We start from the raw sequence: 44,271 nt of genomic DNA, 5'->3' as shown, positions 1-44,271 counted from the left end.
AACACGCTGTGGCTGATCTTCGTGCAGCAAATTCTCCATGTGACAGCCGCTTTACAAGCAGCTAAATGCACAGAACCAAAAGTTGCCCGGCGCGGCCTTGGGAGAGGATGCGACAAAGATCGCGCCGCGCCGGGATATGGTTCTTTTAAAATTTCAGCGTCGTAGCTCTGCCCAAGCTTGCAGATGCTTCGCTATGCGGCAAGCATGTTCGCATTCAGACGCATGGCCATTGCGGTTGCGCCGTCAGCTGCGACCCGTTTGTCATGCACTTGCAAGTTGTGGCCGGTTGGCAAGCAGATTGTCCACCACACTCGGATCAGCCAGTGTAGACGTATCGCCCAAGTTGGAGACGTCATTCTCGCCGATCTTGCGCAGGATGCGACGCATGATCTTGCCCGAACGAGTCTTTGGCAAACCCGGGGCGAACTGAATCACATCAGGCGTTGCGATAGGACCGATTTCGTGACGGACCCACTTGATCAACTCGGCTCGCAACGCGTCGTCCGGTTCGACCTCAGCGTTGCAAGTGACGAACGCATAAATACCCTGCCCCTTGATGTCGTGCGGCATACCTACAACGGCGGCCTCAGCAACCTTGGCATGGGCGACCAATGCCGATTCGATTTCGGCCGTCCCCATGCGGTGGCCCGATACGTTGATCACGTCATCAATGCGGCCAGTGATCCAGTAGTAACCATCGGCATCACGGCGGCACCCGTCGCCTGTGAAGTACAAGCCTTTGAATGTGCTGAAGTAGGTTTGGAAGAAGCGTTCGTGATCGCCCCACACGGTGCGCATCTGGCCGGGCCAGCTATCGGTGATGACGAGGCACCCGTCGGCTGCGCCTTCAAGGAAATGCCCGTCGTTGTCCACCAGTGCCGGCTTTACGCCGAAGAACGGGCGACTGGCCGATCCGGGCTTGAGCGGCGTTGCGCCGGGCAAGGGTGTGATCATTGCCCCGCCAGTTTCAGTCTGCCACCATGTGTCGACGATCGGGCACCGTGCATCGCCCACCACCTTGTGATACCACTCCCAGGCTTCGGGATTGATTGGCTCTCCCACGCTGCCCAATAGGCGCAACGATTTGCGGCTCGTCTTCTTCACCCACTCGTCGCCTTCGCGCATCAGTGCGCGAAGGGCTGTGGGGGCGCCGTAGAAGATTTCGACGCCAAACTTGTCAACCACCTGCCAAAATCGGCTTGGATCGGGGAAGTTTGGCACGCCCTCGAACATCACCGTCGTCGCCCCGTTCATCAACGGTCCGTAGACGACGTAGCTATGGCCCGTAACCCAGCCAATGTCGGCCGCGCACCAGTAGATCGGGTTCGAACCGTCAGACTTGGGACGATAATCGAACACGTACTCATGCGTCATCGAAGCCCAGACGGCATACCCGCCCGTGGTGTGCAGCACGCCCTTGGGTTTGCCGGTAGAGCCCGATGTGTAGAGGATGAACAGCGGATCTTCCGCGCCCATTTCTTCGGGCGCACATTCGGCGCTCTGCTCTGCTGCAGCGCTTGCCCAATCGATATCGCGGCCTTCGACAAAGATTACATCTGCACCGGTGCGTTTCAGCATGATCACGGTGTCGACGCCGGGGCATTGCTTCAACGCTTCGTCGACGTTGGCTTTAAGCGGAACCTTCCGTCCGCCGCGCAGGCCTTCGTCTGAAGTGATCACGATCCGGCTGTCGCAATCGGTGATGCGCCCGGCCAAAGCATCAGGGCTGAAGCCCGCGAAGACGATTGAATGGATTGCGCCGATCCGTGCGCAGGCAAGCATGGCGACAGCCGCTTCTGGCACCATCGGCAGGTATAGCGTCACCCGTTCACCCCGTAGGACGCCTCTGGATTTCAGCAGGTTGGCAAAACGGCAGACGTCTTCGTGCAACTGTCGATAGGTGATTTCCCGATGCGGTTCGCCCAAGCCATCGGGTTCCCACAGGATCGCTACCGTATCGCCGCGCTCGGCCAGATGCCGATCGAGGCAATTGGCCGAAAGGTTCAATGTGCCGTCCTCGAACCACCGAATGCCGAAGTCAGCTTCGTTGAACGAGGTGTTCCTGACCTTGGTAAAGGGCTTGATCCAATCGAGCCGCTGGCCGTGCTCGGCCCAGAACGCCTCCGGCTCGTCCACTGATTGGCGATACATCTCAAAGTAGCGCTGCTCATCAACCAAGGCGCTTTGCGCCCACTGTGCTGGAACGGGATAGACGGCTTCGGCCATGTCAGGCTCTCCTCTGGCATTCGGCAATTCAACGCTGCCCTTGCGCCATGTCTTATCGTGCGGGGGCATTTTGAGCCTTTAGACATTAGTCTCAGATCATCCGCCACGCAGCATGGATGCGCAAGGCCAAAGCGACTGACGAAACGGCACCGAATTGCGTCGTGATTGGCCACACTTCGGTGCGATGCTGCGAAATCGGACGAATTTGATCATATTCTGCATTGCGGCAACATTTTGTCTTCGATCCGCCCGCCATGCGCAAAACCTGCAGGCCAGCAATGTTTCATCGTACCGACTAGTCAGTCTTGTTCGGACATGCGAGACTTGCCATTCAGGCATCTGGGTCTCTCTTGCCGGATCTGCACCACCTTTTCGGCTGTTCAACCTTGGCATCACGCTGGGCGCTGCTATCGTGCTTTGCGTGCTGCTGCAAAATGCACCGGGAATTTATGCAACCGACATCAATAGTGCTGGTAGAAGACGACGGCCCGCTGCGGACGTTGACTGCACGTGCCTTGCGCGAAAATGGCTACAACGTGCGTACAGCCGCAACTGGCGCTGAAATGTGGGTGGCGCTGGAAAGCGAACCTGCCGATCTGGTCGTGCTCGACATCATGTTGCCGGGCACCAGCGGCATTGAACTGTTCCGCCGCTTGCGCAAGCAGAGCGACGTGCCGATCATCTTCGTTTCGGCGCGAGGCAGCGAAGAAGATCGTGTGCTTGGGCTGGAACTTGGTGCTGATGATTATCTGCCCAAGCCGTTCAGCACGCGGGAACTGGTCGCGCGCATCGGTGCGGTGTTGCGTCGCGGGGGCGCTTCCGGCACGGATTCCGCAGGGGATTCCGGTTCGCGCAGCGGAGATATTCGCTTTGATGGCTGGTCGGTTTCGATGGCGCGGCGCGAATTGCATTCACCCAGCGGCGCCATGGTTGATCTGACCGGCGCGGAATTCGATCTGCTCGCGACTTTCATTGGACAGCCGCAGCGCGTGCTGGGGCGCGAACGCCTGATCGAACTGTCGCGCACGCGTCTGGGTGACAGTTCCGATCGCAGCGTCGACGTGCTGGTCAGCCGCCTGCGCCGCAAATTGGCAGCAGCCGGCGGCAGTGCACCGATCGTGACCGTGCGGGGCGTTGGTTACATGTTCAAGGCCGAAGTCCAGCGCGCCTGATGCTCAAACGGTTCGGCCTGCCGGAGCGACTGCTCGCCATCCTGTTGCTGGTGGCCGCGTTTGATTTTGCCGCCAACACGCTCCTGTTCGAACGGGCAAGCCAGTTCGCCGTGCGTGAAGATGATGCAGCGCGGGTGGCCGAGCATCTGGTGATTGCCAGTCGCGCGATAGAGCGGACTCCCGCCGCTGAGCGGGAGAAGGCCGCGCAAGTATTTAGCACGGGGCGGTTTTCGCTTTCATGGCGCGCTGCAGGCGCGCGCCCGGTGGGCGCAGTGCCACTGGTTACCATGCGCCAGCAGATGATTGATCTGTCGGCCGATCTGACTGGTGCGGACCTCCAGCTTTATCTCCAGCCGATGAGTGGGCCTGACGCGATCCACGGGTCCATCCTGTTGAAGGACCGCAGCGTTCTGAATTTCCGTACCCGCACCAGCGAGGCTTGGACGCTGAATGCCGGGCGCATCGCATCTCTGATGTTGCCGACGTTGCTACTGGTAACGCTGGCGTGGGTGCTGTTCCGGGCTACGCTGGCCCCGCTGCGTACGCTGGTGCGCGCAAGCCGCACGGTTGGGGCAGGCCCGCCCGATCCGCTGGAGGAAGCAGGCACTAGCGAAGTGCGCGAGTTGATCCACGCTTTCAACGAAATGCAGCAGCGCATTCACGAGTCGATGACCAATCGCACGCAGTCGATGCTGGCGATTGGTCACGATCTGCGGACGCCCCTTTCGCGCATGCAACTGCGGCTCGAAAATCTTGATATCGACGAAGAGACTCGCGCCGACATGGCGCGCGATCTGGGCGAAATGCGGCACATGCTAGAATCGCTGCAGGCCTTTGTTGACAGCGGCGGGTCGCGTATTCCGGCCGAACGCATCGATCTGGCGGTGATGACGCAAACACTGGTTGATACCGCGGCCGATGACGGGTGCGATGCAACATATCATGGTCTGGAAAGCGTCGAGATCATGGCACGCCCGGTCTCGCTGCGCCGCGCGCTGGCAAATCTGATCGAAAACGCCATTCATTATGCAGGTAGTGTCAATGTGACAATGCGGCGCGACGGTGATCACGCCGAAGTGGTGGTCGAGGATAATGGCCCCGGAATTCCTGAAGATCGGATGACCGACGTGTTCCAGCCTTTCGTCAGGCTCGACACGGCTCGCTCACGCGATACGCCGGGTATGGGGCTGGGGCTGGCAATCGTGCGCCGAGCGGTGCAGCTTGATAACGGTATGCTGCATCTGCGAAACAAGCCCGCGGGGGGCCTCGAGATAACGCTGCGTTTTCCAATCGCAAGCGGCTCGTCGCATTGAAACAATTCGTTACAATCAAGTTCGCAAGCAGAAAGACAACGCACATACTTTGATAAGTGAGCCGATACACGATTTGGATGGTCGGCACTTAGCAAAGGTATTGTGCCGTGAACGAACTCATCGGCCGCGTCTTCCACTTCGAGAAGACCGTTTTTCCTGACAGCCGCGAGCTTTTTGGCAAGCTTTCCACCGAAGGCCAATCGCCTAAAGCCCTGATGATTTCCTGCGCCGATTCACGAATCGTGCCCGAGCAGATCATGCAGGCAGAGCCGGGCGAGCTGTTCGTGTGCCGCAATGCGGGCAACATGGTGCCGCCGTTTGCCACCATGAACGGCGGCGTCTCATCAACGGTTGAATATGCAGTCGTTGCCCTCGGCGTGCGCGATATCATCGTGTGTGGCCATTCCGATTGCGGCGCAATGAAGGCGCTGTCCGCCCCGGAATTGCCTGAAGGCATGCCAAGCGTAGTGGCATGGTTGCGCCATGGTTCTGCAGCGGAACATGTAGTGTCGACCTGTTCGCCGCATCTGCACGGCGATGATCGCGTGCGTGCGGTCAGCTTGCAGAACGTGATCGCGCAGCTTGCCCACTTGCGCACGCATCCTTCGGTGGCGGCCGCCATCGCGGGGGGGGAAATGTCGCTGCATGGCTGGTTCGTCGATATCAGCGCCGGCATGGTGTTCGGCCTTGATGGCGAAACCGGTGAGTTTACACCGCTGCGCGAAGATATGCCGTTGCCCATCGCGCTGCCTGCCCGCGCCCGCAACATCATCGACAACTGGACCGCCGAGGCTGCAGAGTGACAGCGGCAGCAACCACCGCGGCCGGAGCAGCCGAACCGAGCGGCATCTCCCGCTACTTCGTGCGGGATTTCACTGCGTCCATCGTCGTATTTCTCGTTGCTATGCCGCTGTGCATGGGCATCGCCATCGCATCGGGCGTTCCCCCGGAAAAGGGGTTGGTCACAGGCATCATCGGCGGCATCGTCGTAGGCCTGCTGGCGGGATCGCCGCTACAGGTCAGCGGCCCCGCGGCAGGGCTGGCTGTGATCGTGTTCGAATTCGTGCGAGACAACGGCCTGTCTGCGCTTGGTCCTGTGCTGGTGCTGGCGGGCGCGCTGCAAGTCATCGCCGGTGTGGCGAGGCTGGGGGGCGTGTTCCGCGCTATCTCTCCTGCTGTGGTCCACGGCATGCTTGCCGGGATCGGCGCATTGATCGTGATTGGCCAGTTTCATATCCTGTTCGATGCCAAGCCGCAGTCCAACGGCATCGACAATATGGCGATGATGCCCGCGCGCCTGCTTGGCCTTACGCCATTTGATATCGGCACCGCCGAACTGGCGCTGATGCTAGGCCTGATCACCATCGGCACGATGATTGTGTGGGAAAAGGTCAAGCCTGCAAGCCTGGGCCTTCTGCCCGGTGCACTGCTCGGCGTGCTGGCGGCAACCGGCGTTGCCTGGGGCTTCGGGTTCAATGTTGCCCGGATTGCCGTGCCGGATTCCATCGGCGCTGCCTTTGCTCTGCCTGAGGCGGGAATCTTTTCGACGCTGACGCAAGGGTCGATGATCGTATCGGCCATCGCCATTGCTTTCATCGCCAGCGCTGAAACACTGCTTTCGGCAGCTGCGGTTGACCGTATGCACGATGGCGTACGCACCGATTACAACAAGGAACTGCGCGCGCAGGGCGTAGGCAATCTGCTGTGCGGTGTGTTCAACGCCTTGCCGATGACGGGCGTGATCGTGCGCAGTTCGGCCAACGTGCAGGCAGGGGCCATGACACGCACCTCTGCGGTGCTGCATGGTGCCTGGATTCTCGGCTTCGTGGCGCTCCTGCCCTTTGTCCTGCGTCAAGTGCCGATGGCGGCGCTGGGCGGGGTGCTGGTGGTAACCGGTTGGAAGCTCGTCAGCCTCAAGCATGTCCAGCACCTGTACAAGGCCTATGGCAAAATGCCGGCGCTGATCTGGACGGCAACCTTCGTGCTGGTGGTGACGACTGACCTGCTCACCGGTGTGCTCGTCGGTCTGGCGCTTTCGGCGCTGGAACTTCTGCCCTATGCCCGCAACCTGAAGTTCCGCGTGGATGAATCAGCGGTTGGCGATACGGTGAAGCTTGAACTGGCAGGGGCTGCCACCTTTATCGGCCTTGCGCGGTTGACCAGTGCGCTGGAGCAGCTGCCGCAGGGCAAGTCAGTGCATGTCGATCTTGATCGGGTGCATGCGATGGATCACACGACATCGGAAATGCTCACCGAGTGGCTCTCACGCCGCCGGATGCGGGGCGATGCGGTAAAGGTAACCGGCTCTTCGGCGATCCTGAAATCATTGTCTCACGCCGCCTGAAAGTTTCGCGTCAAAAACATTCCGCACTGCAACAAAATGTGGCGCCCCAGCCGGAAACTACGGTTTCTGACTGGGGCGTTTCCCTTATGTAATCGAGGCTTTCTCGATTTTCAGACTTTTTTGCAGATGCGAAAAAGGGGAGCAAGCAGTCCTGTGTAACCAATGCGCTCCGGCATGACACGCTTTCCGACTCTTCGGGCCTGACGCGAAGGAGATCGAGCAAAAAAGCGAGGTGTTGGACGCAGGTGGAACGATATCCTATCAATCAGGGAGCGTTCCAGATGAAGACCCGTTTCAATCTCGCCGTCATTCCGGCCGTTGCTGCTGTGTCCTTGCTTGCCTCGCCTGCATTCGCTGCAGCAGAAGGCGAAAGCGCCGACGATGCCGTGATCGCTGAGGCACCATCTTCGGACGATGCCGTATCTTTCTCTTCAGGCGCGCTGGGCGCGGATTACTCGATTGCCCCGGTCACGATGCAGAGCGTTGCCAAGGCCGATTCGCTGGCGCTGGCGCAAGCCGGCTCGGGTGGTGGTGGCGCAAGCGCCACCTCGCGCAGCCCGACCTACAATGTCACGCTCAATCAGGACAGCTTCTTCGGGTTCAACCCCTCGTTCAATGGGCTAATCCCGGTGAGCGATGCGATGGACGTCAGCTTCTACGGCACCTTCTGGACAAAGCCCGCATTCGGCCTTGGCCAGGGCAACACCGGTGACGATCTGTGGACCGAATTCGGCGTGGGTGTGAACTTCAATCTTATGGACGGCAAGCTGAAGGTAAAGCCGCAGATCGGCATAACCAACGGTTCGCTGCTTTCGGGTGGTGAGCGGGTGGGCGGCGCAACGCGCGGTGCGCGGTTCCTTGATGGCGTGGTGCCGAGCCTGACCGTGAACTACAGCGATGCCACGTTCGAAGCGGAGTATTACGGCGGTTATTACGCCGCCCTGCGCCAGCGTAATGGCAACGCCGCGCTCGATTTCGCGCACACCTGGATCAATGCCGGGTACAAGGCAACGAGCAACCTGTCGTTCGGCCCGCACTATGAACTGCTTTACAACACCCGCAATACCTATCCGGGTGGGGAATCCGCCAAGACTTACGAATGGCTCGGCGGCTACCTGCAGTTCTCGCTGCCAAAGGGCTTCTTTGCCCGCTTCACCGGCGGGTCATCGCTGGGTGAAGGCGACAGTGGCGACTTCTACAAGATGGGCGTCGGCATGAGCTTCTAAGGCGACCAGCCATCAGACTGGCTCATCTCTGAACTGTGGCGGAAGAGGCACACCAGACATCTTCCGCCACATCAGGGCAAAATTATCTTGCGGTGCAGCAAAAGCCGGTGATACGGATTAGCCTCTGCAATGACGGAGGCCCCTTGAGAGGCATTCGCATCGCAGACGCAGGTGGAACGTGAAAATCCTCTCAGGGAGCGTTCCGTATGAAGATCCGTCTGGCCGCCGCATTGGCCCCCCTCGCCGTCGCTCTGCTCGCGACCCCTGCATTCGCGCAGGAAGCAGAAGAAGCCAGCCCCGTAACCGTTTCGGGCAGCGTTGGCCTCGTTTCCGAATACCGCTTCCGCGGCGTTTCGCAGTCTGACCGCGCCATGGCAGTTCAGGGTGGCCTGACTATCGCGCATGAAAGCGGCTTTTACGTTGGCACCTGGGGTTCGAACCTCTCCGGTTGGGGCACCTTCGGCGGCGCAAACATGGAGCTCGACATCATCGCCGGCTACAAGAAGACCGTTGGCAGCGCCACGATCGACTTCGGCGCAACTTGGTACATGTACCCTAACGGCTTTGACAACACCGACTTCATCGAGCCCTACTTGAAGGTTTCGGGCACCACCGGCCCAGTCTCGCTGACCGCTGGTATCGCTTATGCGCCCAAGCAGGAAGCGCTCGGCGCATGGTCGTCGAACGGCACGATCGCAGCCAACGTCGACTACGACGCAGGCACGGGTTATGATAACCCTGGCGATAAGAACGACAACCTCTACCTGTGGGGCGATGCGGCTGCGGGCATTCCCGATACCGGTCTGACGGTAAAGGCGCATATCGGCTATTCCAAAGGCAATGATGGCCTCGGCCCGTTCGCAACCTCGGTCGCTCCGACCGGCGAATACTGGGATTGGCTTATCGGCGCCGACTATGCGATCCCCAAAACCCCGCTGACTCTGGGCGTCGCCTATGTCGATACCGACATCACCGATGCCAAGGCAGCTTACCTCCAGCCCAGCTTCTCGCGCGGGCAGGATGGCGTCGGCTCGATCGCCGGTTCGGCTGTGGTCGTATCGCTGACCGCAGTGTTCTGATCATTTGATCGATCTGCTGGCAGCCGGGTAACCGGCTGACATGAAAACCCCCGTTCCGGCTGGAGCGGGGGTTTTTGCTGCGCCGCTGTCTTTGCGTCAAACCGCGCTCAAACGCCGCCCTTCTTCATTCCCGCGAAGGCGGGAATCCAGCTACGGATAGCACTGTCGCAACGCGGCATCATTCCCCTGCAACAGCGGCAGACCAGCAAACACCTTGACAAAAGAACCATATAGGTTATACGCCCCGCCACAGGTCAGGAGCGAAGGCAAAGGCCGGCCCAGCTTCTCTCCTTCGGAAGTCGACGCATCAGGCACTTTGGTGCGAACGCTTCCGGCGCGATCGGCGCGGCAGTGCGCGCGGGCTTCATGTGGGGCGTAAAACCTCACAACCCCGGGCAAACTGCCAGTGCCACGGACGCACGACATTGCGGGCCAGCGGCGTAATTGCCAAAAGCCCGCCGCCTTCCTTGTGGCCCGGGACGGTCCATCACGTGTGACCCGCCGTCCTCTCCCGCAAGGCCGCTGATGCCGGGCCGCCCGCGAGCCGCCTCCCGTCATCGTCGTTGCTGCCGAACTTCAGGCTGAGCCGGACCGGGGCCGTACCGCCCACCGGCCACTCGCACATCAGGTACGCGCCTCCGCCCGCGCGCCACGCACGGCGCCGCGCCGATCGCGCGACTTGTGTTCTCCCACGGCGTCACCGTCCGCACTCGCCCGCGGATGATTAACCACGCCTCCCCGCGAAGGCGGGGACCTCGATGTTCTCACGGAACGCTGAGCAAGCCAACCGAAGCCTCACTTTCGCGGATTGAGCGGTAGTAATGATATAATGTATTATTGACTCGGCCGACCTGCCGGTTACGGGTGTTACATTATATCATTTACGGCGGGGTGCGTGGCGTGGCGAGCATTGTGGCAGAGCGTATTGAGGAATTGGAGAGCGCAGATTGGCAGGCTGAAACATGGGCTGCATTGCATCTGCGGGATCGGTCCATCGTGATCGAGCCCCGCGCGCTGGGTGATCTGGCCGAAATCGGCAAAACCATGGCAGAGCAGGCCCCGTTCGAGCGGCGGGGCGAAGGCGCGGTCGATGCGGCGGTGGCGGCGCTGGGCGAAGTCCCTCCAGCCCTGGCGCAGGATATCCGCTCTCTGGCGCTGCGCTTTGCCGCGCTGATGGGCGTTCCGGCGGTGCGGCTGCGGCTCGAAGGGGTGACGACCAACGCCTGCCGCAAGGTCCATACCGACTATACCGACGTGCGCCTGATCACGACCTATTTTGGCCCGGGGACCGACTATGTGCCCGAGGGCGGATCGGCCGAAGCGCTTGACCGGGTTCCTGCAGGCCATGTCGCGTTGTTCAAGGGCCGGCTGTTCGGCGAAGGCCACGCGCCGTGCCTGCACCGTTCACCGCCGGTGGGCGATACCGGCGAACGGCGGCTGGTGCTCGTCATTGATACGCCACTGGACGAAGAACGGGCCGAACTGTTGCGCGCAACACCAGTAGGAAGTTGACGCCGCTTCGGGGTTATTCCAGTTTGCGGCAAATTCCTTTCATGGGGGCGCAATTGTCTTTCAATAACGGCATCTTCCGGGCGGCACTGGCTGCCTCGGCGGCACTGATTTCAACGCACGCATCGGCGAACCCGATCGAGCAGACCAAGGGCGCGTTTCAGGACAAGTTCCGCCAGCTTGAGGGCGAGGAGTGGCCCACGCCCACCGACTATCGCAACGCCTCGGGCGCGCCGGGATACCGCTATTGGCAGCAGAAGGTCGATTATGATGTGAAGGCCCGGCTTGATGAGCCAAAGCGCATGGTCAGTGGCACGCAAACGGTACGTTACAAGAACAATTCGCCCGACAGCCTGCCCTATCTATGGCTGCTGCTCGATCAGAACGACTACAAGCACGATTCCATTGCCGAGATGACCAATACCGTCTCGGGTGACAAAATCAGCCTTGATGAAGTGCGCCGCGCCAAGCGCATGCAGGAATGGGAAGGCGGCTTCACCATTTCTGCCGTACGCGATGCATCCGGGCGTCCGCTGAAGTTCACCGTAGTGGACAGCCTGCTACGCATCGATCTGCCAGAACAGGTGGCTGGCAACGGCGGAGAGACCGCGTTCAGCATCGACTGGTCGTTCCCGATGGTGGAGAACAAGGTCGTCGGCGGCAGGTCCGGCTACGAATGCTTCACCCAACCGGGCGAGGACGGGAACTGCATTTTCGAAGGCGCGCAGTGGTTTCCGCGCCTTGCCGTTTATTCGGATTATGAAGGCTGGCACAACAAGGCCTTCATCGGATCAGGTGAATTCACGCTGGAGTTCGGCGATTACAAGGTGGCGCTGACGGTGCCGTCCGATCACGTGGTGGCCGCAACTGGCGTGTTGCAAAACCCTGATGCGGCGTTGAGCGCGGCGCAGCGCCAGCGCTTGGAACAGGCCAAAACCGCCACCGCGCCGATCTATGTCGTCACACCTGAAGAAGCTGTGGCGGCTGAACGCGGCAAGGCTTCGGGCGAGAAAACATGGGTGTTCGCCGCCACCAACGTCCGGGATTTCGGCTGGGCGTCCTCACGCAAGTTTGCGTGGGATGCGATGGGCGTAAAGCAGGACTTTGCCGAACAGCCGCTGGTCATGGCGATGAGTTTCTTCCCCAAGGAAGCGCGACCGCTGTGGGATGCCTATTCGACCAAATCGATCGCCCACACGATCGACGTCTATGGGCGGTTCGCCTTCCCCTATCCCTATCCCATCGCGCAATCGGTGAACGGGCCGGTGGGCGGCATGGAATACCCGATGATCTCGTTCAACGGCCCGCGCCCGGTGAAGGACAAGAAGACCGGCAACCTGACTTATACCGAACGCGCCAAGTACGGGTTGATCGGCGTGGTGATCCACGAAGTGGGCCACAACTGGTTCCCGATGATCGTCAATTCGGACGAGCGGCAGTGGACGTGGATGGACGAAGGGCTGAACACCTTCCTGCAATTCCAGGCCGAAAGGTTGTGGGACAAGGACTATCCGGCGCGGCGGGGGGAGCCCAAGGACATCGCCGAATACATGCTCTCGCAAAACCAGATGCCGCTGATGACGCAATCGGAATCGGTGCTGCAATTCGGCGCAAACGGCTATGGCAAGCCCGCCACCGCGCTGACGATCCTGCGCGAGACCGTGCTGGGGCGCGAACTGTTCGACCGGGCGTTCCGCGAATATGCGGTGCGCTGGCGGTTCAAGCATCCCACGCCTTACGATTTCTTCCGCACGATGGAGGAAAGCAGCGGCGTGGACCTCGACTGGTTCTGGCGCGGCTGGTTCTATTCGACCGACCACGTGGACATTTCGCTCGACAAGGTGGTGAAGGCGACGCTGGAACCGGCAGACGCGACGATGGCCGCAGCGCTGCGCAAGAAGGAGCGCGATGCCGAGCCAAAGTCGCTGACCGCATCACGCAACACAGAAAAGACCGTGGTGGAACGCGATCCCGCCACGCGCGATTTCTATGACCGGGTCGATCCGCTCGATGCCACTGCGGCAGACAAGCGCAAGGCCGCCGATGCGCTGAAGGACCTGACCGCAGAGGAGAAAGCGGCCCGGCTGGTGACCGACAACTTCTATCGCTTCACCTTCAGCAACAGGGGCGGACTGGTGATGCCGGTGATCCTGAAGATGGATTACTCGGACGGCTCCACCGAAACCGCACGCATTCCGGCAGAAGTCTGGCGCTACAACCCGCGCAAGATCACCTGGCAGAAGGTGACTGCCAAGACGCTGGTAAAGGCCGAAATCGACCCGCTGTGGGAAACGGCAGACGCCGACCGGTCGAACAACATCTATGCCGGGCGGATCGAGCCGGTCACGCTGGGCATCGACAAGGGTGAGGACGCCAAGAACCGCATGAAGGATTCGGACATGAAGGTCCTGCCCGGTGCGCTGCAGACCTATGATGCGCCTGCCAGCAAGTAAGCTACTCGCCGCGATGGTGCTGGCCGGGGTCGTTGCGGCTCCGGTAGCGGCGCATCGCGGGCATGATGCAATGAGCGTGGTGACGCTGGAGCCGGGCGGGGCGCTCACCGTCTCGCACCGGTTCGAGGCGCACGATCTGGAGCCGGCGCTGTCCCGCATTGCCCCTGATGCACAGGCGAGCCTTGACGATCCCGAGGCGATTGCGGCGCTCAAAGCCTATCTCCAGCAGCGCTTTGCGGTGCGCGTGGGTGGCAAGGCAGTGCCTTTGGCGTTCAGCGCTATCGAGGTGGGCGTGCGCCAGGTGCGTGTGGACTATGCGGGGCGCGTGAAGGGCAAGCCCAAGGCGCTTTCCGTGCAAACGGCGGTGCTCCGCGATGTCTACCCCAAACAGGTTAATCAGGTGCAAGTGCGATATGGCAAAGTGGTGCGCACCTTGCGCTTTGCCGGTACCGAGGCGCAGGCGGTTTCCCTGAAATAGAAAACTGTAGCGGGAAAGTTGGCGCTTGACCTTCGCTTCGTTCTGACAGATATTTCTGTCATGACAGAAACTACTAACGAGTCGGACGCTCTTCCTGCCGCTGTGGAGCAGTTCATCCTGCGCTGGGGCGACATGGGTGGACAGTGGGGGGTAAACCGCTCCGTCGCGCAGATTCAGGCGCTGTTGTTCCTGTCCGAACGGCCCCTGACGGCAGAAGACATTGCCGAGAAGCTGGGCATCGCGCGCTCCAACGTATCGAACAGCCTGCGCGAATTGCTGGCATGGAAACTGGCGCGGCGCGTGCCGGTGATGGGTGATCGGCGCGACCATTACGAGGCTGAGACTGACTTGTGGCAGATGGCCACCAAAGTGGCGCAAGGCCGCAAGGAGCGCGAGATCGACCCGATGGTTGCCGCGATCCGCGATGCCATGAAGCACGCCGACGATCCGCGCATCAGCCCGGCGGTGCGCGCGCGGTTGCAGACGATGCACGATTTCACCAACACGGTGGAGAGTTGGTATCAGCAGATGCTGAACGTGCCGCCCGCCCAGATCATGACGTTGATCCGCATGGGTTCGAAAGTGGTCAGCTTGCTGAAGTTCGTCACCCGCAGCGGAGGCAAGCGCGAGGGCGAATAGCACCTTTGCTCCCCTCCCGCAGGCGGGAGGGGGTGGGGGTGGGCACTCGCCTTTTTATTTGAACCTTTATTTCTCTCTTTACAGAAATAACAATCACAGGGGAAGAACATGGCACAGGTGGCGATCCAGCGTGAAGCCGAAGGCTTGGCAGCACACGGAACGGCAGAAGCAGCGCTGATCGACATGCGTTTTGCCGGACTCTTGGGCGCGACCGAATGGGCAGCACTGCCGCCTGCAGTGCGCGCACGTTTTGCCAAGCGGTTGGGGCCGGGCGCGTCGGTCAGCTATGCCGGGCAGATTCGGACCTGCACAATGCACCCCTTGGGCTGGATGCTGGCGCAGGCCTGTCGCCTGATCGGCGCGCCGCTGCCGCTGGGCCGCGATGCCGGAGTGGCTGCTGTCGTCACCGTAACCGAGGACGGGGCGAGCGGCGGGCAGATATGGACGCGGATGTACGCCCGCCCGCGCGGCTTTCCGCAAGTGATCCACAGCGCCAAACGCTTCGCCGGGCCGACCGGGCTGGAGGAATATCTGGGCGGTGGCTTCGGCATCGCGCTCACGGTTCAGGCGACCGCGCAGGGCATCCGCTTTGCCAGCGATCACTACTTCTTGTGCCTTGGGAGGTTGCGCCTGCGCTTGCCCCGCTGGTGCGCGCCGGGGCGGCTGACCATCGATCATGAAGATCTGGGCCAAGAGGATCTGGGTGCGGGGCGCTTTGCCTTCACCCTGTCGCTCCGCCACCGGCTGCTGGGCGAGATCGTGCGGCAGGTCGGCCATTTTCACGACCAGCCCAAGGAGCGCGCCACCATCAAGCACAACGTCATTCGGGAGCTGCTGCGATGACTACAATTCTCTGGACCCTGATCTTCGCGCAAATGTTCATGGGAGCGTTCGACACGATCTACCACCACGAAGGCACGCAGCGGCTGGCATGGCGGCCGGGGCAGGCGGTGGAACTGCGGCTGCACGGCGTGCGCAATCTGGCCTATGCGGTGATGTTCATGGCGCTGGGGTGGACGCAAGTTCAGGGCGTCTGGGCCGTGGCGCTGATCGCGCTGCTGGCAGGCGAGTTGTTCATCACGCTGTGGGATTTCGTGGAGGAAGACCGCAGCCGTCTGCTGCCCGCGACCGAGCGGGTGACGCATACGCTGCTGACGCTGAACTATGGCGCGATTCTGGCGTTCCTGCTGCCGGTGCTGGCGGGCTGGGCCGCATTGCCCGCTGCGATTGTGCGGGTGAATCATGGCCCGATGGGCTGGCTCTGCGCGATGGCTGCAATGGGCGTGATTGTTTCGGGCCTGCGCGATCTGGCCGCCGCCCGGCGCTGCCCGCGGTTGGTGCCGACGCCTGCGGCAAGCCTTGCCACGGCGCTGAACGGGCGCTGGCGTGTGCTGGTGACGGGTGGCACGGGCTTCATCGGTGCGCGGCTGGTCGAAGCGTTGGCAAGCGCGGGGCACGAGGTGACGGTGCTGACGCGCGACCGCGCCAAGGCAGCGGGGCTGGCGCTGACGGGCCGGGTGCGCGTGATCGCCGCGCTGGACGAGATTGCCGCCGATGAACGGATTGATGCGGTGGTTAACCTTGCGGGCGAGCCGATTTCGGACAGCCCGTGGACGCGGGCAAAGCGTATCCGCATTGTCCGTTCGCGGCTTGCCGTGACCTATGGCCTGATGCGCCTGATGCGGCGGCTTGAGCAACGGCCCGGTGTGCTGGTCAGCGGGTCTGCCATCGGCATCTATGGCTTGCGCGGGGATGAAATGCTGGTCGAAGGCGATGAGGGCACACCCTGCTTTTCGCAGCGCATCTGCGCCAGTTGGGAACGCGCGGCGCTACGGGCTGAGGCACTGGGCGTGCGCACGGTGCTGCTGCGCACTGGGCTCGTGCTGGATAGCAGCGGCGGAATGCTGGCGCGGATGCTGGCACCGTTCGAATTCGGCCTTGGCGGCCCGTTCGGCAACGGGCGGCACTGGATGAGCTGGATTCATCGCGATGATCTGGTGCGGATGATCGTCCACTGCCTTGCCACGCCCGCCATCCAAGGCCCGGTCAATGGCACTGCGCCGCAGCCGGTGATCAACCGCGTGTTCGCAGCGGCGTTGGGAAGAGCACTGCACCGTCCGGCACTGTTGCCCGTCCCGGCGTGGCCGCTGCGGTTGGCGCTGGGCGATTTCGCGCACGAACTGCTGCTGTCGGGCCAGCGGGTTCTGCCCAAGGCTGCGCTCGATAGCGGCTTTGCGTTCCGCTATCCGCAGATTGATGCAGCGCTGGTGGCGATCACTGGCGGGCAGAAGCAGCGCGGAAGGCAGGTGGAGGAAAGGGTAGCCTTCGTCCCGGCGCTGGCATGATGGTCAGAACGGCACTTCTGCACCATCCCATGCAAACAGCTTGCCGCTGTCTGCCGGGGCCAGTCCATCAATCACATCGAGCAGGTGCGCGGCGGAGCGCTCGGGCGGGAACAGCTTTTCAGCCGGCACGCCGCGCTGGAAGGGGGCGGAGAGAGGCGTATCGACCGTGCCGGGGTGGAGTGTTACCGCTACCGCCGCCGGGTTGGTGCGGCCCAGTTCGATGGCGAAATTGCGCACTAGCATATTCAGCGCGGCCTTCGATGCGCGGTAGCTGTGCCAGCCGCCCATGCGATTGTCGCTGATCGATCCGACGCGGGCAGAAAGCGCGGCGAAGACCGGGCGCCTCCCTTTTCGCAGCAGCGGCAGCGTATGTTTGGCGATCAGCGCGGGGCCGGTGGTGTTGATGGCAAGCATTTCGGCCATGCCGCCAGCGTCTATTGCGCGCCATGACTTTTCGGGGCCAGTGCCATCATCGCGGACGAGCCGTCCGGTGGCGACGAAGACCAGATCGAGCGGGCCAGCAATGGTGGCACAGGCTGCAGCGATTGAGGCCTCGTCGGTCAGATCGAAGCTGTGGGGTATGGTTTTTGGCGCAGAGGGCAGCATTTTTCGCGCCAGAACGTGGACTTCGGCCACGTCCTCCCGCGCAGCAAGCTGGCTGGCAATCGCAGCGCCAATGCCGCCGCTGGCACCGAATACGGCGCATCTCAATGAAGGTTCCATAGTGCTGTTCATGGAGCCTTGGGCACGGTCCGTCGATACGGCCCAAGGCGCGCCGCTGTATTGCAAGTATAAGGCAGCTTGCACGAGGGCGCGCGACATACCATGTTGGCCACTGCCCCAATCGAAAGCTGGACTGAAATGGCCTCTACGCAAACTGAAACCGCGACATTCAGCCCAATCACGCTGACTCCGCCCGATCCGGTGCCGGTGGTCGCGCCCGCTCAGGCGGCTGGATTGGTGCCCGTTTCGGAAGAAAACCGGAGCAAGCTGGAGGCCAAGGTCGATGCTTTCGTAGCCGATCTGATCGCGGTCGATGCGCAAAGCCCGGAATTCGGCAAGAAGGTCGATCAGCTGACCAACATGGGGCGCAAAGAGATTGCGCAGGCGGCCGGCATGGCCAACCGCTTTCTCGACCGGCCGATCCGCGCGATGGACAAAGACGGCGGCGTCGGCTCCGATCTGGCCGCGCTGCGCCGCACGGTGGAAGAACTTGATCCGGGCAAGCAGGGCAAGCTGTCCACCGGTCGCAAGATCCTGGGCATCATCCCCTTTGGCAACAGCATGAAGAAGTATTTCGACGGCTATGTCTCGGCACAGGGCCACATCAAGGCGATCCTTGAGCGGCTGGCATCGGGCAAGGACGAGCTGTTGATGGACAATGCCGCCATCGATGTGGAACGCGCCAAGCTGTGGGAAGCGATGGGCAATCTGGAACAGATGATCCACATCTCCAAAACGCTCGACGCCAAGCTGGAAGAAGCCGCCGCCGATCTTGACGCCACCGATCCGGCCAAGGCTAAGGCTGTTCGTGAATCTGCGCTGTTCTACACCCGCCAGCGCACGCAGGATTTGCTCACGCAGATGGCCGTCACGGTGCAGGGCTATCTCGCGCTCGATCTGGTGAAGAAGAACAACGTCGAACTGGTCAAGGGCGTGGACCGCGCCAGCACCACCACTGTGGCCGCACTGCGCACAGCCGTGACCGTGGCGCAGGCGATGACCAACCAGCGGCTGGTGCTGCAGCAGATCACCGCGCTCAACACCACCACCGCCAACATGATCGATTCCACCGGCAAACTGCTGCGCGAACAGACCGGCAAGATTCATGAGATGGCGGTTTCCAGCACGATCCCGCTCGAAACGCTGCAGCGCGCGTTCCAGAATATCTACGATACGATGGACACGATCGACACGTTCAAGCTGAAAGCGCTCGATTCGATGAAGCAGACGGTGACCACGCTGTCGGGCGAGGTCGAAAAGTCCAAAGGCTACATCGCGCGCGCGGAAGGCGCGGCGCAAGCAAAGCTGGCCGGGCCGGAAACCTCATCCTTGCTGACGCTGGAGGGCTGAGCCACAGATGGCCAATTCCCCGGCACACGAAAGCAATCGCATCCTTGCCGAAGCGCGCACGTCGCTGGTTCGCCAGCAGGCAGGCGGGCGGCGCAGCATTGGCCAGCGCTCGGCTGAACTGAAGCGCAAGCATATCGGCAAGAAAGCCGCGCGGATGGCGATGGCAGTGGGCGTGCTGCTGGTGGGAGCCATGACGGCAGGGCTGGTGCTTGATGGCATCGGCTTTACCGGCGTGATGGTGCTGGCGGCCTCGATCGTGGCCGCGCTGTGGTTCTTCGCCACATTTCCGAAGATGAAAGTGCCGACGCTTTCCGCGCTGAACACCGGCGATGTGCGCACGATGGTGGGCCGCACCGAACTGTGGCTTGAGGCGCAGCGGCCCGCGTTGCCTGCGCCTGCAGTGCAACTGGTCGATCAGATCGGCGTGCAACTCGATGGGCTGGGGCTTCAGCTTGAAGGCATCGACCCGTCCGAACCTGCCGTGGCCGAAGTGCGCAAGCTGGTGGGCGAACATCTGCCGGGCATGGTCGAAAGCTACCGCAAGATCCCGCAGCACTTGCGGCGTGAAGAGCGCGGCGGGCGCAATGCCGATCAGCAACTGGCCGATGGCCTTGGCAAGATCAGCGGTGAGATCGACACGATCACTCGCCAGCTGGCGTCGGGCGATCTGGATGCGCTGGCGGTGCGCGGACGTTTTCTGGACTATCGCTATGGGGAGGGTTTAGAGGCGGCTCCCCAGCTTGAGGCACCGAAGGTTTCGTAAATGCGCATCGCCATCCCCCATTCGCTTGACCGCGACGAAGCGCGCAAGCGCCTGCGTGAAAAAGCCGCGCAGGCCGCTGAAAAGGCCGATGGCATGGCCGAAGTCACCACGACCTTCAGCGACGATGACCACATGGTGATGACCGTTAGCGCGATGGGCTACACGCTCGATTGCGGGGTGGAGCTGGCTGAGAAGGAGCTGGTGGTCGAAGTCGACATTCCCGCCAGCCTCGGCTTTGCCAAACGCATGATCGAAGGCATGATCCGCGAAAAGAGCGGGAAGTTGCTGAACTAAAGCGTTTTAGCCCCGTTCGTGTCGAGCGAAGTCGAGACACGCAAGTGCGGGGTGTCTCGACTTCGCTCGACACGAACGGAACTCCGGTAAAATTCCCTCAAATCTTGCGCTCAAGCTCCAGCAGTTCCTGCGGCAAACGCAGCGAATTGGCCGCAATCCGGGTTTCCAGCAGCAAGTACACCAGCGCCGCCATCAGCATGGCAATGGCCAGCGAGAATGTCAGCCCTGTGAAGCTGCCCGTCTCCAGTTCGCTCAGTTCGCCAATAAACAGCGAGCCGACCGTCACGCCGATAGCCAGCCCCGAAATCACCAGCAGCAGCAGCGCCCGCCCGATCAGATGGATCCGCCGGTCGACATAGCGAAGCTCGATCACCACCACGTCATGATCCCGTCCAGTCGTCTCGCCATGCTGGCCTTGCAACGTGCGTGACCGGTCCACGATGCGGCCAAGGCGCGTGGTCAGGATGTTCATGATGTTGCCGATGGCCACCAGCACGAACACCGGGGCCAGCGCTAACTGGATCGTCTGGGCGATCACGCCGGTGTGGACGGGGATCATGCTGGTCCTTGCTGTAATTGTCTCAAAGCTTTGCCATCGCGTTCCATTGCCATGGCTTCTGCCTGCGCGGCAAGCGGGATACGTTTGCGGTGCGATTGTGCCAGCGCAACGGGCATTTGCGACAGAATAATGCCGGGCAGCAGCGTTATTCGATACGATACGCTGTCGTGCAGGCATAGTCTGATCAGGCGGGAAAGAACCCGGCGATCCTATCCGGAGTGCGGTGCAATGCGCAGAACGAAGCGTTTCCTCATAGCAGGTTTGGCAGTGGCCACTGTGGCAACCGCGCTTGCAGCTACCACCGCACAGGCCCACGCCATCTGGTTTGCGCAGCGCGCCAAGCAACTGGCGCTAGTCTATGGCGTGGGCGCCGATGATCTGGACGCAGTAAAGCGCATGCCGCTGGTCAATGCGGTGACAGGCCTTGATGGCGATGCGCAACCGGTGGCCGCAACACTGCGGGCCGCCGGTGCGATTCCCGTGGTGGACAGTGATGAACCGCTGGCCGTGGTGGCCGCCGTCATGGACTACGGCATCTGGTCGCGCGACAAGGCGGGCGAATGGCACAACAAGGGCCATGACGAAATCACGGACGCGACTGTCAGCGAACACAATTTCAAGTATGCCGTCCACATCGCCGAACTGCCGAAAAAGCCGATCCCGCTGATTGCCGGGCACAAGCTGCAGATTTTCCCCGCCGATGCCGCGATCCCACAGGTCATGGGCAAGCCGTTGAAGGTCCGCGCGTTCTGGGATGGGAAGCCGATGGCGGGCGTCGATATCCGCAACGATTACGTCAACGATCCCGATCAGGTGCCGGTGAAGACCGACGCGCAAGGCTATGCCACCGTGCCCGTCCGCAATCAGGGGCTGAACGTGCTGCTGGGCGTCTACATTTCGGCAACCGACAACCCGGCCAAGTATCGCCGCATGGAACACAGCGCGACGCTATCGTTCGTTCTGCCACATGAACCGGAATGACAATGAGGAGCCAGATCATGAAGGCAGGACGCATCGCACTGGCCACGGCCTTGGTGCTTGGCGCATCCGCAGCGTTGGCCCACGGGTCGGACAAGCCGCGCCACGGCGGAGTCACGCAGGTTTCGGGCGAAATGGTGATCGAACTGGTGCGCCGGGCCGATGGGGTGGATGTCTATGTGGTTGAGGAAGATCAGCCGGTTGCGGCAAGCGGCCTCGACGGTAAGATCACGGTGACTGCTGCAGGGGTAAAGCAGGCGGTCCCGCTTGCTCCGGGCCAAGGCAACCAGTTGAGTGCGATCGGCCTGACCCTGCCTACCGGCGCCAAGGTCGTCGTGGCTCTCACCGTGAAAGCGAGCGGAGCCAAGGCGTTCGGGACATTTGAGCTCAAGTAAGGCCAGATCACGCATTGCGCCCAGGTGCAGCAAGGGGACTTTCGATGGCAACTATGGCTGCACCGCTTGGCCAAACTGGGCACGCCGGTGCCGCAAACCCTGCCGTGGCACGCACGCGGCTGTTGGCAATTGATGCGCTGCGCGGGCTGGTCATGCTGTTCATGCTGGTCGATCATGTCCGCGAAACCTTCTTTCTGCATCTGCAGGTGTCCGATCCGGTTGATGCCAATACCACCGATCCCGGCTTGTTTTTCACGCGGCTGCTTTCCACCTTTTGCGCGCCCACGTTCGTGGCGCTCACCGGGCTTTCGGCGTGGCTCTATGGCCAATCCCGCACAAAGGCGCAGGTCAGCGAATTCCTGCTGAAGCGCGGGCTGTTCCTGATCTTTCTTGAACTCACCGTCATCTGCCTCGCCTGGCCAACGCAGACCTTCGAATTCCCGCCCGCGCGGTTTTGGTTGCAGGTGATCTGGGCCATCGGCATTTCGATGGTAGCACTCGCCGTGCTGATCCACTTGCCGCGCACGGCCCAGTTCGGGCTGGGCCTTGCCATCGTATGTTTGCACAACCTGCTCGATCCCATCGTGCTGACCGCGCAGGACAGTGGTTATGCCATCTGGGCCGTGCTGCATCAGCGCTCGGTCATCGACCTTGGCATGGGCCTTACCGCCAAGACGACCTATCCAATCCTGCCGTGGATCGGGGTGATCGTGCTTGGCTATGCCTGCGGGCCGTGGTTTGCCAAGGGCAGCGACCCGGCACTGCGGCTGAAGCGTCTGGTCCTGCTGGGCCTTGGCATGATCGCCGCTTTTGTGGTGATCCGTTATGCCAACGTCTATGGCGACAAGCCGTGGTTCACCGGCGAAACGCCCTTGCGCACGGTGATGAGCTTCCTTGCGCTTACCAAATATCCGCCATCGCTGCTGTTCTTGCTGCCCACGGTCGGCGCAGGCGTTCTGCTGCTGGCCCTGTTCGAGAAGTATCAGGACAGCGCCGCCCTGCCGCATCTGGCCTATCTAGGCGGAGCGCCGATGTTCTTCTACATCCTGCATCTCTATGTGCTGAAAGGCGTCTATCACGTTGCCCTGATGCTCTACGGACCGGCCAAGGGCACGGTGTTCGGCGTCGACAATCTGTCCACCGTGTGGATCTGGGTCTTCCTGTTGATCGTGCCGCTCTATCTGCCCACGCGATGGTTTGCCGGGTTCAAGCAGCGGCGCAAGGATATCTGGTGGCTCAAGTATTTGTGAACCGGGCTTGATTGCTTCGTCCAGAACAGACCACTGCATCAGCGCACTGCAGCGACCCACGCGGGCAAGTCTGAATTGAACCGATGCTGCAATTTGGCAGTTCAGCCGAAGAGCATTTTCTCCCGCTTTAAAACCACATCCGCAGCCCCACCACGGCGCTGACCTGCGATGGCGTTTCTCCATCTGCCCGCACCAGACGCGCCGTCTCGCCCAGCTTGCGTTCCCAATGCACGCCTACATAGGGCGCAAATTCGCGCGCGAATTCATAGCGCATTCGGGCGCCAAGCTCGATTTTCTCCAAGCCAGCACCAATACCCAGCTCAGGCACGTCCTGCGCCGCCGCATCGATTTCCACCGATGGCTGCAGGATCAGGCGCTGAGTTAAACGCATGTCGTGTTCGGCCTCAAGCCGGAAATGCACATCGCCCTTGTTCGAAACAAAGGCATGCGCGCCCACCTCGAACCAGTAGGGAGCCAGCCCTTCGAACCCGATCACGCCATAAGTGCGGTCCGGCCCTTCGCCAAAGTCCTGCCGCGCGCCCAGTTCAAAATTCCACCAAGGATCAATGGCATGTCGCCACGCCGCGCGCACTTCGCCGGTTTCCAATGGTTCGCCGAATGCGCCTTCGCCCTCGGTCTCGAACGACAGCCGGTCAATATCGCCGCCCACCCAGCCCATGACCTGCCAAGCATAGCCGTCCTTGTCGTTGCGAGGCCGATATTCCAGCCGGTCGGCGATCAGGGCATTACCATAGAACGCGCCTTCCTTGTCCAGCGCGGCGCGGGCGGCTGCCATGCGCTGCCGGTCCCAAAAGGCGTCGGCGGGATGGTCGGTCGGCACGGGCGGGGGCGGGGCATTGCCCACGTCGCTGTCGGGCACACTTGGTCCCATCGCGCTCATATCATGGCCAGCATGAGGATCTGCCTGTGCTGCGGGCTGCGGTATCTGGTGCGCCGAATGGTCCATCTGGCTCATGTCATGCCCCGCGTGGGGATCGACTTCCTGTGCCATGGCAGGCGCGGCAATCAGCAATGTCGCCGCGCCAAACAAAGCCTTCACGCTGCACCGCCTTCGGCGCGCACGGTCACCACGCGCATCATTCCAGCATGCATGTGCAGCAGCATGTGGCAGTGAAACGCCCAGTCTCCTTCGGCATCGGCGGTCAGGTCAAAGCTCGCCTTTCCGCCCGGCAGCACGTTCACGGTATGCTTGCGCGGACGGTTGCCCGGCTCGCCCGTCACCAGTTCAAAGAAGTGGCCGTGCAAATGAATGGGATGCGGCATCATCGTGTGGTTGATCAGGTTCACCCGCACCCGCTCACCCTTGCGGAACGGGATCGGATCGGCCCCGCCCGAAATGGTCTGCCCATCGATGGACCACATATAGCGCTCCATATTGGCTGTAAGGTTCACGTCCAACTGTCGCGTCGGCACGCGCGGATCGGGGTTGGGCGCGCGGGACCGCAGATCGGCATAAGTCAGCACGCGGTGGTCCACATCATCAAGGCCCGTCGGCTTGTCGGCCAGCCGATCAGCAGGCATCGGGGAAATGGTCGCCACGCCCGGTCCCGGCTTCACGCCGGGGGCCAGCGACAGATCGCGCATTTTCATGGAGTGGCCCTCCATGCTCTCGTTGGCGGGCTTGGACAGGTCAATCTCGCCCCCGCTCCCCATGTCCATCCCGCTCATATCCATGCCCATATCACGCATGTTCAGGATAGGGCGGGCGCGGCGGGGCGGGATGGCACCGGCCATGCCGATCTGTGGGGCAAGCGTTGCGCGCACCATGCCGGACCGGTCAATCGCCTCGGCAATGATCCCGAAGGCCGCGTTTTCAGATGGTTGCACGATCACGTCATACGTCTCGGCAATGCCGATCTGGAACTCGTCAGTTTCCACCGGCTGCACATCGCACCCATCGGCGGCCACCACCGTCATCGGCAGGCCGGGAATGCGGACATTGAAATTGGTCATCGACGAGGCATTGATGATCCGCAGCTTCACCCGCTCGCCGGGGCGGAACAGCGCGGCCCAGTTGGCCAAGCTGTCGTGCCCGTTGATGACATAGGAATAGGTCGCGCTGGTCACGTCCGAAATGTCGGTCGCATCCATGCGCATCTTGGCCCACTCCATGCGTTCCTTGAACGATTGGTCGCGGCCTTTTGAAAGCCCGCCCACAGTCTGGCGCTGCCAGTTGTAATAGCCGCCCATGGTCTTGAGCTTTTTCAGCTGCTTGTGCGGATCAGTCGGACTCCAATCCGACAGCACCAGCACATATTCGCGGTCAAACGGCACGGCGCTGTCAGGCTCGGCAGGGTCAATCACGATCGGGCCATAGAGGCCGACCGCCTCCTGCATCCCGGAATGCGAATGATACCAGAACGTGCCCGCATGCAGGATCGGGAATTCATAAGTAAACGTCTCGCCCGGATCGATGCCGGGGAAAGATACGCCTGGCACTCCATCCATCTGGAACGGCACCAGAAGTCCGTGCCAGTGAATGGAACTCTGTTCTTTCAACGTGTTGGTCACCGCAATCCGCACCCGCTGCCCTTCGCGCAGGCGGATCAGCGGGGCGGGGATAGAGCCGTTGACAGCGACGGCGGCGGCGGACCTGTCACCCACTGCGAACTTCGCCGCGCCAATGGTCAAAGCAATGTTTTCGCCCGATAAAGTTCCGCCCACATTGCGGCCTGCTAGCGGCCCTGCATGGGCGGAATGGCCGCCATGGCCCGATTGCGCCCAGGCAGGGAGCAACGGCGTTGCGGCAAGGGCACCTGCTCCGGTCAGCAGGCGGCGGCGATTGAGAAGAAGCGATTTTTCCATTGCTTGCTGATACGCAGAACGGAGCGCTATCCCTCAGGCTCTTTGGCAAGAATTGCGGACAATTTCTGCCGCGCGCGATAAATTCTTGTTTCCACGGCCTTTTCGCTCACGCCCAGCACTTGGCCCGCCTCGGCCATGCTCATCCCCTCCAGACGGCACAGGATCAGCGGGTCTTTCAGATTTGCCGGAAGCGCCGCAACGGCAGCAGAAATGCGGTTAAGCTCTCTGGCAGAAATAGCCGATGATTCAGGGTCTTGTCCTTGATCAGCCACATCAAAGGCATCGTCCAGCGGCTTGGCCATGCGCAGCAAGCGCCGCACCGCCCGCCGCCGCGCCCAGTCGCGGCACTTGTTCAGCGCGATCCGCAGCAGCCACGCGCGGAAGGGACGGTCGGGATCGAACCTGTTCAGCGAAGCGAAGGCGGAGATGAACGCTTCTTGGCAAACGTCGAGCGCCTCGCTTTCCTCGCCCACATGATGGCGGGCGACGCGGTACACCGCCTCGCGGTGTCGTGCCATCAGTGCGCTGTAGGACTGCTGGTGCCCGCCAAGCGCGCACGCGACCAGTTCGCGGTCATCTGCGGGCGCATGAGGGGCGTTCATGTGCGTCTAGGTGCTGCTAGGTGCATCTAGGTGCATTTAGGTGTTGTTCGGAACTGTCAGCGCGCGCGCAATTTCCCGGTCAAAAATCGCTTTTTGCGAAGGGGTTAGCACCGCCCTCATGGCAAACACGTGGGCCAGAGTTGCCTTTTGCAATTCCCCCATCGCCATGTGCGATGCATCGACCGCAGCGCCCACTTTCGGGCCGATCTGTTGTTCGGCTTCAATCGCCTTGGCCAGCGCGATGTTGGATTTCCGCAGCTGTGCATCAAGCGCTTTGCGCCTGTTGGAAAAGTCCGCCTCCAGCTGGTCTATCTGCGCCTCTTGCTGCGCGGTCAGATCCAGCCGGTCGTGCATCAACTGGTGCAATTCGCTCCCGTGATGCGCGGGCATCACGGTGCGCGCAAAGTGGCTGGCGGCCAGCGCGACGGCGGCAGAGACCACTGCCACCAGAACATAGCGCAGCGCGGGAGCCATCAGTCGGCCAGCAGATGCGAGGGAGCCGATTGCGGCACGCCAAACAGCGGCTCTGCCTGCGCGGGGGCGGCAGGCGCTACCGATCCGGCTATGCCCACCACCGCCGCTGCGGCCACCGCCAGCACCATGCCGCGCCGCGCCGTGGCTTGCTCACGCCGCTGTGCAAGGCCCTGAAAAACATCGCTTTCCAGCGATGAGAGGGCCGGTGGCGGAGCTTTGGCGGCAAGCGCGCCAAGAAGATCGTCGATGTCTGCCATCGCGGGCGTGGTCCTTGATTGCTGGTCTTGTGCATTACGCACGGCACCGGCAAATCCCTCAAGACAAAATTTTGCTGACCTGTGAGGGATCGCGCGCCGGATTGCGTAAAACCGGCAAGATCATCAGCCGAAAGGACATTTCATGCGCCGTCTCGCCCTTCTTGCCGCTCCGGCCCTCGCCATGTTCGCCCTGCCTGGTGTAGCTTTGGCGCATCCCAAGCTGGTATCATCAACACCAGCGGCGAACACGGCGGTGGCCAAGCCAACCAAGCTGACGCTGACATTCTCCGAAGATCTCGTCGGCCCGCTTTCGGGCATCGAACTGGTGATGACCAGCATGCCCGGTATGGCCAATCACGCGCCGATGCCGATCAAGGGTTTCAAGAGCGAGGTGAAGGGCAAGGTCCTGACCGTCACCCTGCCGCGCGCGCTGCCTGCGGGAACTTATGACCTGACGTGGCATGCGGTGGCGGGTGACCAGCACCGCATTCAAGGAAGATATAGCTTTACCGCGCGCTAAACCCTTGGAATCGGGGGGCTTGATCGGGGCGCGCGCGGCAGCATATGTCGCGCTGCTGCTGTTGACGGGGCTGCCGCTTCAGGCGCTTTCGTCTGGGCGCGCGGTGTCTGGCCGGATGCGGACACTGCTGGCTGCGTTGGCGCTGGTGGCAGGAGCTGCCTCTATCTGGTGGGCGCTGGAAAGCGTGGCCGCGATGACCGGAATGCCGCTGGCTGAACTCGATCAACCTACCGCCGAGGCCGTGCTGGCGGCAACGCCGCTGGGCGCAGTGATGGAATGGCGGCTGACCGCGCTGGCCTGCGTTATCATGGCGGCCATCGTTCCGCTCAAATTGTTGCGTTTGCCGGTGATGGCGCTGGCGGGCGCGGTGGCGCTGTGCTCCATGGCGCTGACCGGCCATGCCGGGGCGAGCGAATGGGCGCTGCATCGGTGGGCCGATGGGCTGCATCTGCTGGCTGCGGCGCTGTGGATTGGGGCGTTGGTGGCGTTCCTTGCCGATGCCGTGCGGCGCAGGTCCGACGTTCAGGCATTGGCCCGCTTTGCGTGCACCGGCAGTGTGGTGGTGGCGGTGCTGGTGCTGACTGGAGTGGTCAACACGCTGGCCATCGCTGGTTTTCCGCCGGTTCTGGACAGCCGCTGGGTCTGGCTTCTGGGCGTGAAGATTGCGCTGTTCGGCCTGATGCTGGCGCTGGCGGCGGGGAACCGCTGGCGCATTGTGCCCGCGCTAGAACGGGGCGAGGCGAGCGCGCCAGTGCGTCTGTCGAGGTCTTTGCTGCTAGAACTGGCGGCAGGGCTGGGCGTGGTGGCGGTGGTGGCGATGCTGGGCGTGCTTGATCCGGCCGCATAACGCCATCCGGCAACAAAGAATTCCCGCTTGGACGCTTGACCGCATCCCCCGATGGCTTAGCTCTCCTATCTCTGCAATCCGCAATGGGAGAAAGCGAATGTTCAGCCATGTGATGGTGGGCGCCGACGATATCGACGCCGCCAAGAAGTTTTATGATGCGACGTTCAAGGCCTTTGGCGGGCCAGAAGCGATCACCGATCCCAAGGGGCGGCTGATCTATCAGCACAATGGCGGGCTGTTCATCGTGACCAAGCCGATCAATGGCGAACCGGCCTGCGGTGCCAACGGCGGCACCATCGGATTCAAGATGAGCCCGGAACAGGCCAATGCCTGGCACGCAGCGGGTGTGGCAGCGGGCGGCACCGCGTGCGAAGATCCGCCGGGACCGCGCGAAGGTTCGCCCTATTACCTGGCCTATCTGCGCGATCCGGCTGGCAACAAACTGTGCGCGCTGGACGTTATCGCCTGATGACGCTGGAGACGGTCTCTACTTCGAAAGCGCACGGCGGAACGCTGGGTGTTTACAAGCATGAATCGTCCGCGACGGGGACGGGAATGACCTTTTCGGTCTTCCTGCCCCCACAGGCGGTTGAAGGTGCAAAGTTGCCGGTGCTGGTCTATCTTTCTGGGCTGACCTGCACGCATGCGAATGTGACCGACAAGGGCGAATATCGCCGCGCTTGCGCCGAAAATGGCATCGTGTTCGTTGCGCCAGACACTTCGCCGAGGGGCGAGGGCGTGGCTGACGATGCGGACGGGGCCTATGACTTTGGCCTTGGCGCGGGGTTCTATGTCAATGCCACACAGGCACCGTTCGCCAAGCATTACCGCATGTGGGATTACATCGCCGAAGAACTGCCCGCGCTGCTGGGCGCGAACTTCCCGGTCGATCTTGGCCGCATGGGCATCACCGGCCATTCGATGGGCGGACACGGCGCGCTGACGCTGGGGCTGACCTATCCCGATCGGTTCAAATCGCTCTCGGCCTTTGCACCGATCGTTGCGCCGGGGCAGGTGCCGTGGGGGCACAAGGCGCTGGGTGGATATCTTGGCGAGGATCGCACGGCATGGCGCGCGCACGATGCGGTGGCGCTGATCGAGGATGGCAAGCGGCCTGCGGGCGCAGTGCTGGTGGACCAGGGTGAGGCCGATGGATTTCTGGCCGAACAGTTGCGACCGGAACTGCTGGCGGCGGCGTGCAAGGCGGCGGGCGTGGACCTGACGCTGCGGATGCAGCCGGGGTATGACCATAGCTACAATTTCATCTCGACGTTCATGGAAGACCATGTGCGCTGGCACGCGGAGCGGTTGTAGGGGGGGGAGTGTTTGTCGCGTAGGCAGACCCATCCGACAAAACTCGTCACCCTGAACTTGGTTCAGGGTCCATTTCTCCCCACCAACGGCGCCTTGATCGGCACGATGGATCCTGAAACAAGTTCAGGATGACGGAATTGGGTTTTACGCCACACGTAACCTCAGACGGGACACCTCGTTTGAAAATCATCCGCTGGATCGCAGGCATCACCGTAGCGGCAATCGCGGCGCTGGCGATCTGGCTCTACGCGCCTGACAAACCGCGCGCGGAACTGGAAGCGGCCTATCCGGGCGAATACCGCACCGTTGATGGCACACGGCTGCGGTTGCGCGACACCGGCCCGCGTGATGCGCCGGCGGTGATCCTGTTGCACGGTTTTGGCGCGAGTCTGGAAACGTGGGAGGGCTGGGCCAAGCCGCTTTCCGCACGATACCGGGTGATCCGGTTCGATCTGCCCGGCTTTGGCCTGACCGGGGCTGATCCGACCGGCGACTACAGCGATGCGCGCGCGGTGCGGCTGATTGCCGGGCTGATGGACCAACTGGGCATCGCGCGCGCCAGCGTGATCGGCAATTCGCTGGGCGGGCGCATTGCGTGGACCTTTGCCGCGCAGCAGCCGGGCCGGGTGGAGCGGCTTGTGCTCATATCGCCCGATGGCTTTGCCAGCCCCGGCTTTGAATATGGCAAGGCCCCCGAAGTCCCGCTGGTGATGAAGGCGCTGCCCTACACCGCACCGCGCGCCATGCTGAAGGCCAATCTGGCAGCGGCCTATGCCGATCCTGCGCGGCTGAGCGAGGACACCTTGACCCGCTACCGCGACCTGATGCTGGCCCCGGGCGTGCGCCGCGCAATCCTGACCCGCACAGACCAGACGGTGCTGCGCGATCCGGTGCCGGTGCTGGCGGGCATCAAAGCGCCAACGCTGCTGCTGTGGGGCGAAAAGGACGCGATGATCCCGATCAGCAACGCCGACGACTACTTGCGCGCGATGCCCGATGCGCGGCTGGTCCGCCTGCCGGGGCTGGGGCATGTGCCGTTTGAGGAGGATGCGGCGGGGTCGCTGGGGGCGGTTGAGCGGTTTTTTGGGGGGTGAAGGGCGTCAGGACTAGGCGGTCCCGAACAGTCCCCAAGATTTTTAACGATCATGGGTGATCGAGAATACTAAGATTAACTTTGATCGCAAATGTGGCGCAATGCTCCTCCGATCTCAGCGACGTGATGATCAAAGTAAGTAACGTTTTGGGTCATGTGACTTTTAAGATAATATCCGGGAGAAAATGTACGCTTTGGCAATAAAATTTCGGACAAAACCTTCTTGTTAAAGCTTTTTTTGCTTTCTGGACTTTTGTGTGCAATGTGATTACGTATAGCATAAGCTTTGGCGATCGAATTTTTCTGATTTGGCGAAAGGCTTAAAAACGGGCCTCCATCTTTAAGATATATCTTCGCTATTTTTTCCATTTGTTCAGTAGGCAAAAGTTGGAAGTATTTGTTTGCGCCAAGAAGTAGCTTTTCTGCAAGCGCACGGCTTCTTGGCACAAAAATACTACGCTTTCGGCCTGACGATCCATGACTCATCAAAATGTTTGTCTTAAAAAGCTCTGTTAAATCATTCTCAAACGCAACAAATATGTTAAGAAATGCAAGTTCGTAGATAGCTTCCAATTCTGTCTTCGGAACTAAGCCCTTCTTTGATAGCTCAATTTGTCTAGCAAGCAGCCGGCGAACCCGCGTCACTTTGCTTTGAAAGCTGTTGAGGTGGTCATTGGGATGCATTGGAGAAAAGAAAATCCGCCAAGGTCTTTTGATTGCTCAATCTATTAAAGCGACTTGCAAGCGCCAGTGCCACTGGCTCAGGTAGGTCACGACGTGCCTTGATCTGTTCGCCAAGGCTCAAGATTGTGCGGACACGTGAGCGACTGATGGATATTCCTGCTTCGTCTAGGCGTCGAACCAAATGAAAAAGCTGTAGGAATTGTGAAGAATTGCTAAAGTTGCTTGTCGCTATGGCTTCTCCAAAACTTACTTCTATCAAGTCCATGATTGAAGAAAACTTTTCAAAAACCAACTTTGATTTTTCAAAATTCTCATCAAACCTTTTGTAATATCGTTCAATATTGGATTGTGTTCGTTCAAACAATCCGTCAAGCACTGTTATAAACAAACTGCTAGTGAATTCGACTTCTTTCATTCTGGCAATGTCTTGCTCAGAGAAAATCTTCCATTCTCTCCATCTGTTAAGATTAGCATGAGCGACTTCATAGGACAGGATTTTGAATTCTCCGAAATACTCTGCGTTCCTTAATTCTTGCTCATTAAGCTTTGATCCTGTTGAATTCATTCTCGCAAAGATGCTTAAAACTTCGCCATCGCTTGTGCCGCTCGGCAAAACATGAACGCTAAATTGATAAGACAGAATTCTTGTTTTCTCATGTTGACTTAGCTTTGAAAAAGGCTTTCCAGATAAGTCTGAATTATGCTTTTTTTGAACGAGAAATTCGTCTTTTTCTGATGCATCCGACAAACACGACTTGTCGATGAACGACAAAACTGTACGTAGACGTTGCTGACCGTCGATGACCTCTCTTACTGTTGATAGAGTTTCGACATCTGTTCGCTCACGCAGAAAGATGATCGGAACGGGCAGCCCTCTATACACGGTGTCAACAAAGTAAGACTTTTGCGGCTTTGTCCATACGCTGCGTCGTTGGAAGCTCGGACTCAGTTCGAGCGAACCAGATTTTTGCCAACTCAAAAAATCACCAAGCGAGAATGTTGTTCGTTTTATGTCCCATTCGCGGATCATGATTTTCTCGCAGACCAGTAGATATTAACCTTAGCACCTCAGTCTAACGCATAAAGGTCATTTCGCAATTATGTAATTGACTGCGTCAAGACGTCCCCCTCAAGGATAACTCACCGTAGTCGCCACCTTCGGCAGCGGGATGAATTCCACCTCATCGCCCGGCACTTTCGGAAAGCGGCCTTCCTGCCAGTCGGCCTTGGCCTGATTGATCCGTTCGCGGCTGGAGCTGACGAAGTTCCACCAGACGTGGCGTTTGGTGGTGAAGGCTTCGCCGCCCATTAGCATCACGCGGCCGCCGGTTTCGGATTGCAGTTTCAGGACTGCGCCGGGGGCGAGGACGACGAGGTCGTAGAGGGCAAGCGGGTGGCCGTCGATGGTGGCTTGGCCGCCGACGAGCATGACGGCGCGTTCGTCGGCTTCGGCGTCAATCGGCAGCGCGCCGCCGGGGGCGAGGACGATGTCGGCGTAGATGGTGGCGGCGTGTTGGGTGGTGGGGGCGGTCTTGCCCCACAGGGTGCCCATGATGACGGTGGCGGTGGCGCAGACGTCTTCGACCACTGGCAGGGCGGTGATCTGTTCGAAGGCGGGGGTCACTTCTTCCTTGCCGTCGGGCAGGGCGAGCCAGGTTTGCATTCCATAGAGGTGGGGGCCGCCGGGGCGCTCGGTTTCGGGCGAGCGTTCGGAATGGACGATGCCGCTGCCGGCGGTCATCAGATTGACCTGGCCGGGGCGGATCGTGGCGAAGGAGCCGAGGCTGTCGCGGTGGTCGATGGCGCCTTCGAACAGCCAGGTGACGGTGGCGAGGTTGATGTGCGGATGGGGGCGCACGTCCATCGCGGTGCCATCGGGCAAGTGTGCGGGGCCGAACTGGTCGACGAAGATGAACGGGCCGACCATCGTGCGCTGGCGCGAGGGGATGGCGCGGCGGACCTGAAACGCGCCAAGATCGTGGGCGACGGGGGTGATGGTCTGGATGATGGAGTCAGTCATCGGGTCGCCTCAAAGATCGAGCAAGTCGAGGATGTTCACGGGGAACACCGGTTCGGGCCAGTTTGCCAGTTCCGTGCGGGTGAACCAACGGAATTCGCTGATAAAAGTGCGCTCGGTTTCGGTGTGGCCGCCGGTGTCGGGCATGAAGTTTGAAGTGCGCACGCGGAAGAAACGCTCGTCCGAGGTGACGGGTTCCCCTTCGAGCGTTGTGAAATCATCGGCCAGCCGCGCGATTTCCGGGCCGCAGTTTTCCACCGACAGGCCGGTTTCTTCGAACAGTTCGCGCACGGCGGCGGCGTGGAAATCCTCGCCCGGATCGCATTCGCCGCCAACGCCGCACCAGAACGGGCGGCGGTTGCGGGGCAGGAAGCGGATGAGGAGGAGCCGGTCGTGCTCGTCGATCAGCAGTATGCGCGCGGCGCGGCGGATGCGGCGGGCTGGTGTTGGCTCAAGGTTCATGGTGCTTCCGTTGTGCGCTTCCCTAAGTGCGTTCGTCACCCTGAACTTGGTTCAGGGTCCATTTCTCGTCACCAGCGGCGGGATGATTGGCACGATGGATCCTGAAACGAGTTCAGGATGACGGGTTTTGTGGGGAGGGAGGTGAGTGCGTTACTCCCCCGGCGCGGTGGCCTTTATCGCCAAGGCGTGGACGCGCTGGCCGGGGAGGTCGCCCAGCGCCTTGTTGACCATGCGCTGGCGGTTGACGCGCGACTGGCCGGTGAAGGCGGGGCTTTCGATCTCTACGGTGAAGTGCGATTCGCCGGTGCCATCATCGCCCATGTGCCCTGAATGGCTGGCGCTGTCGTTGATCACGGCAAGGCGGGTGGGGGTGAGGGCTTCTGTTAGAAGCCGTTCGATTTCCTGCTGGATTGTTCCGGTCATGGCTTTTCTTCTAGCGGCTTCGTCGCCATGTGGGAACGGCATGAGTAACGACAGATTCCATGGGCGCGTTCAGGGCACGGGGCAGCTTTGCCATGCGCCGGGGTGTGATGAGGCAGGCGAGTTCCGCGCGCCGGGTGTGCGCAGGCCGGGGTTTGATGGGCCGGGCGATTATCGCTGGTTCTGCCTCGATCACGTGCGGCAATTCAATGCAGGCTATGACTTTTTTGCCGGGATGACGCCTGAAGAAATCCTGAAGGCGCAATCGCCCCTGTCGGGGTGGGAGCGCGAGACGCGCGCGTTCCGGCCTGATGCGGGGATTGATTCCCCTCCGCGCTGGGCCGATTTTGCCGATCCGCTGGAGGCAATTTCGCAGCGGGCGCGGGCGCGGCGCGATGATCACTTGCGTGCAGCAGAAGCTGCGCGGCGGGGGATCAGCCCGGACGAGCGCAGGGCTTATGATACGCTGCGGCTGGCCTATGATGCCGACCGGCGCGGCTTGCGGCTGCGCTATTCTGAACTGGTGCGCAAGTATCACCCGGACCGGAACGGCGGCGACCGCAGTTTTGAAGGCCGGTTGCAGGAAGTGGTGGAAGCGTACAACCTGTTGAAAAGCAGCGCTGCCTTCGTTTAGCCGGTGCGGACTTTGCAGTTCTACGCCATGAAAGCTTGCGAACTGGCCCGTGGCCTGCCATCTCGCTACGGTACAAAAGTAATAGAGGCGGTGCCATAAGGCACATACCAAGCCTCGCGGGATCGTTACACATCAAGTCGACCTGCGGAGGGGGCTGTGGCGACCGACGATTGCGATACTTATCTGCGGATCGAGACGGGAGACGCCGTCTGCGAAATTCCCGTGGCCCGGCTGGGCATCTGCGGGTTCGGTCGTGCGCCCAGCAACACGGTGGTGTTGGATGACAAGCTGGCATCGCGCGAACATGCGATGATCCGCCGCAATGCGAGTGGCCACTGCACTTTGAACGACCTTGGCAGCACCAATGGCACCTGGCTGAACGGACGGCCGGTGCAGGCCCCCACACAGTTGAAATCAGGCGACCGCATCCAGATCGGCCGAACGACCATGGAGTTCGTGCAGGAGGCATCGCCAGTAGAGCTGCCCGATCTGATGGCCGGGCATACGCAATTCTTTATGGATCAGCAGCTGGTCAGCGCGATGGTGATCGACATTCGCGGGTTCACCCAGCTTTCTGCGATGATGGGCGAACGCGCCATTGCCGCGATGATGGCCGATATCAACCGTGAGGCAGGGCAATTGCTGGATGCGGCAGGCGCGTGGTCGATCAAGTTCATTGGCGATTCCATCTTGGCGATCTGGCTGCATCCGGCCAATGCCCTGTCGCGGCGCGATGTGGTGACCGTGCTGGACGTGATCAGCGGCTATCAGGAAATCTTTCGGCTGGCCGAAAAGCGGCACAGGCCACCCGCGCTGCTGCGCTTTGGCTGCGGGTACAATGTCGGCATGGCATCGGTGGGCAACATCGGCAGCGGCGGTGTGGCAGACTTTACCGCGATGGGTGAGGCGGTGAACATTGCGTTCCGGCTGGAAACGGCGACCAAGGACTGCGGGTGCGATATTCTGGTTTCCGGGGATGTGTTCGGCGCGCTGGGCGATGTGCGCATTCAGCCCGCTGGGCTAATTGGCGCGGAGTTGAAGGGCTATGACCGCAAAGTGCCTGCGCTGCCGATGAATTTTGGCGGCGTGGGCCAGTTCCTGCAGGCGTTTCTGGCTGACTGAGTGCCATCGCCTGCAAAGGCTGCTGCCGAAGGCCGACCCTCAGCCCCTCCCGCTTGCGGGAGGGGAGTAAGGCCTACTGCGCCCCTCCCGCGCATGCTGAGCCTGTCGAAGGGGGGGCTTTAAGCCCCAAACGCAACGAGGCCCCGGGAAGGGGCCTCGCGACGTATCAGCCATGATGCGGCGCGTTAGGCCGCTACTGGCGCCGCATCGCGGACCGACTGGTCCACATGTTCGGCAAACTGCTGGAAGTTATCGACAAACTTGCGCACCAGTTCCTGTGCGGTCTTGTCATATTCTTCCTGATCGGCCCACGCCCCACGCGGATCGAGCAGGCGGGTTTCCACGCCGGGCACTTCGACTGGCACTTCAAACCCGAAGTTCGGGTCCTTCTTGAACGTGGCATCATTCAGCGTGCCATCAAGCGCGGCGTTGAGCAGGGCGCGCGTGGCCTTGATCGGCATGCGCTTGATGCCTTCCATCGTGGCCTTGCCGCCCGACCAGCCGGTGTTTACCAGCCAGCACTTCACGCCGCCCTTGGCGATGCGCTCCTTCAGCAGGTTGCCATAAACCGACGGGTGGCGCGGCATGAACGGCGCGCCAAAGCAGGTGGAGAAGGTGGCTTCGGGCTCGGTCACGCCGATTTCGGTGCCTGCAACGCGCGCAGTGTAGCCCGAAAGGAAGTGGTACATCGCCTGATCGGGTGTGAGGCGCGCAATCGGAGGCAGGACGCCATAGGCGTCAGCCGTGAGGAAGATCAGGTTGGCCGGGACGGGCCCCAGGTTCTTTTCCGAGCAGTTCGGGATGAAATCTATCGGGTAGGATCCGCGGCTGTTTTCAGCCAGCGAGTTGTCATCAAGGTCGATCTTGCGGGTAACCGGATCGATCACGACGTTTTCGAGCACGGTCCCGAAACGCTTGGTTGTGGCAAAGATTTCGGGCTCAGCTTCGGCCGAAAGGCGGATTACCTTGGCATAGCAACCGCCTTCGAAATTGAACACGGCGGTATCGGACCAGCCATGCTCATCATCACCGATCAGCGTGCGGCTGGCATCAGCCGAAAGCGTGGTCTTGCCAGTGCCGGAAAGGCCGAAGAACACGGCGGTTTTGCCATCCGGGCCGACATTGGCCGAGCAGTGCATCGGCATCACGCCCTTGACCGGGAGCAAGTAGTTGAGGATGCCGAAGACCGACTTCTTCATTTCGCCCGCATAAGCCGTGCCGCCGATCAGGATCAGCTTTTCGGTGAAATTGACCGCAACTACGGTTTCGCTGCGGCAGCCGTGACGTTCGGGATCGGCGCGGAAGCTGGGCAGATCAATGATCGTGTATTCTGGCGCGAATGCAGCGAGTTCATCGGCGGTCGGGCGAACCAGCAGCGTGCGGATGAACAGATTGTGCCACGCAAATTCGTTGATCACGCGCACGTTTACGCGGTGTTCGGGCTGCGAACCGCCGAACAGATCGGCCACATAAAGGCGGTCCTTGGCACCAAGCGCCTTGATGAAATCTTCCTTGAGTGCTGCGAAGTGCGCAGGCGTCATCGCCACATTGGTCTTGCCCCACCACACGGTGTTTTCGGTGGTTTCATCGCGGACGATGAACTTGTCCTTGGCGCTGCGGCCAGTGTGCTTGCCGGTTTCCACCACCAGCGGCCCATCAACACAGAGCAGGCCTTCGCCATTGCGCACGGCGTGTTCGACCAGAGGCGCGGTGCCGAGGTTTGCGAACAGTTCTGCCGGCTGGGGGAAACCCTGACTGGCAAGGGACACGTTCAAACTATTATCGGACACTTCAGGCCTCCCGTTGGTGGCGCGAGAGGCAAAAAGCAGCCCCGCCGCGCACGGTTTGCGAATACGAATGCACTGATTCTCGACCTGCGCATAGTGGCCTGCATTTGCTGCGTCAAATGACACGCGACAACGAAGTTTTTTGCGCAGTAAGTTGCGTGTGGCGCAACTGAGTGTGAGGCCCCTATGCCAGCCCCGCAATGCCGTATTGCGGTGAACCATGCTGGAACGTTGCAAGCGGTGCGGCGTGTCGATAGACGAATACGATAATGGCAAGTCAGCTTCCCGCCCGTGCCGACGCACCCGAACCCCCGCGCACGATCGCGTTGGTGGATGATGACAGAAACATCCTGACCACTGTTTCGATTGCCCTGCAAACAGAAGGGTTTGTGACGCGGCTTTACAATGATGGCGATACCGCGCTGAGGGCATTGCTGGACAATCCGCCCGATCTTGCCGTGTGCGATATCAAGATGCCGCGCATGGATGGGCTGGAGCTGCTGCGGCGGCTGCGTGAGAAGAGCGACCTTCCCGTGATTTTCCTGACCAGCAAGGACGACGAGGCCGACGAAGCGCTGGGCCTTTCGATGGGCGCCGATGATTACATCGCCAAACCATTCAGCCAGCGGCTGCTGGTGGCGCGGATCAAGGCGATCTTGCGCCGCAGCGATATTGTGCGGCGCGAGGCTGAGCAGCAGGAGCCGGATGGCGAGCCGATGCCCGACCCGATCCGGCGTGGGCGGCTGGTGATGGACCCGGCGCGTCATGCGGTGACGTGGGATGGGGTGGCGGTTTCTTTGACGGTGACCGAGTTCCTGATCCTTGAGGCGCTGGCCATGCGGCCCGGTGTGGTCAAAACGCGCAACCAATTGATGGATGCGGCCTATCACGATGACGTGTTCGTCGATGATCGCACCATCGACAGCCACATCAAGCGCCTGCGCCGCAAATTCCGCGCAGCCGACGGCCGCTTTGGCGCGATTGAGACGCTTTACGGTGCGGGCTACAGCTTTGCCGACGAGTGACCCTGCGGCAGTGGTTTATGGGCCGCAGCGGACGCGGGGGCGGCGGCTGCGAAATTTGTGGCGCATTCGCGGGGTATCGCTCACCACGCGCATCCTGTTCGTCAATGTCATCGCGCTGGCCCTGCTGGCCGGGGGATTTTTCTATCTCGACAGCTATCGCACCCAATTGATCGAGGAGCGCTTCAAGCTGGCGCGCGCCGAGGTGGAGATTGCCGCCGATGGGCTGATCGATGCGCGAATGCCCGAGCGCAGGGCCTTGATCGCGCGGATTGGCCCTGAACAGACACTGCGGTTGCGGCTCTATGATGATGAGAGCCAGTTGCTGGCCGACAGCTTTTTGCTGGCCCCGCCATCGTTCCGGCTGATCGACCCTGAAAGCGAGCCTTGGTACCAGCAGGCCGCGCGGTTGCTGGACCGGGGGGTGGACTTCATCGTCAACGCTCCAGCGATTGAGCCCTATAGCGATACCGCCGAAAGGCCTGCGGGCAGCTGGCCGGAGATACAGGCTGCGCGGGCATCAGGCCGTACCGAAGTGTTCCTGCGCTATGCCCCGGATCGCACCCCGGTGATCACCGCCGCAGCGCCTGTAGGGGGCAGCGGCGAGGTGCTGCTTTCATTGCGCAATGCCATCGACATCACACAATCGGTGCGCGATGCGCGGCAGACGCTGGTGATCATCATCGGGCTGGCGCTGCTGCTGTCGGTGCAGCTCTCGCTCTATCTGGCGCGGACCATTGTGCAGCCGCTGCGTGCACTGGTACGGGCCGCGGTGCGCGTGCGGCTGGGGCGTGAGCGCGAGGTGGTGGTGCCGCGCCTGCCGGATCGCGGCGACGAGATCGGGTTGCTGGCGCGCGCGGTATCGGACATGACCACGGCGCTGCGCCAGCGGATCGATGCGGTGGAGACCTTTGCCGCCGACGTGGCGCATGAATTGAAGAATCCGTTGGCCTCGCTTTCGAGCGCGCTGGAGACGATGGAGCGGGTGGAAGACCCCGCGCTGCGTCGCCAGCTGGCCGATATTGCCGCGCATGATGTGCAGCGGATTGACCGGCTGATCACCGAGATTGCCGATGCCAGCCGGATCGACGCGGAACTCAGCCGCGCGACGTTCGTCGCGGTGGATCTGGCGGCGCTGGCTTCGCAAGTGGTGGGCGCGCGCGATGTGCGCACGCGTGGCTCTGTGCCGGTCCGGTTGCGCCACGAAGGGGGCGAGACCGTGGTGTGGGGCGATGCGGCCCGGCTGGAGCGGGTGCTGGAAAACCTGCTGGACAATGCGGTGTCGTTTTCGCCCACTGGCGGCGTGGTCGATGTGGCGGTGTGGGGAGATGGCGATGCGGCCCATGTGGCGGTGGCCGATGATGGTCCCGGCATTCCGGCGCAAGAGCGCGAAAAAGTGTTTGAACGCTTCCATTCGGTGCGCCCCGATGGCGAGGCTTTCGGGGCTCATAGCGGGCTTGGGCTGGCCATCGCGCGCACCATTGCGCAGGCCCATGATGGCATGTTGACCATCGCGGATCGGCCTGATGGCAAGGCGGGGGCATGGCTGATGTTGAGCGTTCCGCTGGAAGCAGAGGGCGAGGAATGAGCCGCGCGCTGCAGTTTGGGTGTGTGGCCATCAGTGGGCGCGGGGTCCTGATCGAAGGGCCGCCGGGATCGGGAAAATCGAGCCTTGCGCTGGCGCTGATTGATCGGGGCGCTGTGCTGGTAGGCGATGATGGCGTGTTGCTGGAAGTGCAGGAAGGCGGGCTGATCGCCGCGCCGCATCCGCAGACGGAGGGAAAGCTGGAAGTGCGCAATGTCGGCCTGATCGATTTTGCGGTGTCGCCGCCGGTGCCGGTGGCGCTGGTGCTGCGGCTGGATGGCGATGCGCCGCGTTATGTTGAAACGGCAGAGCGCAGCGCAGTGCTGGGCGTTGATGTGCCGCTGGTGCGGTTGTGGCCTGATAGCCCGGTTCTGGTCCTGCGGGCCGAGCTTGCGCTGCGGACATATGGGTTACCGGTTGCCTGAAACAGGACACGGCATTCGTGCGGACTTTCCAATTGCCCCGCGCAGGCGCATGGAAGCGGCGCAACGACGGGTGAGGCAATGATCGCAGATTCAGGACCGCAGCGGATATTGCTTGTCACCGGCCTGCTGGGCGCGGGCAAGACAACCGCGCTGCGCACGCTGGAGGATCTGGGCTGGGAAGCCATCGACAACTTCCCGATCCGCTTGCTCGACCGCTTGCTGGAAACCGAACCGGGATCAGCCCGAATCGAGACCGGCGGCCCAATGGCAATCGGCTTTGACACGCGCACGCGTGGCTTCGATCCGGCGCGGACGATTGAACTGGTCAAGAAGCTGTCGCAGCGCAGCGACTTGCAGATCACTACGCTGTTTCTGGATTGCGCCGGGACCGAACTGGAGCGCCGCTACAACGAAACCCGCCGCCGCCATCCGATGAGCGAGGACAAGCCCGCAGCCACCGGGATCATGGCCGAGCGCGAATTGCTGGAGCCGTTGCGCCGCTGGGCCGATGTGGTGATCAGCACCACCAGCTTTACCAGCAACGATCTGCAGGCGGCGATTCGCGCCCAGTTTGGGACAGAGACACCTTCGGGACCGGTGCTGACGATCAGCAGTTTCGGCTTTTCACGCGGCACCCCGCCGCTTGCCGATCTGGTGTTCGACATGCGGTTTCTGGCCAATCCGCACTGGGTGGATGAACTGCGCCCGCAGACCGGGCAGCAGGCTGCCGTGGGTGATTATATCCGCCAAGATCCCGCTTTTGCCGAGGCTTTTGACCGCATCCGGGACCTGCTGCTGTTGCTGCTGCCGCGCTATCAGGAACAGGGCAAGGCCTATGTCCACGTGGCGTTCGGGTGTACCGGAGGGAAACACCGATCGGTGTTCATGGCCGAACAGATCGCTTCTGCCTTGCGCGGGGCAGGTTTTTCACCCACATTGCTGCATCGCAATCTCGCGTCGCGGGCAGCGGATATGCTTGAAGGCCAAAAGCCTTGAAGCAACGGGCCGGAAGAGCGCGAGGGACAAGACGATGGGCGGGACAGCACTGAAAGACATGCATTTCGATTCCCAATCGTCTTGCGGCCCGCGCACTTGCGCCAAGCCTGCGTTCATCATGCAGGTTGCAAGCTTTCGGGCCGTACTTCGGAGCCTGTCCCTTTCATGATCGGTCTTATCATTGTTACGCACGGCGCTCTTGCCGACGAATTCATCCACGCGATGGAGCATGTCGTCGGGCGGCAGAGCGATGTCATCGGCGTGTGCATCGGCCCCAACGATGACATGGAAAAGCGCCGCAAGGAAATTGCCGACGCGATCAAACGCGTCGACAGCGGCGAGGGTGTGATCATCCTGACCGATCTGTTTGGCGGCACGCCTTCGAACCTTGCCATATCGCTGATGCAGGCAGGCAAGGTTGAAGTGATTGCCGGGATAAATCTACCTATGCTGATCCGGCTTGCCAAAGCACGGGGCTGCATGGGATTGAAGGAAGCGACAGCGGCGGCACGCGATGCTGGACGCAACTATATAACGATCGCTTCCGAGTTTCTGGGACAGGATGCATGACATGTCGGAACAGGGTTACGTCACCCGTGAGACGGTAACGATTGTCAACCAGCGCGGCCTGCACGCCCGCGCCAGTGCCAAGTTCGTGAACGCGGTGGCCAAGCTGCCCGAAGGCTTTGATGTGCTGGTCAGCAAGGACGGCACCGACGCTGCGGGCGGATCGATCCTGGGCCTGATGATGCTGGGCGCGGCCAAGGGCGATACCGTGGACGTTTCGGTTGCCGGGCCTGAGGGTGAGGCTGACGCGATCCTGATGAAGTTGACCGGACTGATCAAGGACGGGTTCGGCGAGGATTGATTTGCAAGCTCCAGTGCTTCGACAAGCTCAGCATTAGCGGAATTTTCGCAGTATCTTCAAGCCCACCCCGCTCGTCCTGAGCCTGCCGAAGGACGCTTGCGCCACGCTGGCCGTAACACCGGTCTTGCTCCGGCCGTGGCGCTGCCGCATGGGGATACCATGACGCGCAAGATCATCACCGGCTATTCCAACCCGACGGTAAAATTCGTCCGCTCCCTGCGCGAGAAGAAGCACCGGCGGCGTGAGCGCAAATTCCTGGCCGAGGGCTTGCGCCTGTTGACAGACGCGCGCGAGGGTGGGCGCTTGCCTGAAATCCTGCTGATGGCGCAGGGGCGCGAGGCGCATCCATTGCTTGAGGAATTGGAAGCTGCAGTTTCGGCGGCGGGTGGCGAGGTTATCGAATTGCCGGTGGACATCCTGTCCAAGGTGACTGGCAAGGAAAACCCGCAGGCGGTGGCCGGCGTGTTCGCCGAATGGGATACTTCGATAGCGCTGATCGACCGCAAGGCCGCGCCGATCTGGCTGGTGGCGCATGCGATGCGCGATCCGGGCAATCTGGGCACGATGCTGCGCACGGCCGATGCGGTGGGAGCTGGCGGGTTGATCCTGATCGACGATTGCGTTGATCCGTTTTCGGTAGAGGCGGTCCGTGCCAGCATGGGCGCGATCTTTACCGAGCGGCTGGCGCAGGCGCGGTGGGATGAGTTTGCGGGCTGGCTGCGTCAGGGTGAGGGGCAATTGGTGGCCGCCAGCTTGCGCGAGGCGGTGCCCTATCGCGGGGCAGCTTACACTTCGCCTTGCTTTGTAATGGTAGGCAACGAATCGCGCGGGCTGCCCGAGGACTATGAAATGGCCTGCGATCTGCGCGTGACGATGCCGATGAAGGGACGCGCGGACAGCCTGAATGCCGCCGTTGCGGGCGCGGTACTGGCCTATGAAGTGCTGGCAACGCTTGAAGGCTGAACACTAACGGACTGTCCGGTTAATCCTTCGCTCAGTCGCAAGGGTGTACACCAACTGCATGGTTCAGCGCTTTTCCTTGATTTTGGCTTCTGCCGCATTGCTTGGTAGTTGCGCCACTGCGCCGACCAGTTCGGCTGGCCTTGCCGAAACACGCTGGAAAATTGTGCGGATCGACGGTGCGCCACCTGTGTCTTTGGACAAGGCGACCATGCAGTTCGATGAGCTGCGGCTTGGCGCGAATGTCGGGTGCAACGGTA

At 61.5% G+C, this 44,271-nt stretch carries 47 protein-coding genes (1 of these 47 running past the window's edge); 33 read left to right on the top strand and 14 right to left on the bottom strand.

What is annotated here, in order from left to right; genetic code table 11:
* Positions 1 to 261: 261 nt before the first annotated feature.
* Complete coding sequence (gene acs / locus AC2A1F_RS17100; RefSeq protein ID WP_484209979.1) at positions 262 to 2,226, bottom strand: acetate--CoA ligase; 1,965 nt, start codon at positions 2,224 to 2,226, stop codon at positions 262 to 264.
* A gap of 449 nt (positions 2,227 to 2,675) precedes the next feature.
* Here acs and AC2A1F_RS17095 point away from each other — a divergent pair, with 449 nt between their 5' ends.
* The 12 genes from AC2A1F_RS17095 (at position 2,676) to AC2A1F_RS17040 (ending at position 16,784) form a co-directional block, all read left to right on the top strand.
* Entirely contained in the window at positions 2,676 to 3,398 is a 723-nt protein-coding gene (locus AC2A1F_RS17095) for a response regulator transcription factor (protein ID WP_484209992.1), read from the top strand.
* Entirely contained in the window at positions 3,398 to 4,711 is a 1,314-nt protein-coding gene (locus AC2A1F_RS17090) for an ATP-binding protein (protein ID WP_484209978.1), read from the top strand. The genes AC2A1F_RS17095 and AC2A1F_RS17090 overlap by 1 nt, the downstream gene beginning before the upstream one ends.
* A gap of 107 nt (positions 4,712 to 4,818) precedes the next feature.
* A complete protein-coding gene (locus tag AC2A1F_RS17085) occupies positions 4,819 to 5,514 on the top strand; it encodes a carbonic anhydrase (protein WP_484209977.1) in 696 nt (231 codons plus the stop codon).
* Positions 5,511 to 7,055, top strand: a complete 1,545-nt coding sequence (locus tag AC2A1F_RS17080) for a SulP family inorganic anion transporter (RefSeq protein WP_484209976.1) — start codon at positions 5,511 to 5,513, stop codon at positions 7,053 to 7,055. Before AC2A1F_RS17085 ends, AC2A1F_RS17080 begins: the two co-directional genes overlap by 4 nt.
* 281 nt (positions 7,056 to 7,336) lie before the next feature.
* Positions 7,337 to 8,281 (top strand): DUF6733 family protein, encoded by a 945-nt coding sequence (locus AC2A1F_RS17075; protein WP_484209975.1) that lies wholly within the window; start codon positions 7,337 to 7,339, stop codon positions 8,279 to 8,281.
* A 206-nt stretch (positions 8,282 to 8,487) separates the two neighbouring features.
* Positions 8,488 to 9,360 carry a TorF family putative porin gene (locus tag AC2A1F_RS17070; RefSeq protein WP_484209974.1) on the top strand — a complete coding sequence of 291 codons (873 nt, stop codon included), beginning with the start codon at positions 8,488 to 8,490 and terminating at the stop codon, positions 9,358 to 9,360.
* Positions 9,361 to 10,224: 864 nt separating this feature from the next.
* Entirely contained in the window at positions 10,225 to 10,872 is a 648-nt protein-coding gene (locus AC2A1F_RS17065; protein ID WP_484209973.1) for a DUF1826 domain-containing protein, read from the top strand.
* 53 nt (positions 10,873 to 10,925) lie between these two features.
* Entirely contained in the window at positions 10,926 to 13,322 is a 2,397-nt protein-coding gene (locus AC2A1F_RS17060; RefSeq protein WP_484209972.1) for a M1 family metallopeptidase, read from the top strand.
* Complete coding sequence (locus tag AC2A1F_RS17055; protein ID WP_484209971.1) at positions 13,300 to 13,800, top strand: DUF6702 family protein; 501 nt, start codon at positions 13,300 to 13,302, stop codon at positions 13,798 to 13,800. The genes AC2A1F_RS17060 and AC2A1F_RS17055 overlap by 23 nt, the downstream gene beginning before the upstream one ends.
* 60 nt (positions 13,801 to 13,860) lie before the next feature.
* Positions 13,861 to 14,439, top strand: coding sequence for a GbsR/MarR family transcriptional regulator (locus AC2A1F_RS17050; RefSeq protein WP_484209970.1), 579 nt, complete (start codon positions 13,861 to 13,863; stop codon positions 14,437 to 14,439).
* 108 nt (positions 14,440 to 14,547) lie between these two features.
* Positions 14,548 to 15,282: a DUF4166 domain-containing protein gene (locus tag AC2A1F_RS17045; RefSeq protein ID WP_484209969.1), complete on the top strand. Its 735-nt coding sequence runs from the start codon at positions 14,548 to 14,550 to the stop codon at positions 15,280 to 15,282.
* A complete protein-coding gene (locus tag AC2A1F_RS17040; RefSeq protein ID WP_484209968.1) occupies positions 15,279 to 16,784 on the top strand; it encodes a TIGR01777 family oxidoreductase in 1,506 nt (501 codons plus the stop codon). The genes AC2A1F_RS17045 and AC2A1F_RS17040 overlap by 4 nt, the downstream gene beginning before the upstream one ends.
* Before the next feature lie 3 nt (positions 16,785 to 16,787).
* Here the strand turns inward: AC2A1F_RS17040 and AC2A1F_RS17035 are convergent, their stop codons facing one another.
* Entirely contained in the window at positions 16,788 to 17,519 is a 732-nt protein-coding gene (locus AC2A1F_RS17035; protein WP_484209967.1) for an SDR family NAD(P)-dependent oxidoreductase, read from the bottom strand.
* A 126-nt stretch (positions 17,520 to 17,645) separates the two neighbouring features.
* On the opposite strand from AC2A1F_RS17035, the gene AC2A1F_RS17030 reads away from it, so the two are divergent.
* From AC2A1F_RS17030 to AC2A1F_RS17020, 3 genes are read left to right on the top strand one after another with little or no spacing between them, the layout of a single operon-like run.
* Positions 17,646 to 18,857 (top strand): toxic anion resistance protein, encoded by a 1,212-nt coding sequence (locus AC2A1F_RS17030; protein ID WP_484209991.1) that lies wholly within the window; start codon positions 17,646 to 17,648, stop codon positions 18,855 to 18,857.
* A 7-nt stretch (positions 18,858 to 18,864) separates the two neighbouring features.
* The gene (locus AC2A1F_RS17025) at positions 18,865 to 19,620 is read left to right on the top strand and encodes a hypothetical protein (RefSeq protein WP_484209966.1); all 756 of its coding nucleotides are present in this window, start codon (positions 18,865 to 18,867) and stop codon (positions 19,618 to 19,620) included.
* Complete coding sequence (locus AC2A1F_RS17020) at positions 19,621 to 19,914, top strand: polyhydroxyalkanoic acid system family protein (RefSeq protein ID WP_484209965.1); 294 nt, start codon at positions 19,621 to 19,623, stop codon at positions 19,912 to 19,914. It begins immediately after the preceding gene.
* Positions 19,915 to 20,011: 97 nt separating this feature from the next.
* Here AC2A1F_RS17020 and AC2A1F_RS17015 read toward each other — a convergent pair whose 3' ends face one another.
* Positions 20,012 to 20,473: a DUF2721 domain-containing protein gene (locus AC2A1F_RS17015; protein WP_484209964.1), complete on the bottom strand. Its 462-nt coding sequence runs from the start codon at positions 20,471 to 20,473 to the stop codon at positions 20,012 to 20,014.
* A 228-nt stretch (positions 20,474 to 20,701) separates the two neighbouring features.
* Between AC2A1F_RS17015 and AC2A1F_RS17010 the strand changes: the two genes are divergently transcribed.
* From AC2A1F_RS17010 to AC2A1F_RS17000, 3 genes are read left to right on the top strand one after another with little or no spacing between them, the layout of a single operon-like run.
* Entirely contained in the window at positions 20,702 to 21,454 is a 753-nt protein-coding gene (locus tag AC2A1F_RS17010) for a DUF4198 domain-containing protein (RefSeq protein WP_484209963.1), read from the top strand.
* Between the two features lie 17 nt (positions 21,455 to 21,471).
* Entirely contained in the window at positions 21,472 to 21,846 is a 375-nt protein-coding gene (locus AC2A1F_RS17005) for a hypothetical protein (RefSeq protein ID WP_484209962.1), read from the top strand.
* Between the two features lie 44 nt (positions 21,847 to 21,890).
* The gene (locus AC2A1F_RS17000) at positions 21,891 to 23,096 is read left to right on the top strand and encodes an acetyltransferase domain-containing protein (RefSeq protein WP_484209961.1); all 1,206 of its coding nucleotides are present in this window, start codon (positions 21,891 to 21,893) and stop codon (positions 23,094 to 23,096) included.
* Positions 23,097 to 23,223: 127 nt separating this feature from the next.
* Here the strand turns inward: AC2A1F_RS17000 and AC2A1F_RS16995 are convergent, their stop codons facing one another.
* Genes AC2A1F_RS16995 through AC2A1F_RS16975 form a run of 5 tightly spaced genes read right to left on the bottom strand, consistent with a single transcriptional unit; the run spans position 23,224 to position 27,255 of the window.
* A complete protein-coding gene (locus AC2A1F_RS16995; protein ID WP_484209960.1) occupies positions 23,224 to 24,156 on the bottom strand; it encodes a copper resistance protein B in 933 nt (310 codons plus the stop codon).
* Positions 24,153 to 25,922 carry a copper resistance system multicopper oxidase gene (locus AC2A1F_RS16990; RefSeq protein WP_484209959.1) on the bottom strand — a complete coding sequence of 590 codons (1,770 nt, stop codon included), beginning with the start codon at positions 25,920 to 25,922 and terminating at the stop codon, positions 24,153 to 24,155. The genes AC2A1F_RS16995 and AC2A1F_RS16990 overlap by 4 nt, the downstream gene beginning before the upstream one ends.
* A 26-nt stretch (positions 25,923 to 25,948) precedes the next feature.
* Positions 25,949 to 26,524: an RNA polymerase sigma factor gene (locus tag AC2A1F_RS16985; RefSeq protein WP_484209958.1), complete on the bottom strand. Its 576-nt coding sequence runs from the start codon at positions 26,522 to 26,524 to the stop codon at positions 25,949 to 25,951.
* Positions 26,525 to 26,560: 36 nt separating this feature from the next.
* Positions 26,561 to 26,998: a Spy/CpxP family protein refolding chaperone gene (locus AC2A1F_RS16980; RefSeq protein ID WP_484209957.1), complete on the bottom strand. Its 438-nt coding sequence runs from the start codon at positions 26,996 to 26,998 to the stop codon at positions 26,561 to 26,563.
* Positions 26,998 to 27,255, bottom strand: a complete 258-nt coding sequence (locus tag AC2A1F_RS16975; RefSeq protein WP_484209956.1) for a hypothetical protein — start codon at positions 27,253 to 27,255, stop codon at positions 26,998 to 27,000. The genes AC2A1F_RS16980 and AC2A1F_RS16975 overlap by 1 nt, the downstream gene beginning before the upstream one ends.
* Before the next feature lie 142 nt (positions 27,256 to 27,397).
* Here AC2A1F_RS16975 and copC point away from each other — a divergent pair, with 142 nt between their 5' ends.
* From copC to AC2A1F_RS16950, 5 genes are all read left to right on the top strand, one after another.
* Positions 27,398 to 27,775, top strand: a complete 378-nt coding sequence (gene copC, locus AC2A1F_RS16970) for a copper homeostasis periplasmic binding protein CopC (RefSeq protein WP_484209955.1) — start codon at positions 27,398 to 27,400, stop codon at positions 27,773 to 27,775.
* Between the two features lie 19 nt (positions 27,776 to 27,794).
* Complete coding sequence (locus AC2A1F_RS16965; protein ID WP_484209954.1) at positions 27,795 to 28,622, top strand: CopD family protein; 828 nt, start codon at positions 27,795 to 27,797, stop codon at positions 28,620 to 28,622.
* A gap of 97 nt (positions 28,623 to 28,719) precedes the next feature.
* Positions 28,720 to 29,091, top strand: a complete 372-nt coding sequence (locus AC2A1F_RS16960; RefSeq protein WP_484209953.1) for a VOC family protein — start codon at positions 28,720 to 28,722, stop codon at positions 29,089 to 29,091.
* Positions 29,091 to 29,936 carry an S-formylglutathione hydrolase gene (gene fghA / locus AC2A1F_RS16955; RefSeq protein WP_484209952.1) on the top strand — a complete coding sequence of 282 codons (846 nt, stop codon included), beginning with the start codon at positions 29,091 to 29,093 and terminating at the stop codon, positions 29,934 to 29,936. The genes AC2A1F_RS16960 and fghA overlap by 1 nt, the downstream gene beginning before the upstream one ends.
* 179 nt (positions 29,937 to 30,115) lie before the next feature.
* Entirely contained in the window at positions 30,116 to 31,030 is a 915-nt protein-coding gene (locus tag AC2A1F_RS16950; protein WP_484209951.1) for an alpha/beta fold hydrolase, read from the top strand.
* A gap of 74 nt (positions 31,031 to 31,104) precedes the next feature.
* Here AC2A1F_RS16950 and AC2A1F_RS16945 read toward each other — a convergent pair whose 3' ends face one another.
* The 5 genes from AC2A1F_RS16945 to AC2A1F_RS16925 all read right to left on the bottom strand — a co-directional run bounded on the left by AC2A1F_RS16945 (position 31,105) and on the right by AC2A1F_RS16925 (position 34,615).
* A complete protein-coding gene (locus AC2A1F_RS16945; RefSeq protein WP_484209950.1) occupies positions 31,105 to 31,674 on the bottom strand; it encodes a hypothetical protein in 570 nt (189 codons plus the stop codon).
* A 25-nt stretch (positions 31,675 to 31,699) separates the two neighbouring features.
* A complete protein-coding gene (locus AC2A1F_RS16940) occupies positions 31,700 to 32,743 on the bottom strand; it encodes a GmrSD restriction endonuclease domain-containing protein (RefSeq protein ID WP_484209949.1) in 1,044 nt (347 codons plus the stop codon).
* Between the two features lie 99 nt (positions 32,744 to 32,842).
* Complete coding sequence (locus tag AC2A1F_RS16935) at positions 32,843 to 33,733, bottom strand: pirin family protein (RefSeq protein WP_484209948.1); 891 nt, start codon at positions 33,731 to 33,733, stop codon at positions 32,843 to 32,845.
* A gap of 9 nt (positions 33,734 to 33,742) precedes the next feature.
* On the bottom strand, positions 33,743 to 34,192 hold the full coding sequence (locus tag AC2A1F_RS16930; RefSeq protein WP_484209947.1) for an NUDIX hydrolase: 450 nt from the start codon (positions 34,190 to 34,192) through the stop codon (positions 33,743 to 33,745).
* A gap of 150 nt (positions 34,193 to 34,342) precedes the next feature.
* Positions 34,343 to 34,615 carry a BolA family protein gene (locus tag AC2A1F_RS16925; RefSeq protein WP_484209946.1) on the bottom strand — a complete coding sequence of 91 codons (273 nt, stop codon included), beginning with the start codon at positions 34,613 to 34,615 and terminating at the stop codon, positions 34,343 to 34,345.
* A gap of 40 nt (positions 34,616 to 34,655) precedes the next feature.
* Here AC2A1F_RS16925 and AC2A1F_RS16920 point away from each other — a divergent pair, with 40 nt between their 5' ends.
* On the top strand, positions 34,656 to 35,246 hold the full coding sequence (locus AC2A1F_RS16920) for a J domain-containing protein (protein ID WP_484209945.1): 591 nt from the start codon (positions 34,656 to 34,658) through the stop codon (positions 35,244 to 35,246).
* 156 nt (positions 35,247 to 35,402) lie between these two features.
* Positions 35,403 to 36,368, top strand: a complete 966-nt coding sequence (locus tag AC2A1F_RS16915; RefSeq protein WP_484209944.1) for an FHA domain-containing protein — start codon at positions 35,403 to 35,405, stop codon at positions 36,366 to 36,368.
* Positions 36,369 to 36,553: 185 nt separating this feature from the next.
* On the opposite strand, the gene AC2A1F_RS16910 is transcribed toward AC2A1F_RS16915, so the two are convergent.
* A complete protein-coding gene (locus AC2A1F_RS16910) occupies positions 36,554 to 38,143 on the bottom strand; it encodes a phosphoenolpyruvate carboxykinase (RefSeq protein WP_484209990.1) in 1,590 nt (529 codons plus the stop codon).
* Between the two features lie 281 nt (positions 38,144 to 38,424).
* On the opposite strand from AC2A1F_RS16910, the gene AC2A1F_RS16905 reads away from it, so the two are divergent.
* From AC2A1F_RS16905 to AC2A1F_RS16870, 8 genes are all read left to right on the top strand, one after another.
* Positions 38,425 to 39,180: a response regulator transcription factor gene (locus AC2A1F_RS16905; protein WP_484209943.1), complete on the top strand. Its 756-nt coding sequence runs from the start codon at positions 38,425 to 38,427 to the stop codon at positions 39,178 to 39,180.
* Positions 39,181 to 39,235: 55 nt separating this feature from the next.
* Positions 39,236 to 40,765 (top strand): sensor histidine kinase, encoded by a 1,530-nt coding sequence (locus AC2A1F_RS16900; protein WP_484209942.1) that lies wholly within the window; start codon positions 39,236 to 39,238, stop codon positions 40,763 to 40,765.
* Entirely contained in the window at positions 40,762 to 41,187 is a 426-nt protein-coding gene (locus AC2A1F_RS16895; protein WP_484209941.1) for an HPr kinase/phosphorylase, read from the top strand. The genes AC2A1F_RS16900 and AC2A1F_RS16895 overlap by 4 nt, the downstream gene beginning before the upstream one ends.
* A 78-nt stretch (positions 41,188 to 41,265) precedes the next feature.
* Positions 41,266 to 42,183: an RNase adapter RapZ gene (gene rapZ, locus AC2A1F_RS16890; protein WP_484209940.1), complete on the top strand. Its 918-nt coding sequence runs from the start codon at positions 41,266 to 41,268 to the stop codon at positions 42,181 to 42,183.
* A 165-nt stretch (positions 42,184 to 42,348) separates the two neighbouring features.
* Positions 42,349 to 42,753 carry a PTS sugar transporter subunit IIA gene (locus AC2A1F_RS16885; protein WP_484209939.1) on the top strand — a complete coding sequence of 135 codons (405 nt, stop codon included), beginning with the start codon at positions 42,349 to 42,351 and terminating at the stop codon, positions 42,751 to 42,753.
* A 1-nt stretch (position 42,754) separates the two neighbouring features.
* Positions 42,755 to 43,051 (top strand): HPr family phosphocarrier protein, encoded by a 297-nt coding sequence (locus AC2A1F_RS16880; protein WP_292630809.1) that lies wholly within the window; start codon positions 42,755 to 42,757, stop codon positions 43,049 to 43,051.
* A gap of 159 nt (positions 43,052 to 43,210) precedes the next feature.
* Positions 43,211 to 44,014 carry a TrmH family RNA methyltransferase gene (locus AC2A1F_RS16875; RefSeq protein WP_484209938.1) on the top strand — a complete coding sequence of 268 codons (804 nt, stop codon included), beginning with the start codon at positions 43,211 to 43,213 and terminating at the stop codon, positions 44,012 to 44,014.
* Between the two features lie 58 nt (positions 44,015 to 44,072).
* Positions 44,073 to 44,271, top strand: partial view of an META domain-containing protein gene (locus AC2A1F_RS16870; RefSeq protein ID WP_484209937.1) — the start only. It continues 206 nt past the right edge of the window; 199 of the gene's 405 nt are visible here — the first part of the coding sequence; it begins with the start codon at positions 44,073 to 44,075; the stop codon falls past the right edge of the window.

Source organism: Novosphingobium sp. HNCC26BN242 (assembly GCF_057180525.1).
Note: the sequence above shows the minus strand (reverse complement) of the source record. Positions and strands in the feature narration are given on the sequence as shown.

Bases quoted from the DNA above. Each gene is read 5' to 3' on its own strand.
- acs (WP_484209979.1), bottom strand. From the start codon at position 2,226: ATGGCCGAAGCCGTCTATCCCGTTCCAGCACAGTGGGCGCAAAGCGCC.
- AC2A1F_RS17095 (WP_484209992.1), top strand. From the start codon at position 2,676: ATGCAACCGACATCAATAGTGCTGGTAGAAGACGACGGCCCGCTGCGG.
- AC2A1F_RS17090 (WP_484209978.1), top strand. From the start codon at position 3,398: ATGCTCAAACGGTTCGGCCTGCCGGAGCGACTGCTCGCCATCCTGTTG.
- AC2A1F_RS17075 (WP_484209975.1), top strand. From the start codon at position 7,337: ATGAAGACCCGTTTCAATCTCGCCGTCATTCCGGCCGTTGCTGCTGTG.
- AC2A1F_RS17070 (WP_484209974.1), top strand. From the start codon at position 8,488: ATGAAGATCCGTCTGGCCGCCGCATTGGCCCCCCTCGCCGTCGCTCTG.
- AC2A1F_RS17055 (WP_484209971.1), top strand. From the start codon at position 13,300: ATGATGCGCCTGCCAGCAAGTAAGCTACTCGCCGCGATGGTGCTGGCC.
- AC2A1F_RS17050 (WP_484209970.1), top strand. From the start codon at position 13,861: ATGACAGAAACTACTAACGAGTCGGACGCTCTTCCTGCCGCTGTGGAG.
- AC2A1F_RS17045 (WP_484209969.1), top strand. From the start codon at position 14,548: ATGGCACAGGTGGCGATCCAGCGTGAAGCCGAAGGCTTGGCAGCACAC.
- AC2A1F_RS17040 (WP_484209968.1), top strand. From the start codon at position 15,279: ATGACTACAATTCTCTGGACCCTGATCTTCGCGCAAATGTTCATGGGA.
- AC2A1F_RS17035 (WP_484209967.1), bottom strand. From the start codon at position 17,519: ATGAACAGCACTATGGAACCTTCATTGAGATGCGCCGTATTCGGTGCC.
- AC2A1F_RS17030 (WP_484209991.1), top strand. From the start codon at position 17,646: ATGGCCTCTACGCAAACTGAAACCGCGACATTCAGCCCAATCACGCTG.
- AC2A1F_RS17025 (WP_484209966.1), top strand. From the start codon at position 18,865: ATGGCCAATTCCCCGGCACACGAAAGCAATCGCATCCTTGCCGAAGCG.
- AC2A1F_RS17020 (WP_484209965.1), top strand. From the start codon at position 19,621: ATGCGCATCGCCATCCCCCATTCGCTTGACCGCGACGAAGCGCGCAAG.
- AC2A1F_RS17015 (WP_484209964.1), bottom strand. From the start codon at position 20,473: ATGATCCCCGTCCACACCGGCGTGATCGCCCAGACGATCCAGTTAGCG.
- AC2A1F_RS17010 (WP_484209963.1), top strand. From the start codon at position 20,702: ATGCGCAGAACGAAGCGTTTCCTCATAGCAGGTTTGGCAGTGGCCACT.
- AC2A1F_RS17005 (WP_484209962.1), top strand. From the start codon at position 21,472: ATGAAGGCAGGACGCATCGCACTGGCCACGGCCTTGGTGCTTGGCGCA.
- AC2A1F_RS17000 (WP_484209961.1), top strand. From the start codon at position 21,891: ATGGCAACTATGGCTGCACCGCTTGGCCAAACTGGGCACGCCGGTGCC.
- AC2A1F_RS16990 (WP_484209959.1), bottom strand. From the start codon at position 25,922: ATGGAAAAATCGCTTCTTCTCAATCGCCGCCGCCTGCTGACCGGAGCA.
- AC2A1F_RS16985 (WP_484209958.1), bottom strand. From the start codon at position 26,524: ATGAACGCCCCTCATGCGCCCGCAGATGACCGCGAACTGGTCGCGTGC.
- AC2A1F_RS16980 (WP_484209957.1), bottom strand. From the start codon at position 26,998: ATGGCTCCCGCGCTGCGCTATGTTCTGGTGGCAGTGGTCTCTGCCGCC.
- AC2A1F_RS16975 (WP_484209956.1), bottom strand. From the start codon at position 27,255: ATGGCAGACATCGACGATCTTCTTGGCGCGCTTGCCGCCAAAGCTCCG.
- copC (WP_484209955.1), top strand. From the start codon at position 27,398: ATGCGCCGTCTCGCCCTTCTTGCCGCTCCGGCCCTCGCCATGTTCGCC.
- AC2A1F_RS16960 (WP_484209953.1), top strand. From the start codon at position 28,720: ATGTTCAGCCATGTGATGGTGGGCGCCGACGATATCGACGCCGCCAAG.
- fghA (WP_484209952.1), top strand. From the start codon at position 29,091: ATGACGCTGGAGACGGTCTCTACTTCGAAAGCGCACGGCGGAACGCTG.
- AC2A1F_RS16940 (WP_484209949.1), bottom strand. From the start codon at position 32,743: ATGATCCGCGAATGGGACATAAAACGAACAACATTCTCGCTTGGTGAT.
- AC2A1F_RS16935 (WP_484209948.1), bottom strand. From the start codon at position 33,733: ATGACTGACTCCATCATCCAGACCATCACCCCCGTCGCCCACGATCTT.
- AC2A1F_RS16930 (WP_484209947.1), bottom strand. From the start codon at position 34,192: ATGAACCTTGAGCCAACACCAGCCCGCCGCATCCGCCGCGCCGCGCGC.
- AC2A1F_RS16925 (WP_484209946.1), bottom strand. From the start codon at position 34,615: ATGACCGGAACAATCCAGCAGGAAATCGAACGGCTTCTAACAGAAGCC.
- AC2A1F_RS16920 (WP_484209945.1), top strand. From the start codon at position 34,656: ATGAGTAACGACAGATTCCATGGGCGCGTTCAGGGCACGGGGCAGCTT.
- AC2A1F_RS16905 (WP_484209943.1), top strand. From the start codon at position 38,425: ATGGCAAGTCAGCTTCCCGCCCGTGCCGACGCACCCGAACCCCCGCGC.
- AC2A1F_RS16895 (WP_484209941.1), top strand. From the start codon at position 40,762: ATGAGCCGCGCGCTGCAGTTTGGGTGTGTGGCCATCAGTGGGCGCGGG.
- rapZ (WP_484209940.1), top strand. From the start codon at position 41,266: ATGATCGCAGATTCAGGACCGCAGCGGATATTGCTTGTCACCGGCCTG.
- AC2A1F_RS16885 (WP_484209939.1), top strand. From the start codon at position 42,349: ATGATCGGTCTTATCATTGTTACGCACGGCGCTCTTGCCGACGAATTC.
- AC2A1F_RS16880 (WP_292630809.1), top strand. From the start codon at position 42,755: ATGTCGGAACAGGGTTACGTCACCCGTGAGACGGTAACGATTGTCAAC.
- AC2A1F_RS16875 (WP_484209938.1), top strand. From the start codon at position 43,211: ATGACGCGCAAGATCATCACCGGCTATTCCAACCCGACGGTAAAATTC.